We start from the raw sequence: 56,786 nt of genomic DNA, 5'->3' as shown, positions 1-56,786 counted from the left end.
TAAACAAAATCAACACCGGCCCGGCCACCAGCGCCGTGCCAAAGCCGGCGATGCCGAACACGATATAGGCAACGGCCACGCCCACGCCGATCACGAGCCATTCCAAACCGCTAAACGACCACTGACTCATCAGCTCAACCGGGCCCATGGGTGATTCCTTGCAAGAGATGGCGTTCACTTTAGCCATCGACGAGCGTTGCGACTAATATCTTCAAATCCTTCAAGCCATCTTAAAAAGGCATAACGTGTGATCTCCACCCGTCAATTGCGCTACTTCGTTGAAATCGCCGACAGCGGCAGTTTCAGTGCCGCGGCCGAGCGCCTGTTCGTCGCGCAATCGGCCTTGAGCCGGCAAATCAAGGCGCTTGAGCACCAACTGCAAACGCCGCTGTTCGAACGCACGGCGCGTCAACCGAAGCTGACCGCGGCGGGCGAAGCGTTTTACCCTCGGGCGCGCAACCTGCTGAGCGAACTGCATAAGGCCAGTGAAGTGGCGACCCAGATCGGCAGCGGCCAGGTCGGCACCCTGCGTCTGAGCCATTCGAGCACCGTGCCGATGAGCGGCGTGCTGCTGCGCGGCATCAGTGCCTGGCTGGAGCGCTGCCCTGGGGTGTCGGTGGATATCGCCAAGATGTCCTCCGAAGCGCAGCTGGAAGAGATCGCCGACGGCCGCCTGGACATCGGCCTGCTGCGCTTGCCGGTGTTGCGCCAGCGCGAAGGCGTGCGCGTACAGCCTTTATACAGCGAACCCTTGATGCTGGCGGTGCCGCCGAACCATGCGCTGGCTGGCCGTGATGCGCCCATAGAGCTGGCGCAGTTGCGGGATGAGGCGTTTATTTCGATCCCCCATCCTCAGCGCGGCGGTTTGAGTTATCTGTCCGCCGAGCTGTGCATGCGCGCCGGTTTTTTCCCCAAGGCGGCCCGGGTGATGTCGCGCAAGACCACACAGTTGCAGTTGATCCAGGCCGGTTTCGGTATTGCCTTGTTACCAAAATCCATGCAGGACATTGCACCTGCCAACCTGCGTTTTTTACCTCTGGCCGAGCCGGACAGCCTCAGCACCGTGGCCCTGGCCTGCGCGCAAGGGCCGAGCGCGCTGGTCGAGCAATTCTGCCAAACCCTAAGCGAATGCCTATAAACTGCCGCCCATGATTAAAGACCTGTTGCCATGATTAAAGACCCGTTTGCCCGTCTGGGCCTGGACCGGGAAGTTCTGACTGTCAGCCAGCTCAACGGCCGTGCGCGGGTGTTGCTGGAAGACGTGTTCGCCAATATCTGGGTCGAAGGCGAAATCTCCAACCTCGCCCGCCCGGCGTCCGGCCACGTGTATTTCACCCTCAAGGACAGTGGCGCCCAGGTGCGTTGCGCATTGTTTCGCAGTAACGCCGCACGCGTTCGGCAGGCCTTGAAGGATGGCCTGGCGGTGAAGGTGCGCGGCAAGGTCTCGTTGTTTGAGGGCCGTGGTGATTACCAGTTGATTCTCGACACCGTGGAGCCCGCCGGCGACGGTGCGCTGCGCTTGGCCTTCGATGCGCTGAAAGAAAAACTCAGCGCCGAAGGACTGTTCAGCGCCGAGCGCAAAGTGCCGCTGCCGGCCCACCCGCAGCGCATCGGCATCATCAGCTCACCCACCGGCGCGGTGATCCGCGACATCATCAGCGTATTCCGTCGCCGTGCGCCGCAGGTGCAACTGACGTTGATCCCCACCGCCGTGCAAGGCCGCGAAGCCATCCCGCAAATTGTACGGGCGCTGAAACTGGCGGATGCGCGCGGCTTCGACGCACTGATCCTGGCCCGTGGCGGCGGTTCGCTGGAGGACCTCTGGTGCTTCAACGAAGAAGCCGTGGCCCGTGCGGTGGACGCCTGTATCACACCGATTGTCAGCGCCGTCGGCCATGAAACCGATGTGTCGATCAGCGACTTCGTGGCTGACGTACGTGCGCCTACACCGTCCGCTGCCGCCGAGCTGCTGGCGCCGGATTCAAGCCATCTGGTGCGCCAGGTGGAGAACCTGCATCGGCGCCTGGTGATGCTGATGCGCAACCGCCTACGGCACGACCGCTTGCGACTTGAGGGCATGGCCCGCCGCCTGCGTCATCCGGGCGAACGTCTGCGCCAACAGGCCCAACGCCTCGACGACTTGGACATGCGCCTACGCCGTGCCTTCGAGCGTAGCCTCAACACCCGGCGCGAGCGCTTGATCCGCCTGGAAACCCGCCTCGCCGGCCAGCATCCGGGACGCCAACTGGCCCTATTGCGCCAGCGCTTGGACAGCCTCGCCGAACGCCTGCCGCGCGCCATGCGCGAAGGCCTCAAGGCGCGTCGTCTGCAATTGCAAAGCCAGGTGCAGACGCTGCAGGTGGTCAGCCCGCTGGCCACCCTGGGCCGCGGCTACAGCATCCTGCTGGACGAGCGTGGCCAAGCCATTCGCAATGCCGCGCAGACCCACACCGGCCAGCGTCTGACCGCGCGACTCGGTGAAGGCCAATTGCAAGTGCGGGTGGAAGACAACCACCTGACACCCGTTACCCTTTCGTTACTGGATTGATCGATGCCACGTCTTTTTAGCCTGTTGATGCTGCTATGCCTGACCTTTAACGCCCACGCCGACAGTTACATCAGCCGCACCCTGAACAAACCGGTGCCGGGCGGCGTGGCAGTGGTCGAGCTGGGCCCTTCGGCAACGGCGCCCAAGGCCACGTATCAAGGCAAGCCGGTGCTGGTGGTCAAGGAACAGGACAATTGGCTGGCGATCGTCGGCATTCCGCTGACCGTCAAACCCGGCAACGAGCGCATCAGCAGCGGCGGCCGCAGCCTGCCCTTTATCGTCGGCTATAAAAAGTACCCGGAACAACGCATCACCTTGAAGAATAAAAGCCAGGTCAACCCTGCCCCGGCGCAGCTCAAGCGCATCGAGGCCGAGCTGGCGGTACAGATCAAGGCTTACCGCAGTTTCAGCCCGAACCTGCCGAGCAATCTGGTGCTGGACAAACCGGTCAACGGTCCGCTGTCGAGCAAGTTCGGCGTGCGCCGCTTTTTCAACGGCGAAGAGCGCAACCCGCATTCGGGCCTGGACTTCGCGGTGCCCGCCGGCACGCCGATCAAAACGCCTGCAAACGGCAAAGTGATTCTGGTGGGCAATTACTTTTTCAACGGCAATACCGTGTTCGTCGATCATGGCCAAGGCTTTATCAGCATGTTCTGCCACATGTCCACGATCGACGTGAAGGTCGGCCAGCAACTGGTGCGAGGCGCGGTGGTGGGCAAGGTCGGCTCAACCGGCCGAGCGACGGGGCCGCACATGCACTGGAACGTCAGCCTTAACGATGCGCGGGTGGACCCGGCGATCTTTATTGGCGCATTCCAACCTTGATATCCGCGATTGCGCGCCCAAGAATTGGCGCGCAATAAAACCCATATCACACCCGAATAATTGGCAGAAAATCTCGATCGAACTGCACAACAAAGAACTTCTATCAATTTTTTTCGACTGCTTGCCATCATTCACCTCGGCGGTTAGGGTTGGACCTATGAAAACCTCTCACACCCTCATTCAGCTCCGCCAGCACCGCAGCCTGTGCCTTGTCAGCGCACGACTGCCAGGCTGAATCGATCTGCCTCGTCTTGTGCTTTATCCCCAATAACAGTTCCACGGCAGGCCGCCTCTTCTCGGCCCCTACACAAAGGATTTCCCGATGAGCATGCTCAAAGACCCGTCTTCGAAGTACCGCGCGTTCCCGACCATCGATATTCCGGACCGCACCTGGCCATCGAAAACCATCACCGCCGCGCCAATCTGGTGCAGTTCCGACTTGCGTGATGGCAACCAATCGCTGATCGAACCGATGGATGCGGTAAAAAAACTGCGCTTCTGGAAAACCCTGGTCGCAGTGGGCGTGAAGGAAATCGAGGCCTCATTCCCGGCGGCCTCGCAGACCGACTTCGACTTTGTGCGCACCCTGATCGAAGACAACCACATCCCCGAGGACACCACCATCCAGGTGCTGACCCAGGGCCGTGAAGACTTGATCGCACGTACCTTCGAATCTCTGCGCGGAGCCAAGAAGGCCATCGTGCACTTGTACAACGCCACCTCGCCGTCGTTCCGCCGCATCGTGTTCAACCAGGACAAGGACGGTATCAAGGCGATTGCAGTCAACGCCGCCAAGCTGTTCGTCAAATACGCCGCCCAGCAACCGGAAACCCAGTGGACTTTCGAGTACTCGCCTGAGACCTTCAGCGCCACCGAACTGGAGTTCGCCAAGGAAGTCTGCGACGCCGTGATCGAGGTGTGGAACCCGACACCGGAGCACAAGGTCATCCTCAACCTGCCGGCCACCGTGGAGTGCGCCACGCCGAATATCTATGCCGACCAGATCGAGTGGTTCGGTCGTCATATCAACCGCCGTGACAGCGTGATCATCAGCCTGCACACCCACAACGACCGTGGTACCGGCGTGGCTGCCACCGAATTGGGCCTGATGGCCGGTGCCGACCGTGTCGAAGGCTGCCTGTTCGGCAACGGCGAGCGCACCGGTAACGTCGATCTGGTCACCGTGGCCCTGAACCTCTATACCCAGGGCGTGGACCCTGAGCTGGATTTCTCCGATATCGACGGCGTGCGTAAAGTCGTTGAAGAGTGCAACCAGATCCAGGTCCACCCACGTCACCCGTACGTCGGCGACCTGGTTCACACCGCGTTCTCCGGCTCCCACCAGGATGCGATCCGCAAGGGCTTTGCCCAGCAGAAATCCGACGCGCTGTGGGAAGTCCCGTACTTGCCGATCGACCCTGCAGACATCGGCCGCAGCTACGAGGCCGTGATCCGCGTCAACAGCCAGTCAGGCAAGGGTGGCATCGCCTACCTGCTGGAACAGGAATACGACATCAGCTTGCCGCGTCGCATGCAGATCGAGTTCAGCCAAGTCGTGCAGGCCGAAACCGACCGCGTGGGCCTGGAGATGACCGCACCGCAAATCTATGCGTTGCTGCAGCGTGAATACCTGCAAGCCAACACACCGTATGCGTTGGTCAGCCATCGTTTGCAGGAAGAGAACGGCAACAGCTTCGTCGAGGTGGAAGTCTCCGGCAAAGGCCAGGGCGAAACCAACCTGCACTGGAAAGGCAAAGGCAACGGCGCGCTGGAAGCCTTGGTGGCCGGCCTGCCGGTGGCGGTCGAGATCATGGACTACAACGAACACGCGATCGGCGCGGGCACCAACGCCAAGGCTGCGGCCTATATCGAACTGCGCGTGAACGGCGAACGCCCGGTGCATGGCGTGGGCATCGATGAAAACATCACCACGGCCAGCTTCAAGGCATTGTTCAGTGCACTGAACCGCTCGTTGAGCCAGTTGGAAGCTAAGGCGGCGTAAACGTCGACCGCTGAGTGCCAAAGGCCCCTGGGTGTGAATCCAGGGGCCTTTTTATTGAGCGTCAGATTTGGGTTGACTGTCAGGGACTCATCGGGGGCAAGCCCCCGATAACTGTCAGTCAGACAAACTGAAAACTATCGGCATCCAGATGCGCCGGAAACCGGGCGCGATACGCCGCCAACTCCGCCGCCTCCAGCTTCACCTGAAACACCCCGTCAGCCTCCCCCGCACTGAGCAGCGTCTCTCCCTGGAAGTCCAGCACCTGACTGTCGCCGGTATAGGCAAAGCCTTTGCCATCGGTGCCGACCCTATTCACTGCCGCTACATAACACAGGTTTTCGATGGCCCGCGCCGGTAGCAAGCGGTTCCAGTGCTGGCGCCGGGCGCCGGGCCAGTTGGCCGTGTACAACAACAGGTCAGTATCTTGAGCGTCGCGGCTCCATACCGGGAAGCGCAGGTCGTAGCAAATCAACGGGCGTATACGCCAGCCCTTCAATTCGAACTGCACTTGGCGCTCGCCGGGGGTGTAGTGATTGTGCTCACCGGCCATGCGGAATAGATGGCGCTTGTCGTAGTGCAACACCTCGCCATCCGGCCGTGCCCATAGCAGGCGATTGCGATGGCTGCCGTCGGCGGCCTGGATGATCACGCTGCCGGTGATCACTGCGTCGTATTTGACCGCTTGGGATTGCAACCACTGCTGGGTGGGACCGTGTTCCGGTTCGGCGAGGGCCTGGGACTCCATAGAGAAACCCGTGGTAAACATCTCGGGCAGTACGATCAGATCGGCTCCCCTGGCCTGCTCCAGCAGCAGTTCAAAATGCTCAAGGTTGGCCTGGCGGTCGTGCCAGGCCAGGGTGGTCTGGATCAGGGCAATCGTCAGATCGGGCAGTGCAGTCAGATCACGCATAGTTTTTCGGCTGCCTGGCGCAGCGTGTCCTCACGTTTGGCAAAGCACAAGCGCACCAGGCGCTGGCCTTGGGGTGGGTGCTGGTAGAACACCGAGATCGGAATGCTCGCCACACCATGTTCACGGGTCATCCACAGCGACATGGCGACGTCATCCAGATCCGGGCGTATCTGTGAGTAGTCCACCAATTGGAAGTAAGTACCGGCGACCCGGGTAAAGCTCAAGCGCGACGGCGCCAGCAAGTCGCAGAACAGGTCGCGCTTGGCCTGATAGAACGCCGGCAGTTCTTCGACATGCTCCGGGTGTTCGGCCATAAAGTCAGCCAATGCGCACTGCAACGGTGTCACACCACAGAAATTGACGTATTGGTGCACCTTGCGCAGTTCGGCCGTCAGCGCCGGTGGGGCGACGACATAGCCGGTTTTCCAGCCGGTGACGTGATAGGTCTTGCCAAAGGAGCTGACCACGAACGCACGTTGGTACAGCTCCTCATGGGCCAACACGCTGACGTGAGAGACCCCGTCGAATACCAAGTGCTCGTAAACCTCATCGCTGACCAGGTAAATATCGCGATCGCGGATCAGTTCAGCCAATTGGTCCAGCTCAGCACGGCTGATCAACGCGCCGGTCGGGTTGTGGGGGGTGTTGAGGATGATCATGCGCGTGCGCGGCGAAAGCGCCGCCTTGATCCGTTCAAAGTCCAGCGCGAAGCCTTGCAGGCTCAGTTGCACATGCACGCAACGGCCGCCGGCCAGCTCCACCGAGGGTTCATAGCTGTCGTAGCACGGGTCGAACACGATGACTTCGTCGCCGCTGCGAATCACTGCCTGGATGGCGCAAAAGATCGCGGCAGTCGCGCCAGGCGTGATGGTCACTTCGGTGTCGGGATTGACCGTAACCCCATAGCTACGGGCGATCTTGGCCGCCACTTGCTGACGCAGAGCCGGCAAACCCGTCATAGGCGAATATTGGTTATGGCCGGCGGCAACATGCTTGCCCACCGCGTCGAGCAAACCTTGAGGCCCGTTGAAATCGGGGAAACCCTGGGACAGGTTGAGGGCGCCGGTTTCAGCGGCGAGTTGCGACATGGTGGTAAAAATGGTCGTGCCGACCGTTGGCAGCTTGCTGGTGATCATCGAAGGCCCCTGCGGATGAGCCCCAAGTTTTAAGCTGCCAACCCGGTTGGGTCAAGGCACAAACCGGCGCGCACAAAAAAGGGCTCATCAAGAGCCCTTTCTGCGAAGTCGATATCAGCGCTTGTCGCGGCGCTTTTTGTCGGCTTTCTTGTGGTGAGTCATCAAACGACGCTTCTTGTTCACCTGACGGTCAGTCAGTGTGTTCTTGTTGCCTTCGTATGGGTTCTCGCCACCTTTGAACTCGATACGAATCGGCGTACCGACCAGTTTCAAGACACGGCGATAGGTGTTTTCCAGGTAACGCACGTAGGACTTGGGCACCTTCTCGATCTGGTTACCGTGGATCACGATAATCGGCGGGTTGGCACCACCCAAGTGGGCGTAACGCAGCTTGATCCGACGGTTGTTGACCATCGGCGGCGCGTGCTCGCCCACTGCGTCTTCCAGGATCTGGGTCAGACGGTTGGTCGGCCAACGGGTGACCGCGGACTTGAACGAGTTCTGTACGGAGGCATACAGGTTACCCACGCCAGTGCCGTGCAACGCCGAGATGAAGTGGATATCCGCAAACTCGACGAAGAACAGCCGACGCTGCAGCTCGACCTTGACGAAGTCGCGCTCGCTCGGCGTCATGCCGTCCCACTTGTTGATCGCGATCACCAGTGCCCGACCGGCCTCCAGGGCGAAGCCCAGCAGGTTGAGGTCGTGGTCCACCACGCCTTCACGGGCGTCCATCACAAAGATCACCACGTTGGCGTCCTTGATGGCTTGCAGGGTCTTCACCACGGAGAATTTTTCAACTTCCTCATGGATCTTGCCGCGCTTGCGCACACCGGCGGTGTCGATCAGCGTGTACTTCTCGTCGTTGCGTTCGAACGGGATGTAGATGCTGTCGCGGGTGGTGCCTGGCTGGTCATAGACGATAACGCGGTCTTCACCGAGCATGCGGTTGACCAGGGTCGACTTGCCCACATTGGGGCGGCCGATAATGGCGATCTTGATACCGTCTTTTTCGCTCGGGCCAGGAATGCGCTTGGCTTCCTCGCCTTCGGCGACGATCTCTTCTTCGCCCTCTTCTTCCTCGACATCATCTTTCGGGAAGTCGCGCAGAGCGATTTCCAACATCTGAGTGATGCCGCGACCGTGGGCACCGGCAATCGGGATCGCGTCACCCAGGCCCATCGGGCTGAATTCGGCACGGGCCTGCTCAGGATCGATGTTGTCGATCTTGTTGGCGACCAGGTAGGAGCGTTTGTTGCGCTTGCGCAGGTGCTCGCCGATCATTTGGTCGGCAGCGGTGTAGCCCGCGCGGGCGTCCACCAGGAACAACACGACATCGGCTTCTTCAATGGCTAGCAGCGACTGCTCGGCCATTTTTTCGTCCATGCCATGCTCGTCACCGGAGATACCACCGGTGTCGACGATAATGTAGGAGCGCCCTTGCCACTTTGCCTCACCGTATTGGCGATCACGGGTCAGACCGGACAAGTCGCCGACAATGGCGTCGCGAGTCCTGGTCAGGCGGTTGAACAAGGTGGACTTGCCGACGTTAGGTCGGCCCACCAGGGCGATTACGGGAACCATGCGGCTCTCCACTTCGTTATTTCAGAAAATACAAAAGCCGCTGCAGGGCAGCGGCTGGTGCTCGGGGCAGCATATTCATGCCGCATGCCCTGCCGAAGCAGGGCCGCCTGGGGGTGACCCCAAGCATAGTCAAACCTTTACTTGATGGTCAGGGCTTCCAGCTTGCCGCTGTTGCCATACACATAAAGCATGTTACCCACCACCAGCGGACGCGCACGCAGGCCGTCGCTGTCGATACGCTCGCGACCGACAAAACGACCGTCCACCTGGCTCAGCAGGTGCAGGTAGCCTTCGAAGTCGCCGACCGCCACATAGCTGGAGAATACTTCCGGCGCCGACAACTGACGGCGAGCCAGCGAGTCGTTGCTCCACAACGCAGTGGTAGTACGCTCGTCGACGCTTTCCACGGTTCCCGACGCCAGGCTTACATAGACGCTGCCAAGCCCCTGCGCGACACCGGCGTAGCTGGAAGCATCACGCTGCCAGTTCACACGACCGGTCTGCAGGTCCAGTGCCGCGACACGGCCTTGGTAAGTGGCGACGTAGAGGGTTTCGCCCGACAGCAGCAAGCCGCCATCGATATCCACAACGCGGTCCAGCTCGGAACGACCTTGTGGGATGGCCACGCGGGTTTCCCAGGCCGGTACGCCGTTAAGCGTATCAAGCGCGACCACTTTACCGGTCGACAGACCTACCACGGCAAGATTATTGGTCACTACCGGACCGCTGGTACCGCGCAAGGTCAACACCGCCGGGGTACTGTCGTACAACCAGCGCTGTTCGCCGGTGCTGGCGTCCAGGCCAATCACACGGTCGTCCTGGGTCTGCACCACGACCACATTGCCATTGGTGGCAGGGGGTGCGAGTACTTCACTGGTCACGCGAGCGCGCCATTTCTCTTCACCGGTGCTGGAATCCAGCGCCACGACTTCGCCCTTGAGCGTGCCCAGCATTACCAAGCCATAACCCACGCCAACGGCGCCGGACACTGGCAGTTCCAGGTCTTTCTTCCACTTGACGTCGCCGTTCATGCGATCCATGGAGATCACAACGCCGGTCACGTCAGCGGCAACGATGTTTTCACCGTCGATAGCCGGCACCAACATATTGTAGGTTTCGCCCTGACCGTCACCGATGGAGCGGCTCCACTGCTTTTGCAGGACCACTTCTTCCTTGAAGCTGGTCAGCTCGGCCGGAGGCAGTTCTTTTTTACTGTTGCTGCTGCAACCCGCGGCCAGAACGGCCAGAGCCAGCAATGCTGCATGTTTCCAACGGATCACGTCACGCATCCCCTTTGGCCAAGTCGTCCAGCTTGATTTGTAAGCCACCGACCGCCGCTTCATCAGACAGCGCCGCCTTGGCTTTTTGGTACGCAGCATTCGCTTCGTCGGTACGACCCAATTGGACCAGCAGGTCGCCCTTGAGCTCTTCGCGAGTGGCTACAAATGCTTTGTCAGCATCGCCGTCGAGCAGTTTGAGTGCTTCGTCAGCTTTGTTCTGTGCCGCCATCACCTGAGCCAGGCGCTGACGCGCGATTTCACCCAGGGTCGGGTTGGTCGGCTTGTCGACGATGGCTTTCAGCTCGGTGGCTGCATCATCCAGCTTGCCGGTATCGACCGCGACTTTCGCGACGAACAGGCTGCCGTACTGGGCGTAGGTGCTGCCGCCGAATTCGTTCTTCAGCTTGCCGGCCAGGTCGGCCACGCGCGCCGGATCGGGCTTACCGTCCGGTGTCAGGGTGGTTTCCAGCAATTGCTGATAAACGATCGAGGCGCCTTGGGATTGGTTGGCCTGATACTTGGTCCAGGCTTGCCAGCCGAACACCACCACTAAAGCCAGCAGACCGCCGGTAACCAGGGGCTTGCCGTTACGCTGCCACCAGTCCTTGAACTCGGCCAACTGCTCATCATCAGTACTCGACACCCCAATACTCCTTAATCGCTAAATTCGGCTGTTCGACAGCTTCAACCCTGCACGACGCAGGTGGCCAAGTGCGCTGCGAGCGCATCAAAGGCAATATTCTGTTGCTCGCCCTGGCCACGCAGGGGTTTGAAACCTATCACTTGCTGGGCCAACTCGTCATCGCCCAGGATCAATGCGTACAACGCACCGCTCTTGTCGGCTTTCTTGAACTGACTCTTGAAGCTGCCCGCGCCGGCGTTGATCTGCAGGCGCAGGTTTGGCAGTTGGTCGCGCACCTTTTCGCTCAAGGCCAGTGCAGCCAACTCGGCGGCCTCGCCAAAGGCGCACAGGTACACATCCACCTGACGGGAAATTTCTTCCGGCACCTGCTCCAGGGTTTCCAGTAGCAGGATCAAGCGCTCGATGCCCATGGCAAAACCTACGCCGGTGGTCGGCTTGCCGCCCATCTGCTCGACCAGGCCATCATAACGGCCACCGGCACACACGGTGCCCTGGGCGCCGAGCTTGTCGGTAACCCATTCGAATACGGTTTTGCTGTAGTAATCCAGGCCACGTACCAATTTCGGATTGATCACGTAGGGAATACCGGCCGCATCCAGGCGAGCCTTGAGGCCTTCGAAGTGCGTGCGGGATTCGTCGTCCAGGTAATCGGCCATTTTCGGCGCATCGACCAGGACCGCCTGGGTATCGGCGTTCTTGGTGTCCAGCACGCGCAGCGGGTTGGTCTTCAGACGGCGCTGGCTGTCTTCATCCAACTGATCCACGCGCGCGGACAGGAATTCAACCAGGGCTTCGCGATAGCGCCCACGGGACTCGCTGGTGCCCAGGCTGTTGAGTTCAAGCTTGACCGCATCGCGGATGCCCAGCATGCCCCACAGGCGCCATGTCAGCACGATCAATTCGGCGTCAATGTCCGGGCCATCGAGGTTGAACACTTCCAGGCCGATCTGATGAAACTGGCGATAACGGCCCTTCTGCGGACGCTCGTGACGAAACATGGGGCCGATGTACCACAGTTTCTGCGGCTGGCCGCCACCGGTCAGGCCGTGTTCGAGTACTGCGCGCACGCAGGCGGCAGTACCTTCCGGACGCAGGGTCAGGGAGTCGCCGTTGCGGTCTTCGAAGGTGTACATCTCTTTTTCGACGATGTCGGTCACTTCACCGATGGAGCGCTTGAACAACTCGGTGAACTCGACGATTGGCATGCGGATCTGCTTGTAACCGTAGTTATCCAGCAGGCGCGCGACAGTCCCCTCGAAATAGCGCCACAGTGGCGTCTGGTCGGGCAGGATGTCGTTCATGCCACGAATGGCTTGCAGAGACTTGCTCACATCAAATCCTTAAATTCGTTCTTAGCCGCGTGCGATCAGCGCTGCGTCAGCCGCGACCTTCTCGGCCGCTTTCTCGCGGATCAGCCGTTCAAGCTCATCCACCAGATTGTCATTCGTCAACTTCTGCGACGGTTTGCCGTCGATGTAAATCAGGTTCGGTGTACCGCCGGTCAAGCCAATATGGGCTTCCTTGGCTTCACCCGGCCCGTTGACCACACAACCGATCACCGCGACATCCAGCGGTACCAGCAGATCTTCGAGGCGCCCTTCCAGATCGTTCATGGTTTTCACCACGTCGAAATTCTGCCGCGAGCAGCTCGGGCAGGCGATGAAGTTGATGCCTCGGGAACGCAAATGCAGGGATTTGAGAATGTCGTAGCCGACTTTCACTTCCTCTACCGGGTCTGCCGCCAGGGAGATGCGGATGGTATCGCCAATCCCTTCGGCGAGCAGCATACCGAGACCCACCGCAGATTTCACTGTGCCTGAGCGCAAACCGCCCGCTTCGGTGATACCCAGGTGCAGCGGCTGCACGATTTCCTTGGCCAATAAACGGTAGGCTTCTACCGCCATGAACACATCGGAGGCCTTTACGCTGACCTTGAAGTCCTGGAAATTCAGGCGCTCCAGATGTTCAACGTGGCGCAACGCCGACTCAACCAGCGCCGCCGGGGTTGGCTCGCCGTATTTTTTTTGCAGGTCTTTTTCCAGGGAACCGGCGTTGACGCCGATACGGATAGGGATCCCACGATCACGCGCGGCATCCACCACCGCACGCACGCGGTCTTCGCGACCGATGTTGCCCGGGTTGATGCGCAGGCAGTCCACACCCAGCTCGGCAACGCGCAACGCAATACGGTAGTCGAAGTGAATGTCGGCCACCAACGGCACTTTGACCAATTGCTTGATACGACCGAATGCCTCAGCGGCATCCATGTCCGGCACGGACACCCGCACGATGTCCACGCCGGCAGCTTCCAGGCGATTGATCTGGGCAACGGTTGCGGCCACATCATTGGTGTCGCTGTTGGTCATGCTCTGCACCGCGATGGGAGCATCGCCGCCCACCGGCACCGAGCCGACCCAGATCTTGCGCGATACGCGACGTTTGATTGGAGATTCGCCGTGCATGACTATTGTCCCAACTTGAGGCGAGCGGTCTCGCCACTGGTGAACGGCGCCACGTCCACAGGCTGGCCGTTATAGGCCACTTGTGCGCCTCGGGCGTAGCCCAGACGCAGCGTCAAAGGAGGCTTGCCGCCCTGGTCCAGCGTATCGCCCTTGCGCTTGAGACCGCTAAACAGCACTTTGCCATTGCCATCGGTGAGCTGCGTCCAGCAATCAGCGATGAAAGTGATCTGTACGCGCCCGTCACCGGCAATCAACGCAGGCGTGGTGGGCGGCGAAATCGCCGGGGTGGCCGGAGCAGCCGGGGCGGCGGTTGCTGGAGCCTGTGCGGGCACGGCAGGCACATGGGCTTGAGCGGCAGGCGCAGCCGGTGTTGCGGGGGCCGCAGGCGCGGTCGCAGCCGGAGCGGTTTCCGATGCGAGCGGTTGCTCAGTGGCCAACGGCGCCTCAGGCGTGGTCTGCCCCTCGACAACGGCCTGGTCTTCCGGCTCATCCAACGGATGAATCTGGGTGGTGCCATCGGCGCTTTCGACTTCGACATGCTCCATGGCGTTACTGGTCATGTCCTTGGTGCGCTGGGAGGTCTGGTCTTGCCACCAGACAAAACCGCCGCCAATTACGGCGATCAGCAGCAAAAGGCTAACAATTCGCAAAATAGTGTGAGAAACGCGTACCGGCTCTTCGATACGTCCCAGGCCATGCACGCTGCTGCCTTGGGAGTCGGTGCCGGTGTACTGGTCGAACTCCTGAACCAATACGGTCTGGTCGATACCGAGCAATTTGGCATAAGCGCGGATATAGCCACGGGCGAAGGTATGCCCAGGCAACTTGTCGAACGCGCCTGCTTCAAGGTTAGACAGGGACGTAGTGGTCAAATTGAGCTTGAGGGCCACTTCCGCCAGCGACCAACCATTGCTTTCGCGGGCCTGACGCAAGGTCTCGCCTGGGTTTACGCGATTAGCTGCTACAACTTCCGGGTGCGCCGCTTTCATCATTGCTCCGACAGGTATTGCTGATATTCCGGGGTACCGGGATAGAGTCGTTCGAGTTGCTGGCCAAACCGTGCGGCCGTGTCGCGTTCTTCATGAACCGTCGCCAGGCGCACGCCGAGCAATAGACTACGTGCATTTTGCCCGCTGAGCAGGCTAAAACGTTCGTAATAGTCGCGGGCCGGCACATAATGCCTGTCTTCATAAGACAACTCAGCCATTTCGAGCAAGGCACGCGGCTGGCGAGCGTTCAAATGCAGAGCCTTTTCCAGATGCCGGCGGGCGTCTTCACGCTGGCCAAGGCGCACCGCAGTAACCCCGAGATTTTCGAATACCCGCGAGCGCTCAGGATAGAGGGTATCAACGCTTGCTCGTTGGAAATAATCGGCGGCCTGGTCATATCGTTTCTGCGCGAACAGGAAGCTACCGTAGTTGTTCAGCAACCGTGGGTCGTCAGGACGGGCAGCCAGGGCCTTCTTGAAATAACCGTCAGCCAGCTCCGGCTCGGCCTGGGCTTGAAAGACCAGCGCCAACGCTGCATTAGCGTCGGCATCATCGCCGTCCAGCTCAAGGGCCTTTTTCAACGGCACCTTGGCCTGTTCGCTCATGCCCTGCTGCAAATAGCCCAACCCCAACTGCACATAAGCGACTCGCGCTTCGTCACGGCCCTTGCCGGTTTGCAAAGGGTGGTCATGGCCCGATGAAACACACCCGGCGATACCGGTAATCAGCAGAAGCAGCGCAAGGCGCAAGGGCATAGAGATCCTCTCTCAGGTTCGATTCACAGCGCTTTGCGGCATATCGTCGGCGGCGCTCAGTTCGCGCACCGCAATATAACGTTCGCTGCGACGGGTGCGATCCAGCACCTGTCCTACCAATTGGCCACAGGCGGCGTCGATGTCTTCACCACGGGTGGTGCGTACGGTGACATTGAAGCCGGCCTGGTGCAGTTGATCCTGGAAACGACGGATGGCGTTGTTGCTCGGCCGCTCGTAGCCAGAATGGGGAAACGGGTTAAACGGAATCAGGTTGATCTTGCATGGGATGTTCTTGAGCAACTCGATCATCTCGACGGCGTGTTCGACCTTGTCGTTGATGTCCTTGAGCAAGGTGTACTCGATAGTCAGCACGCGCTTTTCGCCCAGAGACGACATGTAGCGCTGGCAAGATTCGAGCAGCATCTTAAGCGGATACTTTTTGTTGATCGGCACCAATTGGTTACGCAATGCGTCATTGGGTGCGTGCAGCGACAACGCCAGGGAGACGTCGATGTGCTTGGACAGCTCATCGATCATCGGCACCACGCCGGAGGTCGAGAGGGTCACACGGCGCTTGGAGATGCCGTAGCCCAGATCGTCCATCATCAGGTGCATGGCCGAAACGACGTTGTCGAAGTTCAGCAGCGGCTCACCCATGCCCATCATCACCACGTTGGTGATGGCACGGTCGACGGTTGCCGGGACGCTGCCAAAGGATTTGTTGGCAATCCACACCTGGCCGATGACTTCGGCGGCCGTGAGGTTGCTATTGAAGCCTTGCTTGCCGGTGGAGCAGAAACTGCAATCCAGGGCACAGCCTGCCTGGGACGAAACGCACAATGTGCCGCGCTTGCCCTGGGGAATGTAAACGGTCTCGACGCAGCTGCCGGACGCCACACGCACCACCCACTTACGGGTGCCGTCGCTGGAAATGTCCTCGCTGACCACTTCGGGACCACGGACCTCAGCAATGGCCTTGAGCTTGTCGCGCAAGGCCTTGCTGACGTTCGTCATGGCGTCGAAATCGTCGACGCCAAAGTGGTGAATCCACTTCATTACCTGACCGGCACGGAAACGCTTCTCCCCGATTGAGTCGAAGAATTTTTCCATTTCCTGTTGAGTCAGACCCAGCAGGTTGGTTTTTACAGTCGATGTAGTCATGGATTCACCTTCACTCTTAAGCCGATGCTTAGCGAGTGGTTACTTCAGTAGCTGCGAAGAAGTACGAGATTTCGCGAGCGGCAGCGGCTTCGGAGTCCGAACCGTGTACAGCGTTGGCGTCGATGGATTCAGCGAAATCGGCACGGATGGTGCCGGCAGCTGCTTCTTTAGGGTTGGTAGCGCCCATCAGCTCACGGTTCAGAGCGATAGCGTTTTCGCCTTCCAGCACCTGAACGACAACAGGACCGGAGATCATGAAAGCAACCAGGTCACCGAAGAAACCACGCTCTTTGTGCTCAGCGTAGAAGCCTTCAGCTTCAGCTTTGGACAGTTGCTTGAGTTTCGAAGCTACCACCTTCAGGCCGGCTTTTTCGAAACGAGTGGTGATCTCGCCGATGACGTTTTTTGCAACAGCGTCAGGCTTGATGATGGAGAAAGTACGTTGAACAGCCATGGTGTAACTCCAGAAACGGTAATTTACGAAAAATTAAACCCGCGAATTATACGCGGGTTATTGGGTATTGCCTAACTGCGTAAAAAGGCGGTTCAGTCTGCTTCTTCGATCCACAGGCCTTGAATCGCCTCCAGAACCTTTTCGCCGCCCCGGTCCGGGACGTCGTCAAAGTCAGGCAGCTCCAATACCAAATTACGCAACTTGACGAAGTTGACCGTTAGAGGATTGACCTCAGGGTGAGCTTCAGCAAGTTGTATAGCGATTTCTTGTACATCAACCCATTTCAGGCTCATGACATTTCCTTGAATCAATGCGGCGCTTCGGCTGCATGGTTGAGCGAATATTTCGGGATTTCCACAGTGAGATCTTCAGTTCCCACTCTCGCCTGGCAACTCAGGCGCGATGTCGGCTCAAGGCCCCACGCCCTGTCAAGGTAGTCTTCTTCCAGATCGTCGGCCTCGTTGAGGCTATCAAAACCTTTACGAATGATGCAGTGGCAGGTGGTACAGGCGTTCACGCCACCACAGGCACTTTCGATCTCGATGTGGTGGTCATGGGCAACTTCAAGAAGGGACTTGCCGGTCTCAGCCTGCACGACCATGCCATCCGGGCAATGCTCGGCGTGCGGTAGAAAAGTGACCTGCGGCATCAGTTATTCCTCAATTTCATTCAGGTTGCGGCCCGCCAGCGCGGCTTTAACCGTCTGATCCATACGGCGGGCGGCAAAGGCATCGGTGACTTGCGACAGGCGCTTGGTCTGCTGTTCGATGGCATAACCATCGTTACCTTTCATCAGTTCGGCCAATTCCTGCATCTGCAAGTCAATGACCATGCGTTCTTCAGCGTCCAGCAGGCGTTCGCCATCGACATCCATGGCGCCCTGCACCGCCTCGAGCAGACGCTGGGCGTCCACTTGCTGTTCGCGCAACACCCGGGCGACCTTGTCGTCACTGGCGTGCTGGAACGAATCCTTGAGCATTTTGGCGATTTCGCCGTCGGTCAGGCCGTAGGACGGCTTGACCTGGATGCTGGCTTCAACACCCGAGCCCAGTTCGCGCGCGGCCACATTGAGCAATCCATCGGCGTCGACCTGGAACGTCACGCGAATCTTCGCCGCACCGGCAACCATCGCCGGAATGCCGCGCAGTTCGAAGCGCGCCAGGGAGCGGCAGTCACTAATCAGCTCGCGCTCGCCTTGCAGCACATGAATCATCATGGCCGTTTGGCCGTCTTTGTACGTGGTGAAATCTTGGGCACGGGCAACGGGGATGGTGGTGTTACGTGGAATCACCTTCTCCATCAGGCCGCCCATGGTTTCCAGACCCAGCGACAACGGAATCACGTCGAGTAACAGCAATTCGCCGCCATCGCGCTTGTTACCGGCCAAAGTATCGGCCTGGATGGCTGCACCGATGGCAACTACCTGATCCGGGTCGATTTCAGTCAACGGCTGACGACCAAACGCCTCAGCCACGGCCTCTCGCACGCGCGGCACACGGGTGGAGCCACCGACCATCACCACAGCCCCTACTTCTTCCAGCTCGATACCGGAGTCGCGCACGGCACGGCGGCATGCCTTGAGGCTGCGGGCAACCATCGGCTCGATCAGCGCATCGAAGGTCTCGCGAGTCAGTTGAGCCGACCAGTCGCCGTAGGAAACTTCAACGGACGCGGCGTCAGTCAACGCCTCTTTCGCCGCACAGGCAGTTTGTAGCAGGTTGCGCTGCGCGCCCGGATCGAGATCGGCGGACAAGCCCGCGCCGCTGATGATCCAACCCGCGATGGCGTGATCGAAGTCATCACCGCCCAGGGCACTATCGCCGCCGGTGGCCAGCACTTCGAACACACCACCGGTCAGGCGCAGGATGGAGATATCAAAGGTGCCGCCACCCAGGTCATAAATAGCGACCAGGCCTTCGGCGTGCTGGTCCAGGCCATAGGCTACTGCGGCCGCAGTCGGCTCATTGAGCAAACGCAGCACATTCAGACCGGCGAGCTTCGCCGCGTCCTTGGTGGCTTGGCGCTGTGCGTCATCGAAGTACGCGGGCACGGTAATCACCGCGCCAACCAGCTCGCCACCCAGGGTGGTTTCCGCGCGCAAGCGCAGCACCTTGAGAATTTCCGCCGACACTTCCACCGGGCTTTTTGGGCCCTGGACGGTGTCGATAAACGGCATATGGGACTCGCCGCCAACAAAGCGATACGGCAGTTGATCGCCCAATTGCTTGACGTCGGATAGCCCACGGCCCATCAGGCGCTTAACAGACAGCACCGTGTTGAGCGGGTCGGCCGAGGCCGCGAGCCTGGCTGATTCGCCTACTTCGACGCTGTCAGCGTGGTAACGCACGGCGGACGGCAGGATCACCTGGCCATCGGCATCGGGCAATGGCTCAGACAGGCCGCTGCGCAAGGCAGCGACCAGGGAATTGGTGGTGCCCAGGTCAATCCCCACCGCCAGGCGTCGCTGGTGCGGTTGTGGGCTTTGGCCGGGTTCGGCGATCTGCAGTAGAGCCATGGTAATCAGGTCTTATCTGTCTATCAGGCGTGCAACGGGGCAGCACTGGGTTAATCGTCGAGGCGCTCTTCTAGCTGGCGCACTTCGTAGGAGAGCTTGTCGAGAAACTGCATGCGCCGCATCAGGCGTTCGGCCTGTTCGCGTTGCGCTGCATCATCCCAACAGGCTGCGAAGCTTTCGTTGAGCTCATCCTGGGCCGTTTTCAGGCGTCGCTTGAAGACCGCGACGCCCGCCAGATCGGCGTCGTCCTGCAAGTCTTCCAGCTCCTCGCGCCACTGCATCTGCTGCATCAGAAAGTCGGGGTCATGCACGGTGACTTCCAACGGCAACTCGCCCCCGTTCATCGCGAGCAGGTAGCGCGCGCGTTTCGGCGGACTCTTGAGGGTCTGATAGGCTTCGTTGAGGCTGGCCGATTGCTCCAGCGCCAGGCGCTGCTCACGCTCGGAAGCGTCGGCAAAGCGGTCCGGATGCACCCCACGCGCCAACTCTCGATAGCGCGTGGCAAGCTGCTCAAGGTCGAGCCGAAAGCTCGGCTGCAACTCGAATAAAGCGAAATGACAAGGAGTACCCACGAGTAGCCTCAGATGTTGAAGCTTTCGCCGCAGCCACATTCACCGCGAACGTTGGGGTTGTTGAACTTGAAGCCTTCGTTCAACCCTTCCTTGACGAAATCGAGTTCGGTGCCGTCCAGGTAGGTCAGGCTTTTAGGATCGATGATCACCTTCTCGCCGTGACTCTCGAACACCTGGTCTTCCGCCACTACCTCGTCGACAAACTCCAGCACGTAGGCAAGGCCGGAACAGCCTGTGGTGCGAACACCCAGACGAATCCCCTCACCTTTACCGCGCCCATCCAGGGAGCGTCGCACGTGCCGCGCAGCCGCTTCTGTCATGCTGATAGCCATCGTTGACTCCTTACTCGTCGCCAAATGCTTAGATCAAGCCTTTCTTCTGCTTGTAGTCGCGAACGGCGGCCTTGATGGCGTCTTCAGCGAGCACGGAGCAGTGGATTTTCACGGGCGGCAGCGCCAGCTCTTCAGCCAGCTGGGTGTTGCTGATGGTGACAGCTTCATCCAGGGTCTTGCCTTTCATCCATTCGGTCGCCAGGGAGCTGGAGGCGATGGCCGAACCGCAACCGTAGGTCTTGAACTTAGCGTCTTCAATCACGCCAGCGTCGTTGACCTTGATCTGCAGGCGCATCACATCGCCGCACGCGGGAGCGCCGACCATGCCGGTGCCGACATCCGGGTCTTGCGCGTCCATCTTGCCGACGTTGCGCGGGTTTTCGTAGTGGTCGATGACCTTTTCACTGTAAGCCATGGTACTGAATCCTCACTCATCAGGGCCGCTCTGGAACCCTGTAGAAACGCCTGCGTTTTCCGCCACGTTCCTACAGAGCTGCGGTGGCGGCTTCTATAGTTAGTGTGCCGCCCACTCGATTTTGGAAATGTCGACACCGTCTTTGTACATGTCCCACAGCGGCGACAGCGTACGCAGTTTGTTGACCGCTTCGCAGACTTTCTGCGCGGCGTAATCGACTTCTTCTTCGGTGGTGAAACGGCCAAACGTAAAGCGGATCGAGCTGTGCGCCAGTTCGTCGTTGCGGCCCAGGGCACGCAGCACGTAGGACGGCTCAAGGGAAGCCGAGGTGCAGGCCGAACCGGAGGAAACCGCCAGGTCCTTGAGCGCCATGATCAGCGACTCGCCTTCGACGTAGTTGAAGCTCAAATTCAGATTGTGCGGTACGCGGGCGGTCATGCTGCCGTTGATGTACAGCTCTTCAAGGTTCTCGACCTGTTTGAAGAAGCGATCGCTCAACGCCTTGATGCGCACGTTTTCAGCAGCCATGTCTTCCTTGGCTACACGGAACGCCTCACCCATGCCGACGATCTGGTGGGTCGCCAGGGTGCCCGAACGCATACCGCGCTCGTGACCGCCGCCGTGCATGGTGGCTTCGATGCGCACACGCGGCTTGCGGCTCACGTACAGCGCGCCAATGCCTTTGGGGCCGTAAGTCTTGTGCGCAGAGAACGACATCAGGTCGACTTTCAACTTCGACAGATCGATATCGACCTTGCCAGTGGACTGCGCCGCATCGACGTGCAGCAACACGCCCTTGGAGCGGGTCAGCTCGCCGATCGCGGCGATGTCATTGATGGTGCCGATTTCGTTGTTAACGTGGATCACGGAAACCAGGATGGTGTCTTCACGCAGCGCGGCTTCGATCATGGCCGGAGTGACGATGCCGTCGGTGGTCGGCTCCAGATAAGTCACCTCGAAACCTTCACGCTCCAGTTGGCGCATGGTGTCGAGGACAGCCTTGTGCTCAATCTTGGTGGTGATCAGGTGCTTGCCCTTGGTCGCGTAGAAATGCGCGGCACCCTTGATAGCCAGGTTATCGGACTCGGTGGCACCGGAGGTCCAGACGATTTCACGCGGATCGGCGCCGACCAGATCAGCAACCTGGCGACGAGCGTTCTCGACCGCTTCCTCGGCTTTCCAGCCGAAAACGTGGGAACGGGAGGCCGGGTTGCCGAAGTTTCCGTCAACCAGCAGGCATTCGCTCATCTTTTGCGCGACACGCGGATCAACCGGGGTGGTCGCTGAGTAATCAAGGTAAATCGGCAATTTCATGGACTTTCTCCTAAATCAGGCTGGCTGGCGTGCCGTTAGCTCTGCGGCTGTCACTCGACGGCGGACGCTTCAATCTTGTCCAGACGCGGCGCCTTGGTGTTGCAACGGCGCTGGTCCTGACGCTGGGCTACTTCTTGCACCTCACGGCGAGTCACAAGATCAGCCAAGCTGATACCACTCAAAAACTCATGGATCTGCAGGCTCAAATCACACCACAAGTGATGTGTAAGGCAGGTATCGCCGGCATGGCAGTCACCCAACCCCTGGCATTTTGTGGCATCGACCGATTCGTTGACCGCGTCGATTACCTGGGCTACCTGAATGCCCTGCATGTCGCGGGACAATTGATAGCCACCGCCCGGCCCACGCACACTGGAGACCAGATTACTGCGGCGCAATTTGGCGAACAGTTGCTCAAGGTAGGACAGGGAAATGCCTTGACGCTCGGAGATATCGGCCAGGGACACCGGCCCAGTTTGCGCGTGCAAGGCCAAGTCGAGCATGGCAGTCACCGCGTATCGGCCTTTTGTAGTCAGTCTCATGGACAAGTACCAAGGTGTTTCAGAATGGGAGCAAGTATGCGATTCCCGAGTATTTAAGTCAACTATAAGACCTAGTACTTTAGTCAGGATTACCCGTAAAAAGGGCGCGCGAATCATAGCAGGATGGGGTTGGATCGAACAGCGAGAACAGGATCGACCAGGAATTGCGAGACCAATGGAGCCAAAAACTGGGAGGGCTCGCCCCTCCCATGGGGTTTGGTGGCTTCAGCCGGCCTTCGTGACAGCTTCGTCCTTGATTTCGGCGAAGTCCTCTTCACGCAGCTCAGGCAGATCTTTCGCACAGTAGGTGCTACCCAGCTCCTTCAGTGCACCGCACATACCATCCAACTTTCCATCCACCGCTTGCAGATGGTCGAGCAACTGGCCGATGGCGCGTGCGACCGGGTCGGGCATGTCTTCGCTGACGCCATACGCATCGAAACCGATTTTCTCGGCCATGGCCTTGCGCTTGGCCTCTTGCTCATCACCGACTTCCGGCTTGACGATGATGCGCCCCGGAATACCCACCACCGTGGCGCCAGGCGGAACCGCCTTGGTCACCACAGCATTGGAGCCCACCTTGGCACCAGCGCCGACCGTGAACGGACCAAGCACCTTGGCGCCCGCCCCGACCACCACACCATCGCCCAACGTAGGGTGGCGCTTACCTTTATTCCAACTGGTCCCGCCCAGGGTCACGCCTTGATAAAGCGTCACGTCGTCGCCGATCTCAGCGGTTTCACCAATAACGATGCCCATGCCGTGATCAATAAAGAAGCGCCGCCCCACCTTGGCGCCCGGATGAATCTCGATCCCGGTCAGCCAGCGACCGAAATTCGACACCAGCCGCGCCAGCCATTTCCAGCCCATATTCCACAGTGCACCGGACAGACGATGGATCCAGATCGCGTGCATGCCCGGATAGCAGGTCAGCACTTCAAAGGCGTTGCGTGCAGCCGGGTCACGGTGAAAAACACTCTGGATATCTTCTCGCAAACGCTCGAACATTTTTAATCCTTCCGCTTGAGGAGTTCGCCACGGGCCGCTTTCTGGGTTTCCGTGAGGATGCCACGCAATATATTCATTTCCGCCCGGCTGACCGAGCTGCGCCCGTACAGGCGGCGCAGGCGCGCCATCAAGTGCCGCGGTTTTTCAGGATCGAGGAATTCGATGGCCACCAGAGTATGTTCCAGATGCTCATAGAATCGCTCCAGCTCGTCCATGGTGGCCAACTCACCACTTTTAGTGGACGCCACTTCATCCTTCTCGACCTTGCTCGGCTGCCCTTCGGCGGCCAGCCAGGCCATGCGCACTTCATAGCTCAATACCTGCACCGCCGCCCCCAGGTTCAGCGAACTGAACTCGGGGTCTGAGGGAATGTGCACATGAAAGTGACATCGCTGCAGCTCCTCATTGGTCAGGCCGGAATCTTCACGGCCAAATACCAAGGCGATTTCAGCGCCGCCGGCCGCCTCCTCCACCACCTTGGTCCCGCACTCTCGCGGGTCCAGCAATGGCCACGGGATACGACGGTCGCGGGCACTGGTGCCCAGCACCAGGTTGCAACCGACCAAGGCATCTTCCAAGGTGGCGACGACCTGGGCCTTTTCAAGGATGTCATTGGCGCCCGACGCGCGCGCGTCAGCCTCGTGGTGCGGGAACACACGCGGCTCGACCAGCACCAGGCGCGTCAGCCCCATGTTTTTCATGGCTCGCGCCACCCCACCGATATTGCCGGGATGACTGGTATTGACCAAGACGACACGAATGTTTTGCAGCAAGGGAGGCGCTCTCGGACACAGGAAAGGGGAGCAAATCTTACAGAACAGCCTAAGGTTATGCCATGAAAGCGAACGTCGTCCTTCACCTGAAGAAAGTTTCTGCTAGAATGCCCGGCTTTCTTTAACAACCTTAGGTGACACATCCATGCAGCCCATGCTGAATATCGCGCTGCGCGCCGCCCGCAGCGCCAGTGAATTGATCTTCCGCTCCATCGAGCGCCTGGATACCATCAAGGTCGACGAAAAAGACGCCAAGGATTATGTATCCGAGGTGGATCGCGCCGCCGAACAGAAAATCATCGATGCGCTGCGCAAGGCCTACCCTACCCACGGCATCCTCGGCGAAGAAACCGGTTTGCACAAAGGCAGCGGCGAAGGCGAAGACTACCTGTGGATCATCGATCCACTGGACGGCACCACCAACTTCCTGCGCGGTATCCCGCACTTTGCCGTGAGTATTGCCTGCAAATACCGTGGCCGCTTGGAACACGCGGTTGTACTCGACCCGGTTCGCCAGGAAGAATTCACCGCCAGCCGTGGCCGTGGCGCCCAGCTCAATGGCCGTCGCCTGCGCGTCAGCGGTCGCACCAGCCTGGACGGCGCTCTTCTGGGCACTGGCTTCCCATTCCGTGACGACCAGATGGATAACCTGGAAAACTACCTTGGCATGTTCCGCGCCCTGGTTGGCCAGACCGCCGGCATCCGCCGCGCCGGCGCTGCCAGCCTGGACCTGGCCTACGTTGCCGCCGGTCGTTTTGACGCGTTCTGGGAGTCGGGCCTGTCCGAGTGGGACATGGCCGCAGGCGCACTGCTGATTCAAGAAGCAGGCGGCCTGGTGAGCGACTTCACCGGCGGTCACGACTTCCTGGAAAAAGGCCACGTCGTTGCCGGTAACACCAAATGCTTCAAGGCAGTTCTGACGGCGATCCAGCCGCACCTGCCGGCCTCGCTGAAGCGTTAAGCGAGCGAGCAAAAAAAAAGCACCCTTCGGGGTGCTTTTTTTGTGCCTGGGATTTGGTGCGAGCCTAAATGCCAAGAGCACCACAAATAAAATGCGGGAGGGGGCTAGCCCCTCCCGCATTCTGAACTGCACACGCCATTGAATCTGCGTCTGGACGAGTATTACTGCTGGTTTTGACCGAGGACGAGACGACCCTCCTTGTCGACCGGAATCTGGCCGCCTGGATCACGATCCATGCGCACCGAACCTTCCTTGCCATCCAAGGTGTACCGCACGTCATAGCCGACAACCTTGTCGCTGATGTCGTTGACGGTGTTACAACGGGTTTGCGTGGTGGTGTAGGTATCGCGGTTCTGCATACCTTCCTGCACCTTGTTGCCGGCGTAACCACCACCTACTGCACCGGCCACGGTGGCCAGTTTCTTACCATTGCCGCCGCCGATCTGGTTACCCAGCAGGCCACCTGCGAGGGCGCCAACGACGGTACCGGCGATTTGATGCTGATCCTGCACCGGACGCTGCCGGGTCACGGTGACGTCCTTGCAGACCTCACGCGGGGTTTTGATCTGGGTCTTGACCGGCTGCACCGCCAGTACTTGCGCATACTCAGGGCCGCTTTTTACCAGGCTGTAGGTGGCGACAGCACCCCCGGCAGTTACACCGACAGCACCCAATACCGCACCAACCAGTAACGACTTGTTCACGTTGAACCTCCTGACCATCACAAACGAACCGAAAGGTCCGCGCTATACCCAGCCTTGGAGCAAAAAAAAAGGCACGAGTTCAATACTCGTGCCTTCTTTGTAACAACGATCAACAAGCGCCCATCAAGGACGATCGTCGACTTCCTTGTCGGTGATGGCCGGAGGAATCAGGTCTTCGCTGTTGAGGTTCAGCCAGATCAACACCACGTTGGCGATGTAGATCGACGAGTAGGTACCCGCCAGAACGCCGATGAACAGCGCCAGGGAGAAGCCCCACAGGTTGTCGCCACCGAAGATCATCAACGCCGCGATCGCCAGCAAGGTGGAAATCGACGTGGCCATGGTCCGCAGCAGGGTCTGGGTGGTGGAGATGTTGATGTTCTCGATCAACGTCGCCTTGCGCAGTACACGGAAGTTCTCGCGAACCCGGTCGAATACCACGATGGTGTCGTTGAGCGAATAACCAATGATCGCCAGCACCGCCGCCAGCACCGTCAGGTCGAAAGTGACCTGGAAGTAAGCCAGGATGCCTACGGTTACGATCACGTCATGGATCAGCGACACAATGGCGCCGACGCCGAATTTCCACTGAAAGCGGAACGCCAGGTAGATCATGATGCCGACCAGCGCCATCAGCATGCCGAGGCCGCCCTGGTCGCGCAGCTCTTCACCCACTTGCGGGCCCACGAACTCGACGCGCTTGACCGACGCCGGGTTATCACCGCCGACCTTCTGCAAAGCCTCGGCCACCTGGTGGCCCAGTTGCGGGTCTTCGCCAGGCATACGCACCAGCAGATCGGTGGTAGCGCCGAAGTTCTGCACCACGGCTTCATGATAACCGGCCTTGACCAGTTCGTTGCGCACCAGGGTGACGTCGGCCGGCTTCTCGTAGGTGAGCTCGATGAGCGTACCGCCGGTGAAGTCCAGCCCGTAGTTCAGGCCCTTATGGAACCAGCTGAACAATGCCAGAACGGTAAGGAGCACTGTGGCGCCGAACGCAATGTTGCGAACGCCCATGAAGTTGATTGTACGTAACATGGCAGCCCCTTAAATCCACAACTTCTTGAAGTCACGTCCGCCAAAGATCAGGTTGACCATTGCGCGGGTCACCATGATGGCCGTGAACATCGAGGTAAAGATACCGAGGGACATGGTCACCGCAAAACCTTTGACCGGGCCGGTGCCCATGGCAAAGAGAATCCCACCGACCAGCAATGTGGTCAGGTTGGAGTCGAGAATCGCGGTAAATGCCCGGCCGAAGCCTTCGTTGATTGCGCGCTGCACTGTCATGCCCGCAGCGATCTCTTCACGAATTCGTGAGAAGATCAGCACGTTGGCATCCACCGCCATACCCATGGTGAGTACGATACCGGCAATACCCGGAAGGGTCAGCGTTGCCCCCAGCAGCGACATCAAAGCCAGCAGCATTACCATGTTGCCCGCCAGGGCCACAGTGGCGATGACACCGAAGAAGCGGTAGATGGCGATGATGAACAGCGATACGAAAAGCATGCCCCACAAGGCTGCGTCGATACCCTTGGTGATGTTGTCCGCACCCAGGCTCGGGCCAATGGTACGTTCTTCAGCGAAGTACATCGGCGCGGCCAGGCCACCGGCGCGCAGCAGCAGCGCCAGTTCGGAAGATTCACCCTGGCCGTTCAGGCCGGTGATGCGGAATTGAGCACCCAGCGGCGACTGAATGGTCGCCAGGCTGATGATCTTCTTCTCTTCCTTGAACGACTGCACCGGCACGTCTTTCTCGACGCCGTTGACCATTTGCTTGGTGTAGGTAGTGATTGGGCGTTGCTCGATGAAGATCACCGCCATACTGCGACCGACGTTGCTGCGCGTAGCGCGACTCATCAGTTCGCCGCCATGGCCATCCAGGCGGATGTTCACTTCAGGAGTGCCGTGCTCGCCGAAACCGGCCTTGGCGTCGGTCACCTGATCACCGGTGATGATCAAGCCACGCTCGATCAGCGCCGGAGGACGGTTGCCTTCGCGGAACTCGAACTCTTCGGCAGTAGCACGGGTAGCGCCCGGCTCAGCCGCCAAACGGAATTCCAGGTTGGCGGTCTTGCCCAGGATACGCTTGGCTTCAGCGGTATCCTGCACACCCGGCAGCTCAACCACGATACGGTTGGCGCCCTGGCGCTGTACGATCGGCTCGGCCACACCCAGTTCGTTGACGCGGTTACGCACCGTGGTCAAGTTCTGCTTGATGGAGTATTCGCGGATTTCCGCGATCTTGGCCGGGCTCATCGCCAGACGCAGTACAGGTTGACCATTCAGGTCGGCCGGTACGATGTCGAAATCGTTGAAGTTCTTACGGATCAGCGCACGGGCCTGTTCGCGGGACGCTTCGTCAGAGAAGCCCAGCTGGATGGCACCGTTGAGCTGCGGCAGGCTGCGATAACGCAGTTTTTCTTTACGCAGCAGGCTCTTCACGTCGCCTTCGTAGACCTTGAGGCGGGCGTCGAGGGCTTTGTCCATGTCGACTTCCAGCAGGAAGTGCACGCCACCGGACAAGTCCAGACCCAGCTTCATCGGGTGCGCGCCAATGCTGCGCAGCCATTGCGGTGTGGTTTGCGCCAGGTTGAGCGCGACCACATAGTCGTCGCCCATGGCCTTGCGCACAACATCCTTGGCCGGCAATTGGTCTTCCTGCTTGGTCAGGCGCAACAAGCCGCCTTTCGCACCAGCCGCCAATGTTGCCGCCTTGACCTGGATACCCGCATCGGTGAGCGCCTTGCTCGCGCGGTCCAGATCAGCCTGATTGACCTGCAGCGAAGTGCTGGCGCCAGTGATCTGGATCGCCGGGTCATCAGGATAGAGATTGGGAGCGGAATAAATAAAACCGATCGCCAGCACCGCCAGGATCAGTACGTATTTCCACAGAGGGTATTTGTTCAGCATCACGCCGCCCGCTTATAACGCGGGGCGCCTTGCGCGCCCCGTCGATTGGTAAAGGTTGTTACTTAGATCGCTTTGAGCGTGCCTTTAGGCAGCGTGGCGGCGATGGCGCCCTTCTGGAACTTCATTTCAACGGTGTCGGAGACTTCCAGTACCACGAAAGCATCGGAAACCTTGGTGATCTTGCCGGCGATACCGCCAGTGGTGACCACTTCGTCGCCTTTCTGCAGGCTGCTGAGCAGGTTCTTCTGCTCTTTGGCGCGCTTGGCCTGTGGACGCCAGATCATCAGGTAGAAGATAACCAGGAAGCCGACCAGGAAAATCCACTCGAAACCACCGCCCATAGGGCCCGCAGCGGCAGGCGCAGCGGCGTCGGCCATGGCGTTAGAGATAAAAAAGCTCATTTAGCACTCCAGTTGCAAATAGTGAATCTTAGGGTCGGGAAACTCAGTCCAAGGGCGGCACAGGGAGCCCGCGCTTGGCATAGAAGGCATCGACGAAGGCGGCCAATGTACCCTGTTGAATAGCCTCGCGCAAACCAGCCATCAGGACTTGGTAATGACGCAAATTGTGGATGGTATTCAACATGCTACCCAGCATTTCTCCGCACTTGTCCAGATGGTACAGATAAGCACGGGAGAAGTTCTGGCAGGTGTAGCAATCACAGGTGGGATCCAGCGGCGAATCATCATGGCGATGGAACGCGTTACGGATCTTCAGCACGCCTGTATCGATGAACAGATGCCCATTGCGGGCATTACGGGTTGGCATCACGCAATCGAACATGTCCACACCGCGGCGCACACCCTCTACGAGATCTTCCGGTTTGCCAACGCCCATAAGGTAACGAGGTTTGTCAGCCGGCATCAGGCCCGGCAGATAATCCAGCACCTTTATCATCTCGTGCTTGGGCTCGCCCACGGACAGACCGCCGATGGCCAGGCCGTCGAAGCCGATTTTGTCGAGGCCTTCCAGCGAGCGCTTGCGCAGGCTTTCATGCATGCCGCCCTGGACGATACCGAACAACGCCGCGGTGTTATCGCCATGGGCGTTTTTCGAACGTTGGGCCCAACGCAGCGACAACTCCATGGACACCCGCGCGACGTCTTCGTCGGCCGGGTACGGCGTGCACTCGTCGAAAATCATCACGATGTCCGAACCCAGGTCACGCTGCACCTGCATCGACTCTTCCGGCCCCATGAACACTTTGGAACCGTCCACCGGCGAGGCGAAGGTTACGCCCTCCTCCTTGATCTTGCGCATGGCGCCCAGGCTGAACACCTGGAAACCACCGGAGTCGGTGAGGATCGGGCCCTGCCACTTCATGAAGTCATGCAAGTCGCCATGCTTCTTGATCACTTCCGTGCCCGGGCGCAGCCACAGGTGGAAAGTGTTGCCGAGGATAATCTCGGCGCCGGTGGCGACGATATCGCGCGGCAGCATGCCCTTGACGGTGCCGTAGGTGCCGACAGGCATAAACGCCGGGGTCTCCACGGTGCCACGCGGGAACGTCAGGCGACCGCGACGGGCCTTACCGTCGGTGGCCAGCAATTCAAACGACATACGACTCATAGTTGTTCCTCTGGGCCGCGCGGCGCCGGGTTACGGGTGATGAACATCGCATCACCGTAGCTGAAAAAACGGTATCCATTTTCGATGGCGGCTTGATAAGCGGCCATGGTCTCGGGATAACCGGCAAATGCCGACACCAGCATCAACAGCGTGGATTCCGGCAAATGGAAGTTGGTGACCAGGCAATCGACCACATGGAACGGTCGGCCTGGGTAAATGAAGATATCGGTGTCGCCGCTAAACGGCTTGAGCACGCCGTCGCGCGCCGCGCTTTCCAGGGAGCGCACGCTAGTGGTGCCCACCGCAATCACCCGCCCGCCGCGCGACTTGCACGCGTTGACCGCGTCCACCACATCCTGAGTGACCTCCAGCCATTCGCTGTGCATATGGTGGTCTTCGATGTTCTCCACACGCACCGGCTGAAACGTGCCGGCCCCCACGTGCAGGGTCACATAGGCGGTCTCGACGCCCTTGGCGGCAATCGCCTCCAGTAGCGGCTGGTCGAAATGCAGCCCGGCCGTAGGCGCGGCCACCGCACCCAGGCGCTGGGAATAAACAGTCTGATAGCGTTCGCGGTCAGCGTCTTCATCCGGGCGGTCGATATAAGGAGGCAACGGCATATGGCCGACGCGCTCCAGCAATGGCAGGACTTCTTCGGCGAACTTCAGCTCGAACAGCGCATCATGACGCGCCACCATCTCGGCTTCGCCACCGCCATCGATAAGAAGGCTCGATCCCGGTTTCGGCGACTTGCTGGAGCGCACATGGGCCAGCACGCGATGGCTGTCCAGCACCCGCTCCACCAGAATTTCCAGCTTGCCGCCGGAGGCTTTCTGGCCAAACAGCCGCGCCGGAATCACCCGAGTATTGTTGAACACCATCAGATCACCTGGGCGTAAATGCTCAAGCAAATCAGTGAATTGACGGTGTGCGAGGGCACCGCTTGGCCCGTCCAGGGTCAGCAGTCGACTGGCGTGCCGCTCGGCCAAAGGGTGGCGAGCGATCAGCGAATCAGGGAGCTCAAAAGTAAAGTCAGCAACGCGCATGATGGGGTTCGTCTAGCAGGGCCGGGAAGTCTAGCGGAAATAGTCAAAATTGACCATGAAACGTGATTGACCAACGGTAATCACCTCTCTATACTTCGCCGCCATTGAGCCCTGATGGCGGAATTGGTAGACGCGGCGGATTCAAAATCCGTTTTCGAAAGGAGTGGGAGTTCGAGTCTCCCTCGGGGCACCATCTTAAAAAAAGACCTTGAAATTCAAGGTCTTTTTTTTCGCCTGTAAAAAAGTGCGGGCCGCCCGATTTAATGTTCACCGCCCACTTTCAACCTGAAACACGATGCGCTGTGGGAGCGGGCTTGCCCCCGATAGCGATGCGTCACAATTGGGCTGACTGACCCGATCAGCGCCCTGATATTAGACAGTAAAGATTAACGTTAGGATGATCCCATCAAGTGAGAAGCCAGCGTGCGAAATCAATGGCAGAATCCGCCACAGCTATCAACGACAGCGGCTTTGGACTCAACAAGCGGCGCCGCTAAAGGAATCAAGCAGCAATGAGCACAAAGAACCCGATCAGCCGGCTCACCATCAAAGGCTTCAAGTCCATCAAGAACCTTGAGGACTTGCACCTGGGCAGCCTGAACGTGCTGCTGGGTGCCAACGGTGCGGGTAAGAGCAGCTTCGTTTCTTACTTTCGCATGCTCAGCGAAATGATGGAGTTGCGCCTTAAAAAGTGGACGACCCAACAAGGATCGGCAGACCGAGTTGTCAGCTTCGGCGTCAAGGAAACTCAGCAGATCAGTTCTTATGTCCATTTTGGCTTGAACGGCTATGAGTTCGAGCTGGAACCGACCGTGGAGGGGGACTTTGTTTTTTCCAACGAACGGCTCTTTTTTGACGGCCCCATGTATGGATCAGAGTGGATTACGCTGGGCTCCGGGCACCAGGAGACCAAGCTCAAAAAAGCCTACGACACCAAACAGTTCCAAGCCCCCTACAAAAACAACGTTGTGGCGTACTGCTACGAATCGATTTCCAGTTGGAAGGTTTTCCACTTCCACGACACCAGCGAAACCGCGAGCGTCAAACGCTACGGACCGGCCCATATCGATGACTACCTGCGTCCAGACGCGTCGAACCTGGCGGCCTATCTGAATCGGTTATGCACCGAATCGCCTGAGGTGTATGAACAGATCCGCAAAACGATCCAACTGGCGATTCCGTTCTTCGATGATTTTGTGCTGAAGCCTGTGCGACTGGACAGCCAGGAAGAGCTGATCAACCTGCAATGGCGTCAGAAGGACAGCGACTACACCTTCTGGCCGAGCCAGCTCTCGGACGGGTCGATCCGCTTCATCTGCTTGGTCACCGCCCTGCTCCAACCCGATCCGCCATCGACCATCATCATTGATGAGCCGGAACTCGGCCTGCATCCCTACGCCATCACCTTACTGGGCTCGCTGCTGCGCTCAGCCTCCACACGAATGCAGGTGATTGTCTCAACGCAGTCGGTACCCCTGGTGAACGAGTTCTCAATCGACGACCTGATCATCGTCGAGCGGGAGAAAGGCGCAACTGTCTTCAAGCGCCTCGACGAAAAAGCCTTCGAAACATGGCTGGACGATTATTCGGTAGGCGAGCTGTGGGAGAAAAACATTCTGGGCGGGAGGCCGCGTAGATGATTCGAGTCCACGTGATCTGCGAGGGCCAAACAGAAGAGATGTTCATCAACGAGGTGCTGGCGCACGCCTTCCAGCATTCGGATATTTACCTGATGCCTGCTCTGATCGGAAAACCCGGCCACAAGGGCGGCAACTTTCGTTTCGAGCGTCTGCTCAGTGATGTTGAAAAGCGCCTGTTAGGTGACCGGCAGGCATATTGCACTACGTTTTTTGATTTCTATGGCCTGCCCGAAGAATTCCCTGGCAAAGCGAATGCCGGTAGCAAGAACACCATGGATGAAAAAGCTGATTGCCTGCTGAAAGCTATGACGGAAAGGTTGGCAAACAAACTGGGCGATGAAGCCATGCGCCGATTCATTCCCTATGTGCAAATGTACGAATTCGAGGGCCTGCTGTTCAGTTGCCCCAAAGGGTTAGCTGTCGGGATCAACCAGACCGCCCTTGAAGACCGTTTTTTGCACATACGAAATCAGTTTGAAACGCCGGAAGCTATTAACAATAGTCCGATGACCGCGCCGAGCAAAAGACTGCAAAAGCTTTACGCTGGCTACGACAAACCGCTGCACGGTTCACTCGCCGCGATTGAGATCGGCCTGCCGATCATTCGGCAACAATGCGCTCGATTCGATGCCTGGATCAGGCAGATGGAAACGCTGCAGAAAATCACCCAACCATGACCAATCCGACCAACATCCCCCGCCTGACGTGCCATCCATTTACGAACGCATGGACGAAGCCCGGCGGGCACTGAGCATGAATGCCTCCGCCGACTGCTGGAAAACCCTCGACCTTTCAGCCACGGCTGACGAGCGCACCCTCAAACGCCAATACGCCAAGTTACCCAAGCTAACGCGCCCGGATGACGACCCCGTCGCCTTCCAGCGCCTACGCGAGGCTTACGAGCAAGCACTCAACAGCGTACCCGTTAAGCCCGGCGGGTAGTTTTACTTGAACAGCGCAATCACCACGCACACCAGTGTGATCGCCAGTGCCGGCCATTGCATGGGCAAGAAAAAGAAATGGTGGCGCACGCCATCTTCATGCACTTCCCTATTCAGCACAAAACCCAGCACCGTGTTGATGGCCGAGCCGATCCCCACGCCCATCAGCAGTTGCGTCAACGAGGTGTTGCCCGGCTTGACGCTGGGGTCGGGCCACAACACCATCAGCAACAAAATCATGGCCACCGGTGTGAACAGCGTCAGCCAGCCTGCGCCGCGATAGATCATCGTTTAATCCCTTTATGCACAATCAACGATTACGCGAGCGGTTCACGCCAGCTCGCGCGTTTGGGTTTGAGCCGTGAGCACTGTGTCCAGCGTATGCAGGAACAGGTCGTGGCTCAGGATGCCGGTGGCGATGGTCGACAGGACCGGTTGGCCGCTGTCGTCTTTGATCACCACTTTTTCGCTCCAGGCGTTGAGGTCGACGCTGCGCAATGACGACATCGGCACCTTACGGCCCTGGTATTCCAGGCACTGAGCGCTCACCAGGATGGGCGCCGTGGTGATCTTGAGGAAATTACCGCTCATGCGCTTGCCCCACACTTGGCCGGAGCTGATGCAATTGAACGTCACCGCCCCGCCCGACTCCAGCACACTGAGCACTCCCGGCATGCGCGCGCGGACGTGCAGTTCGCGCACCAATTGCTGGAATTTTTGAAAACCCTTAAGGCTTTCAATCACGCGATGAAACGGCTCGGCGGCCGTGCGACGGTAGGCCAGGTTGGTGATCAAGCCTGTCATCACCGTTTGCCCGGAGCTGAACAGATACAAGTCCTGGATCTCGATAAACGGGGTGTAGTCGCGCTGGCCTTGGTTGATGCGTGCGATGCCATGCTCGTACACATCGTAAGCGGTACTGCGCAATTTCTTATGCCAGGCGTAAAGGCCGAATACACACAGCCCAAGAATGGCCAGAAAGCCACTGGTGAGATTGATCAGCGACTGCCCGCTGCTGAAGTTGATCGTCATGCCCCGGGACGTTGTGACACCGATAGGTCCTTCATTACCCGGCGGCAGGATCGTACCCAGGTACAGCACAAATCCCGCGAGCGCCAATAACGCTACGCCGAGTATCAGGCTGAAAATGAGAAAACCTTTGCCATGGCGAAAGCTCGCGATCAGCTCGCCGGTGGCGGATGAATCAGGTGTGGAGGATGGCTGCATAAGTACTTGCGTCCCTGTAAGTGAGTCAAACGTGCCGATTCAACATCGCACCGGTCCACTGGCTGGCTGCGCGAGCTGGGCACGGCGGGTTGGAACATGGCTAATTAATATCGTTCCGCGGAGCGCTTGAGGTGCAAGCGTTTGAGGTCTTTTTTTTCAGCCGCAGAACAGTGATCATCGCGCTCCGCCCGCACACCGAGGAAGCCCCACCATGGAATTGACGCTGGAAGCTGTTGCGCTCTTCGCACTCAAACTGGTGCATGAAACCGACGGCGGCAGCCCGGTATTGCGCGACGACCCGGCGATGGCCGCGTATGAGCGTGAAGTGTTTGGATTGCTGGTGCGCCAAGGGGACTTGCGCCTGATTCAACGTAAGCTAGATGAATGCGTGATGCAGGCGCTGCAGGCGTTGGGCGGAACGGAGACGGTGTTGGGGCGTGAGTTGGAGAGACTGGCCGCCGACACTCGAAAAGCCTCTACGCTGGAGGAACTCGATGCCCCGCTCGACGCACTCAAGCATTACCTCAAAGCTATCCAGTGACACCTTCCATTGAAGGAACGCGCCTGACCGCGATGAGTGTCAACTTATGCGGCGTCACAGACCGACCACAAGGACCGTTACATGATCGACTTCAACAACAAAGGCTTCTTCAAACTCAAACAAAACAATGAATACGCCGAACGCGTCTCGGCCCTGCTGCTCGATGGCGAAGAAGTGGTGGATGCCTACAAGGCCATGCGCGACGGCGTGGTATTCACCACCAAACGCATCATCGCGGTGAACGTGCAAGGCATCACCGGCAGTAAGAAGGACTTCACATCACTGCCGTACAAAAACATCGTGGCGTATTCGGTGGAAACGTCCGGGACCTTCGACCTGGATTCGGAGTTGGAGATTTACTTTTCATCCCTGGGCAAAGTGAAATTCGAGTTCACTGGGAAGACCTCGATTGTGGAAATCTCGCGGCTGATTTCCAAGCATTTGCTGACTTGATCAATCGGCCAAAAGTATCGCCTGGCGAAGGAGTGCTTACTTGGACGGGAACGTCTCAAGATACGCCAGGATATTTTCAATCTTCTCCTGATCGCTGATACCCCAGAAGATCATTCGCGTGCCGCTCACTACCTTCTTGGGGTCTTCGATGTACGCGGCGAGTTTTTCGCGGGTCCAGACCACGCCGGAGTTTTTCATCGCGTCGGAATACTGGTAGTCCTCGGTGGTGCCGGCGGGGCGGTCGATGATGCCGTTGAGTTGCGGGCCGAAACCGCCGCGCGCGCCTTCGCCGATGCTGTGGCAGCCGCCGCAGGTCTTGGTGAAGAGCTTACCGCCGGCTTCGGCATCGCCGGCGGCGAAGGCTGGGGCGGTGTTGAGAATCAGAGCGAGGGTCAGTAAGGCGTACTTCATCGGCGACTCCACATCGGCGGTTGCGGGAATTATGCCTGGCATCTCCATCCGGATCACCGCCGCCTGCAATACCATCGGTGCAAACACGCAACCTAGACACCCTGAACGACCACCCATCGCCTGGGACACATCCAATCGAACCTATGCCACTGCGTTCCACTCCACCTAACTGAACCCTGATGGTGGAGTAAGGATCATGGCTCAGCCATCGATTTTGGTATTGGAAGACGACGAAATTATTCGAGCGTTGATGGTGGATGTACTGGAGGATTTCGGCGCGATTGTGACGTCGTTTCCCTCAGCGGATGAAGGGATGATTTACCTGGAACGCGAGGACGACCCCGTGGACCTGATTGTCAGCGACATACAAATGCCTGGCCTGCTCAATGGTTATGACTTGAGCCGCGTGGTTGCCCATCGCTGGCCATCAGTGCGGGTGCTGCTGACCTCGGGCAATACAAAAATGGCTGAAGAACTCGGCGGTTCCGTGCGTTTCCTGCCCAAGCCATGGAGCACTGAGCATCTGATCGAATGCGTGCAAACAGCGTTGACCCAGCAAGGTTCGTCTCTGCACTGATAGCGCCGCAATATCACCTCAACCGAACTTCACGGTACTTTGTAAGGTCAGTCATAAGGCAAGGAGCGACTTTTCTGATCCGCTGGTCAGGCTTTTCGCCTTGTGCGTACAGTCAATGGCCATGAGTTGTGTAGAATCGTCGCCCATTTCCACGCGTCATTCATGGCCGGCAGGCCCACAGCTCGAGCTATTTGCATGCTTTCAAAGGCCCATGACGTTGGTGCGCCCTCATTGCTTGACGCGTTACGCACAGGCACCAGCCTGTTGCACGTTGCGCTGGAAAAGCGTCTGCCATTTTTTTCCGAGCGCCTGGATGCCGACGGCTACCGGCGCCTGCTGCAGGCCTACCACGGGTTTTACGCCCCCATTGAAGCGGCGCTGTATGCCAGTGGGCTGATCCCGGCGGGATTCGATACTGCCCTGCGTGTGAAAACGCCAACATTGGTCAGCGACCTGCACGGTCTTGGCCTGGATGACGCCGCTATCAACGCCCTGCCCCACTGCACCGCCCTGCCGCGCCTCGACACCCCTGCGGCGTGCCTCGGTGTGTTGTATGTGCTCGAAGGCGCAACGTTGGGCGGCCAGGTGCTGCGCCGGGAAATGGCCCAGCGCTTTGGCATCGATGCCACCAACGGTGGCGCGTTTCTTGATGTGTATGGCCCTGAGACGGGCCGGCGCTGGAAAGACTTTCTCGATTATCTGGGTATTCAGGCGCTGGACGCCGAAGCCCAACAGCGCGCGGTACATGCCGCCCGTTCGACATTCAGCGGCTTTGAGCGATGGCTCGACAGCCAGGAGGTACTGCTATGAAACCCCAAGATTTTGAACAGCTGCTTGCCAACTGCGCCGACGAACCCATTCGCTTTCCTGGGGCGATTCAGCCTCACGGTGTGCTGCTGACGCTGTCCGAGCCAGACCTGAAGATCATCCAAGTGAGCGCCAACGTCGCTACGCTGTTCAACCGCACGCCCGAGGCGCTGTTGGGCCAGCCGCTGCACAGCCTGATCGGCACCGAACACGCCCAGGCCGTGCAGGCCATGGCCGAACTCAACACCTTTACCGATGCGCCGCCGCTGCACGTGACGCTCAACGGCGCTGAGTTCGAAGGTTTGTTGCACCGCCACCAAAATGTGCTGGTGCTGGAATTCGAACCCCACCTCAAGGATTTTCAACCACGGGCCCTGAACGGTCGCACCAGTGATCTGGGCAAGATGCTGCGCCGCTTGCAGTCGGCAAAAACCCTGGCGGCGCTGTACGACATCAGCGTCACGGAAATCCAGGCCATGACCGGTTACGACCGGGTGCTCATCTACCGCTTCGAAGAAGAAGGCCATGGTCAGGTGATTGCCGAAGCATCCGCTCCGTCCATGGAATTGTTCAACGGGCTGTTCTTCCCTGCGTCTGACATCCCCGAACAGGCTCGCGAGCTGTACCGCACCAACTGGCTGCGGATTATCCCGAACGCCGATTACACGCCGGTGCCGCTGGTGCCCAAATTGCGCCCAGATACCGGCGAACCGCTGGACCTGAGTTTTGCGACGCTGCGCAGTGTGTCGCCGATTCATTGCCAGTACATGCAGAACATGGGCGTGTTGTCGTCCATGAGCATTTCGCTGATGAAAGGCGACAAACTCTGGGGCCTGATCAGTTGCGGCAACCGCACCCCGCTGCTGGTACCGAACGAACTGCGTACCGCCTGCCAGACCATCGGCCAGGTACTCTCGCTGCAGATCAGCGCCATGGAGGCTCTGGACCTGAGTCACCAGCGCGAAGAAAAAGTCGAAGCCTTGGCCCAACTGGACAAAGCCATGAAAGCCTCGGACCACAACGTGTTCGACGGCCTGGCCAAGCAACCGCGCTTGCTCATGGACCTGACCCTGGCCGGCGGCGTGGCGATCATCGAAGACAAACAACTGCACCGCTACGGCAACTGCCCGGAACCGGCGCAGATCCGGGCGTTGCACAAGTGGCTGCAAGCCAGTGGCGAACCGGTGTTCGCCAGCCATAACCTGGCCTCGGTTTACCCACCGGCGGCAGAGTTTCAGCAAGTGGCCAGCGGCGTATTGGCCATGAGCCTGCCCAAGCCGGTGGACAACGGTGTGCTGTGGTTCCGCCCCGAGGTCAAAGAGAATATCAATTGGAGCGGCGACCCGAAAAAACCGCTGGACCTGGAAAATTCCGACGCTGGTATGCGCCTGCGCCCACGCACGTCGTTTGAAATCTGGAAAGTGGAAATGGCCGGCATCTCCACCAAGTGGAGCCACGGCGACCTGTTCGCCGCCAACGACCTGCGCCGCTCCGCGCTGGAAAACGACCTGGCCCGCCAGGTCGAACGCGAGCAACAGGCCGTGCGCGCCCGTGATGACCTGGTGGCGGTGGTGTCCCACGACCTGCGCAACCCGATGACTGTCATCTCGATGCTCTGCGGCATGATGCAAAAAGCCTTCAGCTCCGAAGGCCCACACACCTCGCGCCGTATTTCCTCGGCCATCGACACCATGCAACAAGCCGCCGGGCGCATGAATGTGCTGCTGGAAGACCTGCTCGACACGTCGAAAATCGAGGCCGGCCGCTATGTGGTCAAGCCCGTGGCGCTGGATGTGAACCAGATGTTCGAGGAGGCGTACTCCTTGCTGGCACCGTTGGCGATGGAAAAAGGCATCGACCTGTCGTTCAACGCCGAACCTGGCCTGCAGATTAAAGGCGACCCTGAGCGCTTGTTCCAAGTGCTGTCGAACCTGATCGGCAACGCCATCAAGTTCACCCCGCGCCAGGGCAATATCGGCATCAGTGCCATGAGCAACGGCGAGGAAATTGTGTTTTCGGTGCGCGACTCCGGCGAAGGTATTGCCCCAGAGCTGTTGCCGTATGTGTTCGACCGCTACTGGACACAGACCGAAAACAATCCCACCGGCAGCGGGCTGGGGCTGTATATCACCCAAGGCATCGTGCAGGCCCACGGCGGCAAGATCGTGGCTGAAAGTGAAGTGGGCCGTGGCAGTGAGTTCCGATTCACAGTGCCGAAGGTGATGCAGGATGCCCATACCTGATCGGTCCGGCTGTAGGGCTCGATGGGCCTAAACCGCCATTGCCGTTACACGTTGCCATGAGGTGTTTATAGCTCCAGCACCTCGCGCCTCTATAAGTTTGGCCCGGCTTCGCAGACGCGGAGCCCATCTAACTTACAGAAGGATATTTTTATGCTTGGAGCTATCAGTCCGTTCCTAGGCCATCTGCAACTCCCCACCCCACAACACGATGATGTAGCCCTGCAACGCAACAAGCGCAGCCTGGACAGCCACTCACTCCCGCTTGAGACCCAGCAAACCGATAACGCCCCACGTCACAACCGGCGCCGAGGCAGCGGCAGCCTGGACAGCCTCGGCAAGGGCAACCTGCTCTAGAGCGGCCTACGGAGGGCAGCCCGCTGCCCTTCGTACACCCCATGCCTTAACAAAACACTGACATTCATTGCGCTAACCTTGCCGGTTCTAGCCTGGCCGGAGCCCATCCCTGCATGCTGCACCCCGACAACCTGCCCGCCGTACTTGCCGGCCCTTTGCTACGACGTCTCGAACCCAGGCGCCTGGTGCTGTGGCTGACTGGCAGTCGTCCCCTGGACCTGACCTTGAAGCTGCAATGGGCCGGACACACGCTGCACATCCCGCTGGATCAAGGCCAGTGCCAAGTCATTCCCATAGGCCGCCAGGCCTTTGTGCACCTGATCGATGTGCCGCTGGACGAAGCGCTGCCTCAGGACGAGGTCATCCACTACGACCTGCTGATCGACGGCCTCGGTATCGCCCATTGGGCGGCGCATCTGCTGTATGCCGACGCGCCATCACCACATTTTGTCCTGCACAGTCGCATCCACCAGCTCGTGCACGGTTCCTGCCGCAAACCTCACCACGCCGCCGAAGACGGCCTGCTCTGCGTCGATCGCCTGCTCGCCGATGCGCACACGCTCGATGAGCGTCCGGCCTTGCTGATGATGAGCGGCGACCAGGTTTACGCCGACGATGTGGCCGGGCCGATGCTTAGGGCGATCCACGCACTGATCGCGCGCCTGGGCCTGTTCGACGAACATCTGGAGGGTGCCGTGGTGGACGACAGCGCCAGCCTCTACGGGCACCGCGCCAGCTATTACCATCGCGCGGACCTGCTGCCGGCGCTGGACAGCAATCAGACCCTGCGCGAGCGCTTCTTCGGCGGCGTGAAAAAGCCGATTTTCACCAGCAGTACCGCCGACAACCATCTGGTCACCTTTGCCGAAGTCATGGCGATGTACCTGCTGGTATGGTCCCCCATGCCCTGGACCTTGATCGAAACCCAAGCGCCGCCACTTAGCCCGGACGAATCGGCGCGCTATGCGCGCGAGCACGTGCAGATCGAGCGCTTTCGCGACGGCCTGCCCGGCGTAGCGCGAGTCTTCGCGCACCTGTCCACCCTGATGATCTTTGACGATCACGACATCACCGACGATTGGAACCTCAGCGCCCAATGGGAAGAAACCGCCTACGGCCACCCGTTTTCCAAACGCATCATCGGCAATGCCCTGCTCGCCTATCTGCTGTGCCAGGGTTGGGGCAACCACCCGGATGCCTTCGTCGAACTGTTGCCGCCCATCCAGGCGCTGACCGCTCACGTCCCCGACAACCATCTCGACGCCGCCGCCCAGGATGCCTTGCTGGCCACGTTGCTCAAATTTCAACAATGGCATTACGTGCTGCCCAGCACGCCCGCCCTGGTGGTGCTCGACACCCGCACCCGGCGCTGGCGCAGTGAGTTCACCCTCAAGCAACCCTCCGGCCTGCTGGACTGGGAAGCCTTGAGCGAGCTGCAACAGGAACTGCTGGACCACCCGTCGGCGATCATCGTCTCTCCCGCGCCGATCTTCGGCGTCAAGCTGATCGAGACAGTGCAGAAGGTCTTCAGCTGGTGCGGCCACCCGCTGCTGGTGGACGCGGAAAACTGGATGGCCCACCGGGGCGCCGCCCAGGTGATCCTCAATATTTTCCGCCACTCGCGTACGCCGGGTAACTACGTGATTCTCTCCGGTGACGTGCATTACTCGTTCGTCTATGCCGTGCTGATCCGCCACCGCAATGCCGGCCCCCGGATCTGGCAGATCACCAGCAGCGGCATCAAGAACGAATTTCCCCGGCGCCTGCTGGAATGGTTCGACCGTCTCAACCGCTGGCTATACTCACCCCGTTCGCCGCTCAACTGGTTCACACGCCGTCGCACCATGCAGGTCGTACCGCATGTTCCGGAACATGCCGAGGCCGGCGAACGGTTATGGAACTCGGCGGGCATCGGTCAGGTGTTTTTCAACGAACAAGGTCAACCGGACGCAATCTACCAACACAATGCGAATGGGAAGGCTCGCACACGGATGGTTGCGCCCACGCCATAGCGCGCGGCGGCGCACACAGCGCGCATGCAAGGAGCAAAAGCAATGGGCGATACCTCAGGCAGCAACCCGGCGAAGCAGGATTTCTCGCACCTCAACGCCGACATGCTGCACACCATCCTGGAGCTGGTCAGCGACGGCATTTGGGACTGGAACGCCAACACCGGGTTCGTCTACCGCAATCCGGGCTGGTACGAAATGCTGGGCTACCCGCGGCATGCGCTGGAGAACACGCTGTTCACCTGGGAAAACATCATTCATCCGGAGGACTACCCCCAGGTGATGGCGCTGTTCGATGACTACATCAACCGCCGCGCGCCGCACTACCAAACCGAATACCGTTGCCGAAAAAAAGATGGCAGCTACCTATGGATCGAGGACCGCGGCTACGTGATCGCGCGTAACCCCGACGGTTCGGTGGCGCGCATGGTCGGCGCCCATCGCGACATTCAAGCGCGCAAATATTCAGTCGCCCAACTCGAACAACGCAACCAGTCGCTGGAAGCGCTGGTGGCCGAACGCACCCGTGAACTGGCACGGGTCAACCAGCAACTCAAATTGCAGTTGGACGAAAACCGCGCCTTGGCCGAGCGGGACGCCTTGACCCTGGTTGCCAACCGCTATCGCCTGGAAAAAACCCTGCTGCAAGCGTGCGAACGTGCCCAGCGCTTCCGCCTGCCGCTGGCCCTGATCGCCATGGACATCGATGACTTCAAGCCCATCAACGACCGCTATGGTCACGGCGCTGGCGACCAGACCCTGGTGCGGGTGGTGGAGTGCCTGGAGAGCTGCATTCGCCCGTGTGATCTGCTGGCACGCTGGGGTGGCGATGAATTCATGGTGATCCTGCCCGAAAGCACCCTGGAAACGGCCAAGGCGTTGGCCGAGCAGATCTGCCGCAAGATACGCACCATCCAGGCACCCGGCGACTTCCCCATCACCCTGAGCCTGGGCGTGGCCGAGCGCCACGCGGATGAATCCCCCGCCGCCCTAATGGAGCGCGCCGATCAAGCGTTGTATCGCGCCAAGGCCGCGGGCAAGGCCGGGGTGTCAGAATAACCGGAGGCGTCAGCGCAGCGGCGCGCACTTGAGCAGTGTCGACCGGTTTGTCCGCCCCCCCTTCGGCAGTAGCTCCTTCCGATTTGGAATGACCCAAAGACTTTATTTCGTTTGCGACAGGCCCCGGCGGGCGGCTTAGATAAAAAACGCCCCGCCACTGCCGAGTCCCGGATTCATGAGCCACGCCACCGTCAGCCAGTCGATTTCCATCGTCCACCCCATCAGCCTCAGCCACGGCAAGAACGCCGAAGTGTGGGATACCACAGGCAAGCGCTATATCGACTTCGTCGGCGGCATCGGTGTGCTCAACCTCGGCCATTGCCACCCGCAGGTAGTCGAGGCGATTCGCGAGCAGGCTACTCGGCTCACGCACTATGCCTTCAACGCCGCGCCGCACGCGCCCTACATCGAGCTGATGGCACGCCTGAGTGATTTTATCCCTGTGAGCTACCCGGTCAGCGGCATGCTTACCAATAGCGGCGCGGAAGCGGCGGAAAACGCTTTGAAGATCGTGCGCGGCGCCACCGGCCGCACTGCGGTGATCGCCTTTGACGGTGCCTTCCATGGCCGCACCCTGGCCACCTTGAACCTTAACGGCAAGGTCGCGCCCTACAAGCAAAAGGTCGGCGTACTGCCCGGCCCGGTGTATCACCTGCCGTACCCCAGCGCCGACAACGGCGTGACCTGCGCCGATGCACTGAAGGCCATGGAGCGTTTGTTCAGCGTGGAAATCGATGTGGAAGACGTCGCCTGTTTCATCATCGAACCGGTGCAGGGCGAAGGCGGCTTCCTGGCCCTGGACGTCGAATTTGCCCAGGCGCTGCGGCGTTTCTGCGACGAGAAACAGATCCTGCTGATTGCCGACGAAATCCAATCGGGCTTCGGCCGTACCGGTCAACGCTTCGCGTTTTCGCGCCTGGGCATTGAGCCGGACCTGATCCTGCTGGGCAAAAGCATTGCCGGCGGTGTACCGCTGGGGGCGGTGGTCGGGCGCAAAAACCTGATGGACAACTTGCCCAAAGGCGGCCTGGGCGGTACGTACTCCGGCAACCCTATCGCCTGCGCGGCGGCGCTGGCCACCCTGGAGGTGATGACGGACGCAAACTTGCACGCGTGGGGCGCACAGCAGGAAGCCGCAATTGTCCGCAGGTACGCGACCTGGCGCGACCAAGCGCTGTCGCCCTACCTCGGGCGCCTGACCGGCGTCGGCGCCATGCGCGGCATCGAACTGGCCAACGCCGACGGCACGCCGGCGCCCCGGCAATTGACGCAACTGCTCGGCCTGGCGCGGGACGCCGGGTTGCTGCTGATGCCCAGCGGCAAGGCGCGGCACATCATCCGGCTGCTGGCACCGCTGACCACAGAGCCGGCGGTGCTGGAGGAAGGGCTGGATATCCTTGAAGCCTGCTTCAAGCGCCTGGATCAGTAGCGCGCATCCATCGGTTTGCCGCCGTTCGGCCAGTCTTTGACCTTGTCCGGGAAGTCCGGACGCGGCTGCCCGGAAAAGTACGCCGCGACGTCCACCGCTTCCTGTTCCGTCAAGCCACCCTGCCCCAGCGGGAAGCGCTCGTGGAAGCCAATCGGCATATTGCGTTGGACGAACGCGGCGGCTGTGTAGGTGCGCGCCATGCCCGCACCGATATTGAACGACTGCTCACCCCACAGCGGCGGGTAGATCCATTCACCGTCGGCGCGGGTCAGGCCCTGGCCATTGTCGCCATGGCACACCGCGCATTGCTTGGCGTACACCGCTTTGCCATTGGCAAGGTCGGGTTTGAGCGTTGGGTCGACCTTACCCACGCCGCGCCCGGCGACTTTGTCCTGCGGGCGGGTGTTGTTTTTCATCCAGTCGAAATACGCCACCATCGCCTGCATATCCGCCGATTGCGGCGCCAGCGGCTTGCCGTTCATGGACCGGCGGAAACAGCCGTTGATGCGCTCCTCCAACGTGATCACCTTGCCGGCACGCGGGGCATAACCGGGGAAAAACGCCGACACCCCTACGAACGGCGATCCATCGGCCACAGTGCCTGCATTGAGATGGCAACTGGTGCAGTTCAGCGCGTTGCCGACATTGTCCGGCAGCAGCGCCTTGGTCTGCAGATGCAACCGCATGCCACGCAGCACCTGGTCGGCATTCGGCGCGGCCAGCAACTCGGCCAGACGCGGAGTTTGGAACGCGGACATGTCGCTGCTGGCCGGGTTGAGCTGCTCGCGCAGGGTTTTCACCTGCGCGGGGCTGACCGGCGTGCCCTGGTTGCCCCAGTGGGTGCGCACAAAACTGAGGATCTCGGCGATCTCCTGGTCGGCCAGCCGCGCGAACCCAGGCATGGTGTAGACCCGCGGATGGGTGGCGGTTTGCGCGGTTGCCCAGCCGGTGAGGGTGATATGCAAAAGAGACGTTGGGTTAGCGGCGACCACGCTCGGATTGCCGGCCAACGGCGGGAACAGGCCCTTCACGCCGGCACCGTCACTGCGGTGGCAGTCGCTGCAGAACTGCGTGTAGCCCAGGCCGCCACGACTGCTGAACAGGTCGTCAGGCACGGCAGCCGGGGCTTTGGCCACGGCAGGCATCGGCAGATCCTCCTGGCCCGCCGGCAGGGATTTTAAGTAACGGGCGATGGCAATCAGGTCGTCATCACTGAAATGCTGGGTGCTGTGATGGATCACATCGGCCATGTTGCCCGACACTGTGGCAAAACGGTTTTGCCCGGTCTTGAGCAGTTGCACGGTGTCGTCAACGGTCCACAGGTTGCGCAGGCTCAAGGCGCGCCAATGCTCGACGGTTTCCCCCGCCAGGTAGTGCTGGCCGCCGCGCTCGGTATCGCTCATGGCTTTTTCCTGGAAAGCGATACCCCTCGGGGTATGGCACGAGCCGCAATGCCCCAGGCCCTGAACCAAGTAGGCGCCACGGTTGAGCCCCGCGTCGCGGCCCGGATCGGGTTGGAAGGGTTGCTTGTCGAGAAAGGCGAAATTCCACAATGCCAAGCCCCAGCGCTGATTGAACGGAAAGCCCATGTCCGCCGGCAGGTTGTCCTGGCGGACCGCCGGCACGCCCTGCATCAGGTAGGCGTACAACGCGCGCATGTCCTCTTCGCTGATCTTCGCGTAGGACGGATACGGCATCGCCGGGTACAAGTTCATACCACTGGGGGTAACGCCTTCGCGCATGACGCGGTCGAACTGCTCGAAGGTGTAGCGCCCGATGCCTGTCTCGGCATCGGGCGTGATATTGCTGGAGTAGATCGTCCCCATCGGCGTACTCAACGCCAGGCCGCCGGCCATCAGCGCGCCTGGCTTGGCGGTGTGACAGGCAATGCAGTCGCCGAGTTGGGCGACGTAGTGGCCGCGTTCGAGCAGAGGGGTGTCGGGCGTGCTGGCGTGCAGCGAGAGGGACAGGCACATCAGCATCCCCACGAAGCTGACGCGTAAGAGGGCAAACATCATCGCAATAGTCCTTTAAGAACCTGGCGTGGAGCGGTCTCCTCGGCGCAGGTCTGCAATTGTTTTTATGCGTTCTCAGGCAAATAGTCGGGGGCGCAATCAGCCCCAAGGTTGTTGTAAACCACTCTCCGGCATGGCCTTTTGATATGGATCAGCGGAACGCCGAAGGCAGTGTGCCGCCTTGACCTGACTGACCTGCCCCTTGAAAATGCGCGACGCTTTTTTGTCTCCGTTTATTGAAGTAGTGAACTATTAATGTCCGATTCCTACACCGCAGAATCCGTCGTCGCCTTGGCCTCCAAAGCTGAATACGAAAACGCCATCAATCTTTCACAGCATGTGCCAGCGGCCAAGACCATCAGCGAGATGGTGCTGGACGCATTTCACACTTCCAAGGAGAGCGACCAGATCCGCGAACTGCGCGTCGCCATCCGCCAGGCCCACGATGCGTTCGACGACGACAAGGCCTACGACCTGATGGGCCAGCTCAAGCAACTCAAGGACGCCGAAGCCGCCGACAACCTGGCCCTGGAAGACTTGAGCAGCAAGTTCTCCATCAGCCGCATCCTGTCCAGCTTCAAGGACGACCCCGAGTTTCAGGAACTGGTCTACGGCCTGGCCCTCAAGGTGCTGAACCAGACCCATCAAGCCATCAGCAACCCGAGCGCCGGCAAGGGCAAGGCGGCACGCGCCAAGAAAGACGCCGAAGTGTTCGTGATCAGCAAGGACGGCATCAGCGTCACCCTGCCGCTGCGCACGCCACGCTCCAAGCTGAACGTGGACCGTGAAGCGTTCGAGTTTCTAGGGTTCAGCTTTGTGGGCGAAGGGGATGACGCCGAGCTGGAACGTGAGTCGTTCACCGACAACAACGGCGCCGAGTTGCCGGTCAACCGCAAGAACGTGGTGAATGCCTTGCAACAGAAAACCGCATTTGATGGGTACAGCATCGCGCAGCAATAATACTTGGGACTTCATTGAGGGAGGAGCGTCGCCCTTCCCTCATGGAGTCCTGCGCTAAACCCGCGCGGCAAACACCTCACGAAAGCGCGCCATCTCCTGCTTGTTCCCCACTGTCAGCCTTACCCACTGCGGCCAGTTCTGCCACACCCGGCCGATCAATACGCCTTCGGCGGCGAGCTTTTCGATGACCTGCTGCGCGGGCTGCTTGACGTCGATCATGAAGCAATTGCTGTGGGAAGCGGTGCAAGCGAAACCACGGCCCTTGAGCCAGGCCAGGGTTTCATCGCGTAACTGGGCATTGAGGGCTTTACGCTGGGGCAGCAGTTTGACGTCCTCCAGGCTGGCAAGGCCGCCGAGCAACGACGAGCCCGCCGGCACATTGTCGCCGCCAAACACCGCCAGCCGCTCCAGCAACGTCGGGTGGCCGATGGCCAGGCCCAGGCGTGCGCCCGCCATGCCGTAGATTTTCGAGAAGGTGCGCAGCACCAGCAGGTCGTCGTGGTCCTTGACCCAACTGACCACGCTCGGGGCGTCGGCGAAGTCGATGTAAGCCTCGTCCACCACCAGCACGCTGCCCTTGGGCTTGTTCGCCAGTGCGTCGCGAATGGCCTGGGTGGGAGTCAGGGTGCCGGTGGGGTTGTTGGGGTTGCACAGGTAGAGCATGCCGGCCTGTGGGGCGGCGGCGAGCATGGCGGGGATATCGTGGGCGTGGTGGGCGTCGAGGTTCACTTCATGCACCGGCGCCTTGTGCGCTTCGGCGGCCTGGCGCGGTACTTCGTAGGATGGCGTGGCCATTACCAGGCCACGGGTATCGCTGGTGAACGCCAGCACCGCATAACGCAACGCCGCCATGGAGCCTGAAAACACCGCCACCTGTTCTTCGGCAATGCCCTGTTGCTGAGCGAACAATGCGGCCAATGCATACATGTGGTTGTACGGGTAGCGCCCGGCAGTGGCGATGCCGCGCTGCATCGCTTCACGGGCTGCCAGGGCTGGACCGTAGGGGCTTTCGTTGTAGTTGAGACGGACCTTGTCGGCCTTGGCCGGCGGAGTCGCCGCGACCGCCCAGTCCAAGCGCCCCAGCAAAGGCAAGGCGGCGCTGAAGGCGAGAAGGGACCGACGACTCACGCTGACCATGGTGACTACTCCTTGTAGGCGGGTGATGGATTCGCACAGTGCGTACAGAGGGGTATGACGAGATAAGCGTGGGCAGATTTAACCTGACGCCCGAGAAAAACCCACATCACCGCAGAGCAGGAACAGGGTCGCAGTGGGGAGGAGCATTGCGCACCCTCCCCCACGCTAAGGCCGAATAGCCCTAGTTGAGCTGCAACTTATGCTTGAGGCTGTGCATGACCTGCGCCTTGTTCTGCAGGTATTCGTTCAGGCCGCGAGCGCGCAGGTTGCAGGCGTCGCATTCGCCGCAGCCGGTGCCGATCACGCCGTTGTAGCAGGTCAAGGTGTGTTCGCGCACCAGGTCCAACTGATGGTGGTAATCGGCCAGGGCCCAGGTCTCGGCCTTGTTCAGCCACATCAGCGGCGTATCCAGCCGTACGTCGTACTCCATGCCCAGCTTGAGCGCCTGGTTCAGGGCTTTGACGAACTCATCGCGGCAGTCGGGGTAGCCCGAGAAGTCGGTTTCGCACACGCCAGTAATGACCGTCTCGGCCTTGACCTGGTACGCGTAGATCGCCGCCAGGGTCAGGAACAGGATATTGCGCCCCGGTACAAAGGTGCTCGGCAGGCTTTCGCCGGAACTGTTCACGGTGGGCACGGGGATGTTGTCGCGGGTAAGACTACTGATGGCCAACTCGTTGAGCAGGGACACATCCATCACTTTGTGCACCGTGGCGCCCAGTTGCTTGGCTAGCTGGCGGGCCACTTCGATTTCCGCCACATGGCGCTGGCCATAATCGAACGTGATGCAGTGCACTTCGTCATACAACGCCAGTGCCTGGATCAGGCAGGTCGTCGAGTCCTGCCCGCCACTGAACACCATTACGGCTTTTTTACTCATCGCTGTGCTTCCTGGATGCGTGGAATGGGGGATAGTTTAGAGGCCATGCCATAAAAAACCCCGCGCTTCTTGCGAAGGCGGGGCCTTTTACTGCTCGGACCACTCAGTGGGCGTAGGTCAGCAACAGCTCTTTCGGTACTTGGAAATCCAGGGACATCATCACGCTCAGCGCGGTGATGGTGAAGATCGAGAACACGAACAGCTTGCGCGCCCAGACGGTGTCGTCCACCGCCTTGTAGCCGGTCCAGGCCATGTACAACCAGTACATGCCCATGGCGGCCGCGACGGCGAGGTAGCTCATGCCGGCGTAGCCGCTGAAGGTCAACATCAAGGTCGCCACAAGGAAGGCCAGGATGTAGAGCAGGATGTGTTTCTTGGCCACCTGGATGCCACGTTTTACCGGCAAAACCGGAATCGACGCAGCCAGGTAGTCATTGAAGCGGAAAATCGCGATGGCGTAGGAATGCGGCATCTGCCACAGGCTGAACATCACCAGCAGCGTCAGCGCGGCCATGTCGAAGCTATTGGTCACAGCCACATAACCAATCACCGGCGGCATCGCCCCCGACAGACTGCCCACCAGCGTGCCGTGAACCGACTTGCGCTTGAGGTACAGGCTGTAGAGGCCGACGTAGATGACAAAACCGATCACGGCAAACAACGCCGCCAACGGGTTGGCCACCTTGTACAACAGGGCCACACCGGCAACACCCAGGACGGTCGCGTAGACCAGTGCCAGTTTCAGGGAGATAAGGCCCTGCACCAGCACACGGTTCTTGGTGCGTTCCATCTTGATATCGATGTCACGGTCGATGCAGTTGTTGAAGACACAACCGGAAGCTACCACCAGGGATGTGCCGATCATTGCAGCCAGGAAGATGGCCAGATCGACATGTCCCTTGGAGGCCAGGAAGAAACCGCCCGCCACAGAAAGCACGTTACCGAAAATGATCCCCGGTTTGGTGATTTGGATAAAGTGCTTAAGCGACATCGGGTCTTACCTCACTTCGCCATCATGTAGGTGTGGATGCTGAACATGATCCACAGCGACAGACCAACCAGCAGAACGATCACCAGGCCGGCGAACACGAACGCAATCACGTTCTCGCGCTGGGCCTCGGAGCGGTCCAGGTGCAGGAAGTACACCAGGTGAACCAGTACCTGAATCACTGCGAACGCCAGGACGATCATCAAGGTGATCGACTTCGGCAGGGTCGGGTACATCACCAGGCCGAACGGGATCAGGGTCAGGATGACCGACAGGATGAAGCCGATAGCGTAAGACTTGACGCTGCCGTGGCTTGCATCGTGGCTGTCATGGGAGTGTGCATTAGCCATTACAGAGTCCCCATCAGGTAGACAACGGTGAATACGCAGATCCAGACCACGTCCAGGAAGTGCCAGAACAGGCTCAGGCAGCTCAGGCGGGTCTTGTTGGTGTTGGTCAGGCCGTGCTTATTGACCTGATACATCATCACCGCCATCCACAGCAGACCGGCCGAGACGTGCAGACCGTGGGTGCCGACCAGCGTGAAGAACGCCGACAGGAAACCGGAACGGTGCGGGCCGTAGCCTTCGGAGATCAGCAGGTGGAACTCGTTGATCTCCATGCCGATAAAGCCCAGGCCGAACAGGAAGGTCAGCGCCAACCAGCTCAGCACGCCTTTCTTGTTGCCCTTGTAGAAGGCCAACATGGCGAAGCCGTAGGTGATCGAACTGAACAACAGCAAGGCGGTTTCGCCGAGCACGTAAGGCAGTTCGAAGATGTCGTGGCCCGACGGGCCACCCGCTACGTTGTTTACCAGTACCGCGTACACCGCGAAGATCGACGCAAACAAGATGCAGTCGGTCATCAGGTAGAGCCAGAAACCGAAGACGGTCATTGGCCCCGAGTCGTGGTGATGGTCATCGTGCCCATGGTCATCGACATGGGCGTGTCCAGCATTGGTCACTAAGTTCGACATGGTTTAAGCCTGTTCCAACGAGGTTTCTACACGGTTGGCCGGGATTTTCTTCTCGGCGACCAGGCGAGCGTGCTGCTCGGCTTCGATGCGTTCGATCGTTTCGACCGGCACCATGTAGCCTTGATCATCACGTGCGGCGTGGACGATGAAGTAACCGATGGTACCCACCAGGCTCACGATCGCCAGCCACCAGATGTGCCAGATCATCGCGAAACCGAACACGGTCAACAGCGCACCCATCACCACGCCAGTGGCGGTGTTGCTTGGCATGTGGATCGGTTCGTAGTGTTTAGGCTTCTGGTACGCAGTACCGTCTTCCTTGGCTTCGGTGAACGCATCGATCGTGTTCGCAGTCGGGATCACGGCGAAGTTGTAGAACGGTGGTGGCGACGAAGTCGACCATTCCAGGGTGTGGCCGTTCCATGGGTCGCCGGATTCGCACATGTTCTGCTTGCGATCACGCACGCTGACATACAGCTGGATCAGCTGGCAGGCGATACCCACCGCAATCATCACCGCACCGAACATGGCGACGTACAGGTACGGCACCCACTCAGGGTTGGTGGTGGCGTTCAGACGACGGGTCATGCCCATGAAGCCCAGTGCATAGAGCGGCATGAACGCGACGAAGAAGCCCGAGATCCAGAACCAGAACGCAGCCTTGCCCCAACCTTCGTGCAGCTTGAAGCCGAACGCTTTCGGGAAGTAGAAGCTGAAACCGGCGATGTAACCGAATACCGCACCACCGATGATCACGTTGTGGAAGTGCGCGATCACGAACAGGCTGTTGTGCAGCACGAAGTCAGCACCCGGGATGGCCAGCAGTACGCCGGTCATGCCGCCGATGGCGAAGGTCACCATAAAGCCCAGGGTCCACAGCACCTGGCTGGTGATGCGCAAACGGCCGTGGTAGATGGTGAACAGCCAGTTGAATAGCTTCACCCCCGTCGGGATGGAAATCAGCATGGTCGCCAAACCGAAGAAGGCGTTGACGCTGGCCCCCGAACCCATGGTGAAGAAGTGGTGCAGCCACACCATGAAGCCCAGTACGGAAATTGCGCCCGATGCGTAAACCATCGAGTGGTGACCGAACAGGCGCTTGCCGGTAAAGGTCGAGATCACTTCGGAGAAGATACCGAACGCTGGCAGGATCAGGATGTACACCTCAGGGTGACCCCATGCCCAGAACAGGTTCACGTACATCATTGGATTGCCACCAAGTTCGTTGGTGAAAATGTGGAAATCCAGGTAACGGTCAAGCGACAGCAGCGCCATGGTTGCGGCCAGGATCGGGAACGAAGCCACGATCAGGACGTTTGCCCAGGTGCAGGTCCAGGTGAAGATCGGCATGTCCATCAGTTTCATGCCAGGGGCGCGCATTTTCAGGACGGTGGCCAGGAAGTTGACCCCCGTCAGCGTCGTCCCTAGCCCTGATAGCTGTAGCGCCCAGATGTAGTAGTCCACCCCCACGCCAGGGCTGTACTGAATGCCCGACAGCGGCGGATACGCAACCCAACCGGTCTTGGCGAATTCGCCGACGCCCAGGGATACGTTGATCAGCACCACGCCGGAAACCAGCAGCCAGAAGCTCAGGGAGTTCAGGAACGGATAGGCCACGTCACGCGCGCCGATCTGCAGCGGCACTGCCAGGTTCATCAGGCCGGTGAAGAATGGCATCGCCATGAAGATGATCATGATCACACCGTGAGCGGTGAAGATCTGGTCATAGTGTTCAGGTGGCAGGTAGCCAGGCGAACCCTCGGTGGCCATGGCCAACTGGGTACGCATCATGATGGCGTCGGCAAAACCGCGCAGCAGCATGACCATGGCGACGATGATGTACATCACGCCGATTTTCTTGTGATCGACCGAAGTCAGCCACTCGGTCCACAGGTAGGTCCACTTCTTGAAGTAAGTGATACCCGCGAACAGTGCCAGACCACCCAGCGCGATCATGGCGATGGTCACCATCACGATCGGCTCGTGGAACGGGACCGCATCCCAACTTAATTTACCAAACATCGTTTACTCCTCTGCCCCAGCAGTTGAATGCGCGCCCGTCTCAGAACCTTCAACCGCGGCCACTTCTTTCTTCTCGTGCTTGACCGGCTTGCCTGGCTTCATACCTTCGTACTTGTCGACGATTTTCTGAAACAGGTTCGGCTCGTACGAGGAGTACAGCGCGACAGGGTTGTTCTGGCTAGGTTTGGCCAGGGCGTCGTATTCAGCTTGATCAAGCTGTTTAGGTGCGGCCTTGACTTCGGCTACCCAGGCGTTGAAGTCTTCCTGGCTCGTCGAGATCGCTTTGAATTTCATGCCGGTGAAGCCCGCGCCGCTGTAGTTGGCGGAGATGCCTTCCATTTCAGCTTTCTGGTTGGCGATCAGGTGCAGCTTGGTCTGCATGCCTGCCATCGCGTAGATCTGGCCGCCCAGGGCTGGGATGAAGAACGAGTTCATCACGGCGTCGGAGGTGATCTTGAAGTTCAGCGGAGTGTGCTCCGGGAAGCGGATCTGGTTAACCGTGGCGATACCCAGGTCCGGGTAGATGAACAGCCACTTCCAGTCCAGCGCGACCACTTCGATATTGATCGGCTTGGCGTCCGATTCCAGCGGACGGTACGGGTCCAGCGCGTGGGTGGACTTGTAGGTCACATAACCCAGGGCAATGATGATGAGGATCGGAACCAGCCACACCGCGATTTCGATCTTGGTGGAGTGCGACCACTTCGGCGCGTAGGTGGCGCTGGTGTTCGACGCGCGGTATTTCCAGGCGAAGGCGAAGGTCATGATGATCACAGGGACCACGACCAGCAGCATCAGCAGGGTGGCGGTGATGATCAGGTTTCGTTCATCCAGACCGACCTGTCCTTTTGGGTCGAGCAAGGTCCACTTGCAGCCTCCCAGCATTAACATCATGCCAAGCAGCGGCAAAAAGCCTAGTAATCGGGGGTACCTGTTTTTACTCATCTCACGACCTCTAAAGCAGCTTGCGCAATGCAGTTGGGTTTTGATCGCCAACACTTCACCCTGCCAAGGGTTGGCATTTCTCTTCGATTGAATAAGAGCCTGCTCGCACGCCATGAATGGACGATTTACGAGCCTGCGGTGAGTTCTTATTCGATTTCGTGGTTAAAGGCCTTGTTACAGACCAATTCCATTTGGTGCGGATAGTTGAAAGGCTGCCGGAACCTGGGGTCGCACAGAGCCATCCATCTGCCCCTCGACCGCTCCAATGCTCAAATATTGAACAGCACCGGACATTCAGTGCGGGCGATTGTAGTTAGCTAGCGATGTATAAACCATGTCTTATAAAGAAATAATTTTTATCGAAAGCAGCAATAATCCTTCACCAAAATTGCAAAGGTCGGGGATCTTATCGTGTTCGATTCTCAACAAAAACCACAAAAATTGCCGTGTTATAGGGCAATCCGCCACATCCCTTACCCTCTGTAAGGGCTTGCCAAAGCCATCCAAGTCCCCATAAAACAAGGCATTCGGACATCATCGAATGGCGCGGACGGCGCGTAGTTCCTGACATAGGCCAGACGATGAAGTGACAGCACAATTTGACCGTTCGGTGCAAATTTAAGCGGGGTTGCGGGGGGTCAGAAATGTCCTGCGACAGCTTCCGTGTGACAACATGTCGCACACCGCGCGCAGCGGAAATTGTCCGACGTCATGCTCTGTTCATAAAAGCCTACCTGCGAAAACGCCCCGGCCCTCCAGCGGAGGAACCGGGGCGTTTTCGTGTAGGGGCTCAGGCCGTGTGACGGCGATTGCGGTAAATGCCCAGCGGCACCAGGATCACGGTCAGCACAAAAGCCACCAGCGCCCATTGCGCCAGGGACAGCCCAAGGATCGGTGGGTAAGGCGTGCTGCAGAAACCATCGACCTGAAAGCCCAGCGGGAAGACCTTGGCCAGCGGCAGGTCATCGACGATGGGCTGCAGCACATCGACGCCGCAACTGACCTGGGGAAAGAACTGGGTATACACATGATGGCCCGCCGCTGCGACCCCGCCGAGGGCGCTGAGGATCACCAAGCCTTCGAAAAACGTGAGGGCGCCTTTGCGGGGCATGGCGGCGCCGATAAAGGCGAAGATGGCAATCAACAACAAGGCATAACGCTGCAAGATGCACAGTGGGCAAGGCGCTTCGCCCAACACCACCTGCATGTACAAGGCCCCGCCGATCAACGCCAGGCAGATGATGCCCAGCAACACCAGAAAGCGCCGCTCCCTGCCTAAACGCAATTCGTCACTCATCTCCGTTTCCCTTTGTTTGGTTGTGCCTGTAGGCGCGAGTTTACACACAGGCAGTGGTTTAAACAGAGACGGGTTAACGGCGGATTAATCGCGAGAAATGGAAAACCAAATGTGGGAGGGGGACTGGCTGATGCACCCCTATCGGACGCAGAGGTATTGGGCAGAGACATCTACACATCTTCGCTGTAAACAGAAAGTGACGTTCTTGTAGTGAGCGGGCTTGCCCCGCGCTGGGGCGCGAAGCGGCCCCACTCCAGGCGATGTAAATTTCACCTGACACATCGAGGTCCCTGGGTTTGGGGCCGCTTCGCAGCCCAGCGCGGGGCAAGCCCGCTCATACATGGACGCCCCCAGTATGCCAAGCACTCAATTCGTGAAAACACAGACGGGATAAGGTTGCAGCCATACATCCGGACTTTAAGTGAGGCGGTGCCTCTGTCCCTGATGGAATTCGCTGAT

57 protein-coding genes, 1 tRNA gene and 2 pseudogenes (1 of these 60 running past the window's edge) are annotated in these 56,786 nt (G+C 59.4%); 20 read left to right on the top strand and 40 right to left on the bottom strand.

The window, feature by feature from the left end:
• A protein-coding gene (locus ABX75_RS18895; protein ID WP_047882451.1) for a sulfite exporter TauE/SafE family protein crosses the window boundary here: on the bottom strand, nt 1–148 show its 5' end (the start). Its footprint begins 620 nt before the window's first position; only the first 148 of its 768 coding nucleotides appear in the window; the start codon lies at nt 146–148; its stop codon lies off the left edge, out of view.
• Nucleotides 149–247: 99 nt separating this feature from the next.
• Here ABX75_RS18895 and ABX75_RS18890 point away from each other — a divergent pair, with 99 nt between their 5' ends.
• The 4 genes from ABX75_RS18890 (at nt 248) to leuA (ending at nt 5,375) form a co-directional block, all read left to right on the top strand.
• Complete coding sequence (locus ABX75_RS18890) at nt 248–1,138, top strand: LysR family transcriptional regulator (protein ID WP_040269377.1); 891 nt, start codon at nt 248–250, stop codon at nt 1,136–1,138.
• A gap of 30 nt (nt 1,139–1,168) precedes the next feature.
• Nucleotides 1,169–2,548 carry an exodeoxyribonuclease VII large subunit gene (gene xseA / locus ABX75_RS18885; RefSeq protein WP_034100399.1) on the top strand — a complete coding sequence of 460 codons (1,380 nt, stop codon included), beginning with the start codon at nt 1,169–1,171 and terminating at the stop codon, nt 2,546–2,548.
• A gap of 3 nt (nt 2,549–2,551) precedes the next feature.
• The gene (locus ABX75_RS18880) at nt 2,552–3,373 is read left to right on the top strand and encodes a M23 family metallopeptidase (RefSeq protein ID WP_034139223.1); all 822 of its coding nucleotides are present in this window, start codon (nt 2,552–2,554) and stop codon (nt 3,371–3,373) included.
• A gap of 322 nt (nt 3,374–3,695) precedes the next feature.
• Entirely contained in the window at nt 3,696–5,375 is a 1,680-nt protein-coding gene (gene leuA / locus ABX75_RS18875; RefSeq protein WP_034100403.1) for a 2-isopropylmalate synthase, read from the top strand.
• Between the two features lie 118 nt (nt 5,376–5,493).
• Here the strand turns inward: leuA and ABX75_RS18870 are convergent, their stop codons facing one another.
• From ABX75_RS18870 to trmJ, 21 genes are all read right to left on the bottom strand, one after another.
• Complete coding sequence (locus ABX75_RS18870) at nt 5,494–6,285, bottom strand: amidohydrolase (RefSeq protein WP_034115031.1); 792 nt, start codon at nt 6,283–6,285, stop codon at nt 5,494–5,496.
• Nucleotides 6,273–7,421 carry a pyridoxal phosphate-dependent aminotransferase gene (locus tag ABX75_RS18865; protein ID WP_034100408.1) on the bottom strand — a complete coding sequence of 383 codons (1,149 nt, stop codon included), beginning with the start codon at nt 7,419–7,421 and terminating at the stop codon, nt 6,273–6,275. The genes ABX75_RS18870 and ABX75_RS18865 overlap by 13 nt, the downstream gene beginning before the upstream one ends.
• A 114-nt stretch (nt 7,422–7,535) precedes the next feature.
• Nucleotides 7,536–9,005, bottom strand: coding sequence for a ribosome biogenesis GTPase Der (der, locus tag ABX75_RS18860; protein WP_034100410.1), 1,470 nt, complete (start codon nt 9,003–9,005; stop codon nt 7,536–7,538).
• 137 nt (nt 9,006–9,142) lie between these two features.
• Entirely contained in the window at nt 9,143–10,294 is a 1,152-nt protein-coding gene (bamB, locus tag ABX75_RS18855) for an outer membrane protein assembly factor BamB (RefSeq protein WP_034100413.1), read from the bottom strand.
• Nucleotides 10,287–10,928 carry a YfgM family protein gene (locus tag ABX75_RS18850; protein WP_034100415.1) on the bottom strand — a complete coding sequence of 214 codons (642 nt, stop codon included), beginning with the start codon at nt 10,926–10,928 and terminating at the stop codon, nt 10,287–10,289. Before ABX75_RS18850 ends, bamB begins: the two co-directional genes overlap by 8 nt.
• 41 nt (nt 10,929–10,969) lie before the next feature.
• Entirely contained in the window at nt 10,970–12,259 is a 1,290-nt protein-coding gene (hisS, locus tag ABX75_RS18845; RefSeq protein WP_034100417.1) for a histidine--tRNA ligase, read from the bottom strand.
• 21 nt (nt 12,260–12,280) lie between these two features.
• A complete protein-coding gene (gene ispG, locus ABX75_RS18840) occupies nt 12,281–13,390 on the bottom strand; it encodes a flavodoxin-dependent (E)-4-hydroxy-3-methylbut-2-enyl-diphosphate synthase (protein ID WP_034100419.1) in 1,110 nt (369 codons plus the stop codon).
• Between the two features lie 2 nt (nt 13,391–13,392).
• Nucleotides 13,393–14,379 carry a RodZ family helix-turn-helix domain-containing protein gene (locus ABX75_RS18835; RefSeq protein WP_034100421.1) on the bottom strand — a complete coding sequence of 329 codons (987 nt, stop codon included), beginning with the start codon at nt 14,377–14,379 and terminating at the stop codon, nt 13,393–13,395.
• Entirely contained in the window at nt 14,379–15,134 is a 756-nt protein-coding gene (pilW, locus tag ABX75_RS18830; RefSeq protein ID WP_034115033.1) for a type IV pilus biogenesis/stability protein PilW, read from the bottom strand. Before pilW ends, ABX75_RS18835 begins: the two co-directional genes overlap by 1 nt.
• A gap of 12 nt (nt 15,135–15,146) precedes the next feature.
• Nucleotides 15,147–16,295 (bottom strand): 23S rRNA (adenine(2503)-C(2))-methyltransferase RlmN, encoded by a 1,149-nt coding sequence (rlmN, locus tag ABX75_RS18825; RefSeq protein WP_034100424.1) that lies wholly within the window; start codon nt 16,293–16,295, stop codon nt 15,147–15,149.
• A gap of 28 nt (nt 16,296–16,323) precedes the next feature.
• A complete protein-coding gene (gene ndk, locus ABX75_RS18820) occupies nt 16,324–16,749 on the bottom strand; it encodes a nucleoside-diphosphate kinase (RefSeq protein ID WP_034100426.1) in 426 nt (141 codons plus the stop codon).
• Nucleotides 16,750–16,841: 92 nt separating this feature from the next.
• On the bottom strand, nt 16,842–17,042 hold the full coding sequence (gene iscX, locus ABX75_RS18815; protein ID WP_034100428.1) for a Fe-S cluster assembly protein IscX: 201 nt from the start codon (nt 17,040–17,042) through the stop codon (nt 16,842–16,844).
• Between the two features lie 14 nt (nt 17,043–17,056).
• Entirely contained in the window at nt 17,057–17,398 is a 342-nt protein-coding gene (gene fdx / locus ABX75_RS18810) for an ISC system 2Fe-2S type ferredoxin (protein ID WP_034100430.1), read from the bottom strand.
• A gap of 3 nt (nt 17,399–17,401) precedes the next feature.
• Nucleotides 17,402–19,264 carry a Fe-S protein assembly chaperone HscA gene (gene hscA, locus ABX75_RS18805; protein ID WP_047882450.1) on the bottom strand — a complete coding sequence of 621 codons (1,863 nt, stop codon included), beginning with the start codon at nt 19,262–19,264 and terminating at the stop codon, nt 17,402–17,404.
• 50 nt (nt 19,265–19,314) lie between these two features.
• Nucleotides 19,315–19,836, bottom strand: coding sequence for a co-chaperone HscB (gene hscB, locus ABX75_RS18800; RefSeq protein ID WP_034100433.1), 522 nt, complete (start codon nt 19,834–19,836; stop codon nt 19,315–19,317).
• 8 nt (nt 19,837–19,844) lie between these two features.
• A complete protein-coding gene (gene iscA / locus ABX75_RS18795) occupies nt 19,845–20,168 on the bottom strand; it encodes an iron-sulfur cluster assembly protein IscA (RefSeq protein ID WP_010565230.1) in 324 nt (107 codons plus the stop codon).
• Nucleotides 20,169–20,196: 28 nt separating this feature from the next.
• Nucleotides 20,197–20,583: a Fe-S cluster assembly scaffold IscU gene (gene iscU / locus ABX75_RS18790; protein ID WP_034100437.1), complete on the bottom strand. Its 387-nt coding sequence runs from the start codon at nt 20,581–20,583 to the stop codon at nt 20,197–20,199.
• Between the two features lie 99 nt (nt 20,584–20,682).
• The gene (locus ABX75_RS18785; protein ID WP_034100439.1) at nt 20,683–21,897 is read right to left on the bottom strand and encodes an IscS subfamily cysteine desulfurase; all 1,215 of its coding nucleotides are present in this window, start codon (nt 21,895–21,897) and stop codon (nt 20,683–20,685) included.
• 50 nt (nt 21,898–21,947) lie between these two features.
• Nucleotides 21,948–22,439, bottom strand: coding sequence for a Fe-S cluster assembly transcriptional regulator IscR (iscR, locus tag ABX75_RS18780; protein WP_003194020.1), 492 nt, complete (start codon nt 22,437–22,439; stop codon nt 21,948–21,950).
• Nucleotides 22,440–22,664: 225 nt separating this feature from the next.
• Entirely contained in the window at nt 22,665–23,447 is a 783-nt protein-coding gene (cysE, locus tag ABX75_RS18775; protein ID WP_034100442.1) for a serine O-acetyltransferase, read from the bottom strand.
• A 2-nt stretch (nt 23,448–23,449) separates the two neighbouring features.
• Nucleotides 23,450–24,220 carry a tRNA (cytosine(32)/uridine(32)-2'-O)-methyltransferase TrmJ gene (gene trmJ, locus ABX75_RS18770; protein ID WP_034100444.1) on the bottom strand — a complete coding sequence of 257 codons (771 nt, stop codon included), beginning with the start codon at nt 24,218–24,220 and terminating at the stop codon, nt 23,450–23,452.
• 145 nt (nt 24,221–24,365) lie between these two features.
• Between trmJ and suhB the strand changes: the two genes are divergently transcribed.
• A complete protein-coding gene (gene suhB / locus ABX75_RS18765; RefSeq protein WP_003175971.1) occupies nt 24,366–25,181 on the top strand; it encodes an inositol-phosphate phosphatase in 816 nt (271 codons plus the stop codon).
• 161 nt (nt 25,182–25,342) lie between these two features.
• Here suhB and ABX75_RS18760 read toward each other — a convergent pair whose 3' ends face one another.
• The 6 genes from ABX75_RS18760 to queA all read right to left on the bottom strand — a co-directional run bounded on the left by ABX75_RS18760 (nt 25,343) and on the right by queA (nt 31,416).
• The gene (locus ABX75_RS18760; RefSeq protein WP_034100446.1) at nt 25,343–25,885 is read right to left on the bottom strand and encodes a glycine zipper 2TM domain-containing protein; all 543 of its coding nucleotides are present in this window, start codon (nt 25,883–25,885) and stop codon (nt 25,343–25,345) included.
• Nucleotides 25,886–26,008: 123 nt separating this feature from the next.
• On the bottom strand, nt 26,009–26,923 hold the full coding sequence (secF, locus tag ABX75_RS18755; RefSeq protein ID WP_034115036.1) for a protein translocase subunit SecF: 915 nt from the start codon (nt 26,921–26,923) through the stop codon (nt 26,009–26,011).
• Between the two features lie 9 nt (nt 26,924–26,932).
• Nucleotides 26,933–28,801 carry a protein translocase subunit SecD gene (secD, locus tag ABX75_RS18750; protein WP_034115037.1) on the bottom strand — a complete coding sequence of 623 codons (1,869 nt, stop codon included), beginning with the start codon at nt 28,799–28,801 and terminating at the stop codon, nt 26,933–26,935.
• Nucleotides 28,802–28,863: 62 nt separating this feature from the next.
• Entirely contained in the window at nt 28,864–29,202 is a 339-nt protein-coding gene (yajC, locus tag ABX75_RS18745; protein WP_010565221.1) for a preprotein translocase subunit YajC, read from the bottom strand.
• A 43-nt stretch (nt 29,203–29,245) separates the two neighbouring features.
• Entirely contained in the window at nt 29,246–30,361 is a 1,116-nt protein-coding gene (gene tgt / locus ABX75_RS18740; protein ID WP_177329696.1) for a tRNA guanosine(34) transglycosylase Tgt, read from the bottom strand.
• Nucleotides 30,362–30,366: 5 nt separating this feature from the next.
• Nucleotides 30,367–31,416, bottom strand: a complete 1,050-nt coding sequence (queA, locus tag ABX75_RS18735; RefSeq protein WP_034100452.1) for a tRNA preQ1(34) S-adenosylmethionine ribosyltransferase-isomerase QueA — start codon at nt 31,414–31,416, stop codon at nt 30,367–30,369.
• A gap of 108 nt (nt 31,417–31,524) precedes the next feature.
• Here queA and ABX75_RS18730 point away from each other — a divergent pair.
• From ABX75_RS18730 to ABX75_RS18715, 4 genes and pseudogenes are all read left to right on the top strand, one after another.
• A tRNA-Leu gene (locus ABX75_RS18730) sits at nt 31,525–31,609 on the top strand.
• A gap of 319 nt (nt 31,610–31,928) precedes the next feature.
• Nucleotides 31,929–33,056 carry an AAA family ATPase gene (locus tag ABX75_RS18725; RefSeq protein WP_047882448.1) on the top strand — a complete coding sequence of 376 codons (1,128 nt, stop codon included), beginning with the start codon at nt 31,929–31,931 and terminating at the stop codon, nt 33,054–33,056.
• Nucleotides 33,053–33,733 carry a DUF4276 family protein gene (locus tag ABX75_RS18720; RefSeq protein WP_047882447.1) on the top strand — a complete coding sequence of 227 codons (681 nt, stop codon included), beginning with the start codon at nt 33,053–33,055 and terminating at the stop codon, nt 33,731–33,733. Before ABX75_RS18725 ends, ABX75_RS18720 begins: the two co-directional genes overlap by 4 nt.
• Before the next feature lie 76 nt (nt 33,734–33,809).
• Nucleotides 33,810–33,971 (top strand): annotated as a pseudogene (locus ABX75_RS18715) (J domain-containing protein); the annotation flags it as partial.
• Between the two features lie 29 nt (nt 33,972–34,000).
• Here the strand turns inward: ABX75_RS18715 and ABX75_RS18710 are convergent.
• Nucleotides 34,001–34,285, bottom strand: a complete 285-nt coding sequence (locus ABX75_RS18710) for a hypothetical protein (RefSeq protein WP_034115041.1) — start codon at nt 34,283–34,285, stop codon at nt 34,001–34,003.
• Between the two features lie 42 nt (nt 34,286–34,327).
• Nucleotides 34,328–35,224: a hypothetical protein gene (locus ABX75_RS18705; RefSeq protein ID WP_034115042.1), complete on the bottom strand. Its 897-nt coding sequence runs from the start codon at nt 35,222–35,224 to the stop codon at nt 34,328–34,330.
• Nucleotides 35,225–35,435: 211 nt separating this feature from the next.
• On the opposite strand from ABX75_RS18705, the gene ABX75_RS18700 reads away from it, so the two are divergent.
• Together ABX75_RS18700 and ABX75_RS18695 are read left to right on the top strand one after the other, a co-directional pair.
• On the top strand, nt 35,436–35,765 hold the full coding sequence (locus ABX75_RS18700) for a hypothetical protein (protein ID WP_034100472.1): 330 nt from the start codon (nt 35,436–35,438) through the stop codon (nt 35,763–35,765).
• A gap of 81 nt (nt 35,766–35,846) precedes the next feature.
• On the top strand, nt 35,847–36,218 hold the full coding sequence (locus ABX75_RS18695) for a PH domain-containing protein (RefSeq protein ID WP_015885780.1): 372 nt from the start codon (nt 35,847–35,849) through the stop codon (nt 36,216–36,218).
• A 36-nt stretch (nt 36,219–36,254) separates the two neighbouring features.
• Here ABX75_RS18695 and ABX75_RS18690 read toward each other — a convergent pair whose 3' ends face one another.
• Nucleotides 36,255–36,629: a cytochrome c family protein gene (locus tag ABX75_RS18690; RefSeq protein ID WP_034100476.1), complete on the bottom strand. Its 375-nt coding sequence runs from the start codon at nt 36,627–36,629 to the stop codon at nt 36,255–36,257.
• A gap of 196 nt (nt 36,630–36,825) precedes the next feature.
• On the opposite strand from ABX75_RS18690, the gene ABX75_RS18685 reads away from it, so the two are divergent.
• From ABX75_RS18685 to ABX75_RS18655, 7 genes are all read left to right on the top strand, one after another.
• Nucleotides 36,826–37,206, top strand: a complete 381-nt coding sequence (locus ABX75_RS18685) for a response regulator (protein ID WP_034100478.1) — start codon at nt 36,826–36,828, stop codon at nt 37,204–37,206.
• Nucleotides 37,207–37,401: 195 nt separating this feature from the next.
• Nucleotides 37,402–38,016, top strand: coding sequence for a biliverdin-producing heme oxygenase (locus ABX75_RS18680; protein ID WP_034115044.1), 615 nt, complete (start codon nt 37,402–37,404; stop codon nt 38,014–38,016).
• Entirely contained in the window at nt 38,013–40,256 is a 2,244-nt protein-coding gene (locus ABX75_RS18675) for an ATP-binding protein (RefSeq protein ID WP_047882446.1), read from the top strand. Before ABX75_RS18680 ends, ABX75_RS18675 begins: the two co-directional genes overlap by 4 nt.
• 150 nt (nt 40,257–40,406) lie before the next feature.
• The gene (locus ABX75_RS18670; RefSeq protein ID WP_034115046.1) at nt 40,407–40,610 is read left to right on the top strand and encodes a hypothetical protein; all 204 of its coding nucleotides are present in this window, start codon (nt 40,407–40,409) and stop codon (nt 40,608–40,610) included.
• Between the two features lie 113 nt (nt 40,611–40,723).
• Nucleotides 40,724–42,622: an isoleucyl-tRNA synthetase gene (locus ABX75_RS18665; protein WP_047882445.1), complete on the top strand. Its 1,899-nt coding sequence runs from the start codon at nt 40,724–40,726 to the stop codon at nt 42,620–42,622.
• A gap of 42 nt (nt 42,623–42,664) precedes the next feature.
• A complete protein-coding gene (locus tag ABX75_RS18660; RefSeq protein ID WP_034100488.1) occupies nt 42,665–43,678 on the top strand; it encodes a sensor domain-containing diguanylate cyclase in 1,014 nt (337 codons plus the stop codon).
• A gap of 175 nt (nt 43,679–43,853) precedes the next feature.
• Complete coding sequence (locus ABX75_RS18655) at nt 43,854–45,107, top strand: aspartate aminotransferase family protein (RefSeq protein WP_047882444.1); 1,254 nt, start codon at nt 43,854–43,856, stop codon at nt 45,105–45,107.
• Here the strand turns inward: ABX75_RS18655 and ABX75_RS18650 are convergent.
• The gene (locus ABX75_RS18650; protein ID WP_047882443.1) at nt 45,101–47,125 is read right to left on the bottom strand and encodes a c-type cytochrome; all 2,025 of its coding nucleotides are present in this window, start codon (nt 47,123–47,125) and stop codon (nt 45,101–45,103) included. The two genes, ABX75_RS18655 and ABX75_RS18650, sit on opposite strands and share 7 nt — an antisense overlap.
• 252 nt (nt 47,126–47,377) lie before the next feature.
• Here ABX75_RS18650 and ABX75_RS18645 point away from each other — a divergent pair, with 252 nt between their 5' ends.
• The gene (locus ABX75_RS18645) at nt 47,378–48,082 is read left to right on the top strand and encodes a hypothetical protein (RefSeq protein WP_034100494.1); all 705 of its coding nucleotides are present in this window, start codon (nt 47,378–47,380) and stop codon (nt 48,080–48,082) included.
• 54 nt (nt 48,083–48,136) lie between these two features.
• Here ABX75_RS18645 and ABX75_RS18640 read toward each other — a convergent pair whose 3' ends face one another.
• The 7 genes from ABX75_RS18640 to cyoA all read right to left on the bottom strand — a co-directional run bounded on the left by ABX75_RS18640 (nt 48,137) and on the right by cyoA (nt 55,030).
• A complete protein-coding gene (locus tag ABX75_RS18640; protein WP_047882442.1) occupies nt 48,137–49,219 on the bottom strand; it encodes a pyridoxal phosphate-dependent aminotransferase in 1,083 nt (360 codons plus the stop codon).
• 181 nt (nt 49,220–49,400) lie between these two features.
• Entirely contained in the window at nt 49,401–50,099 is a 699-nt protein-coding gene (queC, locus tag ABX75_RS18635) for a 7-cyano-7-deazaguanine synthase QueC (RefSeq protein WP_034100498.1), read from the bottom strand.
• A 103-nt stretch (nt 50,100–50,202) separates the two neighbouring features.
• Nucleotides 50,203–51,090: a heme o synthase gene (cyoE, locus tag ABX75_RS18630; RefSeq protein ID WP_034100500.1), complete on the bottom strand. Its 888-nt coding sequence runs from the start codon at nt 51,088–51,090 to the stop codon at nt 50,203–50,205.
• A gap of 11 nt (nt 51,091–51,101) precedes the next feature.
• A complete protein-coding gene (gene cyoD / locus ABX75_RS18625; protein ID WP_003176003.1) occupies nt 51,102–51,437 on the bottom strand; it encodes a cytochrome o ubiquinol oxidase subunit IV in 336 nt (111 codons plus the stop codon).
• On the bottom strand, nt 51,437–52,063 hold the full coding sequence (locus ABX75_RS18620) for a cytochrome o ubiquinol oxidase subunit III (protein WP_024077337.1): 627 nt from the start codon (nt 52,061–52,063) through the stop codon (nt 51,437–51,439). Before ABX75_RS18620 ends, cyoD begins: the two co-directional genes overlap by 1 nt.
• Before the next feature lie 3 nt (nt 52,064–52,066).
• Nucleotides 52,067–54,085, bottom strand: coding sequence for a cytochrome o ubiquinol oxidase subunit I (gene cyoB / locus ABX75_RS18615; protein ID WP_034100504.1), 2,019 nt, complete (start codon nt 54,083–54,085; stop codon nt 52,067–52,069).
• A 3-nt stretch (nt 54,086–54,088) separates the two neighbouring features.
• Nucleotides 54,089–55,030, bottom strand: coding sequence for a ubiquinol oxidase subunit II (gene cyoA, locus ABX75_RS18610; protein WP_034100506.1), 942 nt, complete (start codon nt 55,028–55,030; stop codon nt 54,089–54,091).
• A gap of 27 nt (nt 55,031–55,057) precedes the next feature.
• On the opposite strand from cyoA, the pseudogene ABX75_RS30065 reads away from it, so the two are divergent.
• Nucleotides 55,058–55,347 (top strand): annotated as a pseudogene (locus tag ABX75_RS30065) (hypothetical protein).
• Between the two features lie 473 nt (nt 55,348–55,820).
• On the opposite strand, the gene ABX75_RS18605 reads toward ABX75_RS30065, so the two are convergent.
• Nucleotides 55,821–56,327: a disulfide bond formation protein B gene (locus ABX75_RS18605; RefSeq protein WP_034100508.1), complete on the bottom strand. Its 507-nt coding sequence runs from the start codon at nt 56,325–56,327 to the stop codon at nt 55,821–55,823.
• Nucleotides 56,328–56,786 lie beyond the last annotated feature (459 nt).

This window comes from Pseudomonas sp. ARP3 (genome assembly GCF_001029595.1).
Lineage (GTDB): Bacteria > Pseudomonadota > Gammaproteobacteria > Pseudomonadales > Pseudomonadaceae > Aquipseudomonas > Aquipseudomonas rhodesiae.
Note: the sequence above shows the minus strand (reverse complement) of the source record. Positions and strands in the feature narration are given on the sequence as shown.

Coding starts and splice junctions, on each gene's coding strand:
- xseA (WP_034100399.1), top strand. CDS start 1,169: ATGATTAAAGACCCGTTTGCCCGTCTGGGCCTGGACCGGGAAGTTCTG.
- ABX75_RS18880 (WP_034139223.1), top strand. CDS start 2,552: ATGCCACGTCTTTTTAGCCTGTTGATGCTGCTATGCCTGACCTTTAAC.
- leuA (WP_034100403.1), top strand. CDS start 3,696: ATGAGCATGCTCAAAGACCCGTCTTCGAAGTACCGCGCGTTCCCGACC.
- ABX75_RS18870 (WP_034115031.1), bottom strand. CDS start 6,285: ATGCGTGATCTGACTGCACTGCCCGATCTGACGATTGCCCTGATCCAG.
- ABX75_RS18865 (WP_034100408.1), bottom strand. CDS start 7,421: ATGATCACCAGCAAGCTGCCAACGGTCGGCACGACCATTTTTACCACC.
- der (WP_034100410.1), bottom strand. CDS start 9,005: ATGGTTCCCGTAATCGCCCTGGTGGGCCGACCTAACGTCGGCAAGTCC.
- bamB (WP_034100413.1), bottom strand. CDS start 10,294: ATGCGTGACGTGATCCGTTGGAAACATGCAGCATTGCTGGCTCTGGCC.
- ispG (WP_034100419.1), bottom strand. CDS start 13,390: ATGCACGGCGAATCTCCAATCAAACGTCGCGTATCGCGCAAGATCTGG.
- ABX75_RS18835 (WP_034100421.1), bottom strand. CDS start 14,379: ATGAAAGCGGCGCACCCGGAAGTTGTAGCAGCTAATCGCGTAAACCCA.
- pilW (WP_034115033.1), bottom strand. CDS start 15,134: ATGCCCTTGCGCCTTGCGCTGCTTCTGCTGATTACCGGTATCGCCGGG.
- rlmN (WP_034100424.1), bottom strand. CDS start 16,295: ATGACTACATCGACTGTAAAAACCAACCTGCTGGGTCTGACTCAACAG.
- ndk (WP_034100426.1), bottom strand. CDS start 16,749: ATGGCTGTTCAACGTACTTTCTCCATCATCAAGCCTGACGCTGTTGCA.
- iscX (WP_034100428.1), bottom strand. CDS start 17,042: ATGAGCCTGAAATGGGTTGATGTACAAGAAATCGCTATACAACTTGCT.
- fdx (WP_034100430.1), bottom strand. CDS start 17,398: ATGCCGCAGGTCACTTTTCTACCGCACGCCGAGCATTGCCCGGATGGC.
- hscA (WP_047882450.1), bottom strand. CDS start 19,264: ATGGCTCTACTGCAGATCGCCGAACCCGGCCAAAGCCCACAACCGCAC.
- iscA (WP_010565230.1), bottom strand. CDS start 20,168: ATGGCTATCAGCATGACAGAAGCGGCTGCGCGGCACGTGCGACGCTCC.
- iscU (WP_034100437.1), bottom strand. CDS start 20,583: ATGGCTTACAGTGAAAAGGTCATCGACCACTACGAAAACCCGCGCAAC.
- ABX75_RS18785 (WP_034100439.1), bottom strand. CDS start 21,897: ATGAAATTGCCGATTTACCTTGATTACTCAGCGACCACCCCGGTTGAT.
- iscR (WP_003194020.1), bottom strand. CDS start 22,439: ATGAGACTGACTACAAAAGGCCGATACGCGGTGACTGCCATGCTCGAC.
- cysE (WP_034100442.1), bottom strand. CDS start 23,447: ATGTTCGAGCGTTTGCGAGAAGATATCCAGAGTGTTTTTCACCGTGAC.
- suhB (WP_003175971.1), top strand. CDS start 24,366: ATGCAGCCCATGCTGAATATCGCGCTGCGCGCCGCCCGCAGCGCCAGT.
- secF (WP_034115036.1), bottom strand. CDS start 26,923: ATGTTACGTACAATCAACTTCATGGGCGTTCGCAACATTGCGTTCGGC.
- secD (WP_034115037.1), bottom strand. CDS start 28,801: ATGCTGAACAAATACCCTCTGTGGAAATACGTACTGATCCTGGCGGTG.
- yajC (WP_010565221.1), bottom strand. CDS start 29,202: ATGAGCTTTTTTATCTCTAACGCCATGGCCGACGCCGCTGCGCCTGCC.
- tgt (WP_177329696.1), bottom strand. CDS start 30,361: ATGTCGTTTGAATTGCTGGCCACCGACGGTAAGGCCCGTCGCGGTCGC.
- queA (WP_034100452.1), bottom strand. CDS start 31,416: ATGCGCGTTGCTGACTTTACTTTTGAGCTCCCTGATTCGCTGATCGCT.
- ABX75_RS18725 (WP_047882448.1), top strand. CDS start 31,929: ATGAGCACAAAGAACCCGATCAGCCGGCTCACCATCAAAGGCTTCAAG.
- ABX75_RS18720 (WP_047882447.1), top strand. CDS start 33,053: ATGATTCGAGTCCACGTGATCTGCGAGGGCCAAACAGAAGAGATGTTC.
- ABX75_RS18710 (WP_034115041.1), bottom strand. CDS start 34,285: ATGATCTATCGCGGCGCAGGCTGGCTGACGCTGTTCACACCGGTGGCC.
- ABX75_RS18705 (WP_034115042.1), bottom strand. CDS start 35,224: ATGCAGCCATCCTCCACACCTGATTCATCCGCCACCGGCGAGCTGATC.
- ABX75_RS18700 (WP_034100472.1), top strand. CDS start 35,436: ATGGAATTGACGCTGGAAGCTGTTGCGCTCTTCGCACTCAAACTGGTG.
- ABX75_RS18695 (WP_015885780.1), top strand. CDS start 35,847: ATGATCGACTTCAACAACAAAGGCTTCTTCAAACTCAAACAAAACAAT.
- ABX75_RS18690 (WP_034100476.1), bottom strand. CDS start 36,629: ATGAAGTACGCCTTACTGACCCTCGCTCTGATTCTCAACACCGCCCCA.
- ABX75_RS18685 (WP_034100478.1), top strand. CDS start 36,826: ATGGCTCAGCCATCGATTTTGGTATTGGAAGACGACGAAATTATTCGA.
- ABX75_RS18680 (WP_034115044.1), top strand. CDS start 37,402: ATGCTTTCAAAGGCCCATGACGTTGGTGCGCCCTCATTGCTTGACGCG.
- ABX75_RS18675 (WP_047882446.1), top strand. CDS start 38,013: ATGAAACCCCAAGATTTTGAACAGCTGCTTGCCAACTGCGCCGACGAA.
- ABX75_RS18670 (WP_034115046.1), top strand. CDS start 40,407: ATGCTTGGAGCTATCAGTCCGTTCCTAGGCCATCTGCAACTCCCCACC.
- ABX75_RS18665 (WP_047882445.1), top strand. CDS start 40,724: ATGCTGCACCCCGACAACCTGCCCGCCGTACTTGCCGGCCCTTTGCTA.
- ABX75_RS18660 (WP_034100488.1), top strand. CDS start 42,665: ATGGGCGATACCTCAGGCAGCAACCCGGCGAAGCAGGATTTCTCGCAC.
- ABX75_RS18655 (WP_047882444.1), top strand. CDS start 43,854: ATGAGCCACGCCACCGTCAGCCAGTCGATTTCCATCGTCCACCCCATC.
- ABX75_RS18650 (WP_047882443.1), bottom strand. CDS start 47,125: ATGATGTTTGCCCTCTTACGCGTCAGCTTCGTGGGGATGCTGATGTGC.
- ABX75_RS18645 (WP_034100494.1), top strand. CDS start 47,378: ATGTCCGATTCCTACACCGCAGAATCCGTCGTCGCCTTGGCCTCCAAA.
- ABX75_RS18640 (WP_047882442.1), bottom strand. CDS start 49,219: ATGGTCAGCGTGAGTCGTCGGTCCCTTCTCGCCTTCAGCGCCGCCTTG.
- queC (WP_034100498.1), bottom strand. CDS start 50,099: ATGAGTAAAAAAGCCGTAATGGTGTTCAGTGGCGGGCAGGACTCGACG.
- cyoE (WP_034100500.1), bottom strand. CDS start 51,090: ATGTCGCTTAAGCACTTTATCCAAATCACCAAACCGGGGATCATTTTC.
- cyoD (WP_003176003.1), bottom strand. CDS start 51,437: ATGGCTAATGCACACTCCCATGACAGCCACGATGCAAGCCACGGCAGC.
- ABX75_RS18620 (WP_024077337.1), bottom strand. CDS start 52,063: ATGTCGAACTTAGTGACCAATGCTGGACACGCCCATGTCGATGACCAT.
- cyoB (WP_034100504.1), bottom strand. CDS start 54,085: ATGTTTGGTAAATTAAGTTGGGATGCGGTCCCGTTCCACGAGCCGATC.
- cyoA (WP_034100506.1), bottom strand. CDS start 55,030: ATGAGTAAAAACAGGTACCCCCGATTACTAGGCTTTTTGCCGCTGCTT.
- ABX75_RS18605 (WP_034100508.1), bottom strand. CDS start 56,327: ATGAGTGACGAATTGCGTTTAGGCAGGGAGCGGCGCTTTCTGGTGTTG.